Source organism: Vibrio sp. 1288, assembly GCF_033344475.1.
Map to the genome: position 1 here is coordinate 1 of NZ_JAWPOX010000011.1, position 55,414 is coordinate 55,414.

68 protein-coding genes are annotated in these 55,414 nt (G+C 43.8%); 46 read left to right on the forward strand and 22 right to left on the reverse strand.

The features are described from left to right. Positions 1–288 precede the first annotated feature (288 nt). Both nrdD and nrdG read left to right on the forward strand, forming a co-directional pair. Positions 289–2,409 carry an anaerobic ribonucleoside-triphosphate reductase gene (nrdD, locus tag R8O11_RS10100; RefSeq protein ID WP_318194110.1) on the forward strand — a complete coding sequence of 707 codons (2,121 nt, stop codon included), beginning with the start codon at positions 289–291 and terminating at the stop codon, positions 2,407–2,409. 84 nt (positions 2,410–2,493) lie between these two features. Then, positions 2,494–2,964 carry an anaerobic ribonucleoside-triphosphate reductase-activating protein gene (gene nrdG, locus R8O11_RS10105; RefSeq protein ID WP_213871121.1) on the forward strand — a complete coding sequence of 157 codons (471 nt, stop codon included), beginning with the start codon at positions 2,494–2,496 and terminating at the stop codon, positions 2,962–2,964. 84 nt (positions 2,965–3,048) lie between these two features. Here nrdG and R8O11_RS10110 read toward each other — a convergent pair whose 3' ends face one another. Continuing rightward, positions 3,049–4,434, reverse strand: a complete 1,386-nt coding sequence (locus R8O11_RS10110; protein ID WP_318194111.1) for an MATE family efflux transporter — start codon at positions 4,432–4,434, stop codon at positions 3,049–3,051. A gap of 120 nt (positions 4,435–4,554) precedes the next feature. On the opposite strand from R8O11_RS10110, the gene R8O11_RS10115 reads away from it, so the two are divergent. The 3 genes from R8O11_RS10115 (at position 4,555) to R8O11_RS10125 (ending at position 7,450) form a co-directional block, all read left to right on the forward strand. Then, the gene (locus R8O11_RS10115; RefSeq protein WP_017634626.1) at positions 4,555–5,412 is read left to right on the forward strand and encodes an AraC family transcriptional regulator; all 858 of its coding nucleotides are present in this window, start codon (positions 4,555–4,557) and stop codon (positions 5,410–5,412) included. 155 nt (positions 5,413–5,567) lie between these two features. After that, positions 5,568–6,755 (forward strand): aromatic amino acid transaminase, encoded by a 1,188-nt coding sequence (locus R8O11_RS10120; protein WP_213915476.1) that lies wholly within the window; start codon positions 5,568–5,570, stop codon positions 6,753–6,755. Between the two features lie 11 nt (positions 6,756–6,766). Further along, on the forward strand, positions 6,767–7,450 hold the full coding sequence (locus R8O11_RS10125; RefSeq protein ID WP_047101086.1) for an ATP-dependent zinc protease: 684 nt from the start codon (positions 6,767–6,769) through the stop codon (positions 7,448–7,450). Between the two features lie 129 nt (positions 7,451–7,579). On the opposite strand, the gene R8O11_RS10130 is transcribed toward R8O11_RS10125, so the two are convergent. Then, complete coding sequence (locus tag R8O11_RS10130; protein ID WP_017634623.1) at positions 7,580–8,116, reverse strand: hypothetical protein; 537 nt, start codon at positions 8,114–8,116, stop codon at positions 7,580–7,582. A 154-nt stretch (positions 8,117–8,270) separates the two neighbouring features. Next, complete coding sequence (locus tag R8O11_RS10135) at positions 8,271–8,645, reverse strand: YgiW/YdeI family stress tolerance OB fold protein (protein ID WP_005388037.1); 375 nt, start codon at positions 8,643–8,645, stop codon at positions 8,271–8,273. Between the two features lie 155 nt (positions 8,646–8,800). Here R8O11_RS10135 and R8O11_RS10140 point away from each other — a divergent pair, with 155 nt between their 5' ends. From R8O11_RS10140 to modC, 4 genes are all read left to right on the forward strand, one after another. Then, positions 8,801–10,252 carry a cobyric acid synthase gene (locus R8O11_RS10140; RefSeq protein WP_318194112.1) on the forward strand — a complete coding sequence of 484 codons (1,452 nt, stop codon included), beginning with the start codon at positions 8,801–8,803 and terminating at the stop codon, positions 10,250–10,252. A gap of 69 nt (positions 10,253–10,321) precedes the next feature. Then, positions 10,322–11,077 (forward strand): molybdate ABC transporter substrate-binding protein, encoded by a 756-nt coding sequence (gene modA / locus R8O11_RS10145; protein WP_318194113.1) that lies wholly within the window; start codon positions 10,322–10,324, stop codon positions 11,075–11,077. 27 nt (positions 11,078–11,104) lie between these two features. Further along, positions 11,105–11,794, forward strand: a complete 690-nt coding sequence (gene modB, locus R8O11_RS10150) for a molybdate ABC transporter permease subunit (RefSeq protein ID WP_318194114.1) — start codon at positions 11,105–11,107, stop codon at positions 11,792–11,794. After that, the gene (modC, locus tag R8O11_RS10155; RefSeq protein ID WP_318194115.1) at positions 11,791–12,897 is read left to right on the forward strand and encodes a molybdenum ABC transporter ATP-binding protein ModC; all 1,107 of its coding nucleotides are present in this window, start codon (positions 11,791–11,793) and stop codon (positions 12,895–12,897) included. The genes modB and modC overlap by 4 nt, the downstream gene beginning before the upstream one ends. A 76-nt stretch (positions 12,898–12,973) precedes the next feature. Here the strand turns inward: modC and R8O11_RS10160 are convergent, their stop codons facing one another. Further along, positions 12,974–13,411, reverse strand: a complete 438-nt coding sequence (locus R8O11_RS10160; RefSeq protein WP_005376232.1) for a DUF3069 domain-containing protein — start codon at positions 13,409–13,411, stop codon at positions 12,974–12,976. A 273-nt stretch (positions 13,412–13,684) separates the two neighbouring features. Here R8O11_RS10160 and R8O11_RS10165 point away from each other — a divergent pair, with 273 nt between their 5' ends. Next, the gene (locus tag R8O11_RS10165) at positions 13,685–14,644 is read left to right on the forward strand and encodes a diguanylate cyclase (protein WP_017634619.1); all 960 of its coding nucleotides are present in this window, start codon (positions 13,685–13,687) and stop codon (positions 14,642–14,644) included. Between the two features lie 247 nt (positions 14,645–14,891). Here the strand turns inward: R8O11_RS10165 and R8O11_RS10170 are convergent, their stop codons facing one another. Then, positions 14,892–16,130 carry a sensor domain-containing diguanylate cyclase gene (locus tag R8O11_RS10170; protein ID WP_033907059.1) on the reverse strand — a complete coding sequence of 413 codons (1,239 nt, stop codon included), beginning with the start codon at positions 16,128–16,130 and terminating at the stop codon, positions 14,892–14,894. A 253-nt stretch (positions 16,131–16,383) separates the two neighbouring features. Between R8O11_RS10170 and R8O11_RS10175 the strand changes: the two genes are divergently transcribed. From R8O11_RS10175 to R8O11_RS10220, 10 genes are all read left to right on the forward strand, one after another. Next, positions 16,384–16,752: a late competence development ComFB family protein gene (locus tag R8O11_RS10175; protein WP_005376241.1), complete on the forward strand. Its 369-nt coding sequence runs from the start codon at positions 16,384–16,386 to the stop codon at positions 16,750–16,752. A gap of 41 nt (positions 16,753–16,793) precedes the next feature. Beyond that, positions 16,794–17,075: an HlyU family transcriptional regulator gene (locus R8O11_RS10180; protein ID WP_017634616.1), complete on the forward strand. Its 282-nt coding sequence runs from the start codon at positions 16,794–16,796 to the stop codon at positions 17,073–17,075. Positions 17,076–17,509: 434 nt separating this feature from the next. Continuing rightward, positions 17,510–19,066: a Re/Si-specific NAD(P)(+) transhydrogenase subunit alpha gene (locus R8O11_RS10185; RefSeq protein ID WP_033907060.1), complete on the forward strand. Its 1,557-nt coding sequence runs from the start codon at positions 17,510–17,512 to the stop codon at positions 19,064–19,066. Positions 19,067–19,074: 8 nt separating this feature from the next. Then, positions 19,075–20,451 (forward strand): Re/Si-specific NAD(P)(+) transhydrogenase subunit beta, encoded by a 1,377-nt coding sequence (gene pntB / locus R8O11_RS10190; protein WP_005376248.1) that lies wholly within the window; start codon positions 19,075–19,077, stop codon positions 20,449–20,451. A 155-nt stretch (positions 20,452–20,606) separates the two neighbouring features. Continuing rightward, a complete protein-coding gene (gene vxrA, locus R8O11_RS10195; protein ID WP_025767766.1) occupies positions 20,607–22,061 on the forward strand; it encodes a sensor histidine kinase VxrA in 1,455 nt (484 codons plus the stop codon). Next, entirely contained in the window at positions 22,036–22,698 is a 663-nt protein-coding gene (gene vxrB, locus R8O11_RS10200; RefSeq protein WP_005376251.1) for a response regulator transcription factor VxrB, read from the forward strand. Before vxrA ends, vxrB begins: the two co-directional genes overlap by 26 nt. Positions 22,699–22,704: 6 nt before the next feature. Beyond that, complete coding sequence (locus R8O11_RS10205) at positions 22,705–23,586, forward strand: DUF2861 family protein (RefSeq protein WP_033907061.1); 882 nt, start codon at positions 22,705–22,707, stop codon at positions 23,584–23,586. A gap of 60 nt (positions 23,587–23,646) precedes the next feature. Further along, on the forward strand, positions 23,647–24,768 hold the full coding sequence (locus R8O11_RS10210) for a conjugal transfer protein TraF (protein WP_033907062.1): 1,122 nt from the start codon (positions 23,647–23,649) through the stop codon (positions 24,766–24,768). Positions 24,769–24,809: 41 nt separating this feature from the next. Continuing rightward, the gene (locus R8O11_RS10215) at positions 24,810–24,971 is read left to right on the forward strand and encodes a YoaH family protein (RefSeq protein WP_005376257.1); all 162 of its coding nucleotides are present in this window, start codon (positions 24,810–24,812) and stop codon (positions 24,969–24,971) included. Between the two features lie 873 nt (positions 24,972–25,844). Then, positions 25,845–26,234 (forward strand): universal stress protein, encoded by a 390-nt coding sequence (locus R8O11_RS10220; RefSeq protein ID WP_017634770.1) that lies wholly within the window; start codon positions 25,845–25,847, stop codon positions 26,232–26,234. Between the two features lie 90 nt (positions 26,235–26,324). Here the strand turns inward: R8O11_RS10220 and R8O11_RS10225 are convergent, their stop codons facing one another. Continuing rightward, a complete protein-coding gene (locus R8O11_RS10225; RefSeq protein WP_005376260.1) occupies positions 26,325–26,537 on the reverse strand; it encodes a hypothetical protein in 213 nt (70 codons plus the stop codon). Positions 26,538–26,833: 296 nt separating this feature from the next. Then, on the reverse strand, positions 26,834–27,673 hold the full coding sequence (locus R8O11_RS10230) for a LysR family transcriptional regulator (protein WP_005376262.1): 840 nt from the start codon (positions 27,671–27,673) through the stop codon (positions 26,834–26,836). An 81-nt stretch (positions 27,674–27,754) separates the two neighbouring features. Here R8O11_RS10230 and R8O11_RS10235 point away from each other — a divergent pair, with 81 nt between their 5' ends. Together R8O11_RS10235 and R8O11_RS10240 are read left to right on the forward strand one after the other, a co-directional pair. After that, positions 27,755–28,105: a hypothetical protein gene (locus R8O11_RS10235; protein ID WP_005376264.1), complete on the forward strand. Its 351-nt coding sequence runs from the start codon at positions 27,755–27,757 to the stop codon at positions 28,103–28,105. A 505-nt stretch (positions 28,106–28,610) separates the two neighbouring features. Beyond that, a complete protein-coding gene (locus R8O11_RS10240; RefSeq protein ID WP_318194116.1) occupies positions 28,611–28,976 on the forward strand; it encodes a regulator in 366 nt (121 codons plus the stop codon). Positions 28,977–29,002: 26 nt separating this feature from the next. On the opposite strand, the gene R8O11_RS10245 is transcribed toward R8O11_RS10240, so the two are convergent. Together R8O11_RS10245 and R8O11_RS10250 are read right to left on the reverse strand one after the other, a co-directional pair. After that, entirely contained in the window at positions 29,003–29,725 is a 723-nt protein-coding gene (locus tag R8O11_RS10245; RefSeq protein ID WP_318194117.1) for an RloB family protein, read from the reverse strand. After that, the gene (locus tag R8O11_RS10250) at positions 29,712–31,070 is read right to left on the reverse strand and encodes an ATP-binding protein (protein ID WP_318194118.1); all 1,359 of its coding nucleotides are present in this window, start codon (positions 31,068–31,070) and stop codon (positions 29,712–29,714) included. The genes R8O11_RS10245 and R8O11_RS10250 overlap by 14 nt, the downstream gene beginning before the upstream one ends. Positions 31,071–31,317: 247 nt before the next feature. Between R8O11_RS10250 and R8O11_RS10255 the strand changes: the two genes are divergently transcribed. Beyond that, positions 31,318–31,977 carry a DUF2726 domain-containing protein gene (locus tag R8O11_RS10255; RefSeq protein WP_318194119.1) on the forward strand — a complete coding sequence of 220 codons (660 nt, stop codon included), beginning with the start codon at positions 31,318–31,320 and terminating at the stop codon, positions 31,975–31,977. 39 nt (positions 31,978–32,016) lie between these two features. Here the strand turns inward: R8O11_RS10255 and R8O11_RS10260 are convergent, their stop codons facing one another. From R8O11_RS10260 to R8O11_RS10295, 8 genes are all read right to left on the reverse strand, one after another. After that, positions 32,017–33,369, reverse strand: coding sequence for a secretin N-terminal domain-containing protein (locus R8O11_RS10260; RefSeq protein WP_318194120.1), 1,353 nt, complete (start codon positions 33,367–33,369; stop codon positions 32,017–32,019). A 17-nt stretch (positions 33,370–33,386) separates the two neighbouring features. Then, positions 33,387–34,460 (reverse strand): zonular occludens toxin domain-containing protein, encoded by a 1,074-nt coding sequence (locus R8O11_RS10265; RefSeq protein ID WP_029856202.1) that lies wholly within the window; start codon positions 34,458–34,460, stop codon positions 33,387–33,389. After that, on the reverse strand, positions 34,460–34,819 hold the full coding sequence (locus R8O11_RS10270) for a DUF5455 family protein (RefSeq protein ID WP_024701224.1): 360 nt from the start codon (positions 34,817–34,819) through the stop codon (positions 34,460–34,462). The genes R8O11_RS10265 and R8O11_RS10270 overlap by 1 nt, the downstream gene beginning before the upstream one ends. Beyond that, positions 34,819–36,444 carry a methyl-accepting chemotaxis protein gene (locus R8O11_RS10275; protein ID WP_318194121.1) on the reverse strand — a complete coding sequence of 542 codons (1,626 nt, stop codon included), beginning with the start codon at positions 36,442–36,444 and terminating at the stop codon, positions 34,819–34,821. The genes R8O11_RS10270 and R8O11_RS10275 overlap by 1 nt, the downstream gene beginning before the upstream one ends. 77 nt (positions 36,445–36,521) lie before the next feature. Beyond that, positions 36,522–36,785, reverse strand: coding sequence for a major coat protein (locus R8O11_RS10280; protein WP_140104866.1), 264 nt, complete (start codon positions 36,783–36,785; stop codon positions 36,522–36,524). 269 nt (positions 36,786–37,054) lie between these two features. Beyond that, positions 37,055–37,360, reverse strand: coding sequence for a hypothetical protein (locus tag R8O11_RS10285; protein WP_012841822.1), 306 nt, complete (start codon positions 37,358–37,360; stop codon positions 37,055–37,057). An 84-nt stretch (positions 37,361–37,444) separates the two neighbouring features. Then, positions 37,445–39,475 (reverse strand): replication endonuclease, encoded by a 2,031-nt coding sequence (locus R8O11_RS10290; protein ID WP_199803953.1) that lies wholly within the window; start codon positions 39,473–39,475, stop codon positions 37,445–37,447. Next, positions 39,475–39,747 (reverse strand): hypothetical protein, encoded by a 273-nt coding sequence (locus tag R8O11_RS10295; RefSeq protein WP_318194122.1) that lies wholly within the window; start codon positions 39,745–39,747, stop codon positions 39,475–39,477. Before R8O11_RS10295 ends, R8O11_RS10290 begins: the two co-directional genes overlap by 1 nt. A gap of 200 nt (positions 39,748–39,947) precedes the next feature. Between R8O11_RS10295 and R8O11_RS10300 the strand changes: the two genes are divergently transcribed. Further along, on the forward strand, positions 39,948–40,316 hold the full coding sequence (locus R8O11_RS10300) for a DUF3693 domain-containing protein (RefSeq protein ID WP_318194123.1): 369 nt from the start codon (positions 39,948–39,950) through the stop codon (positions 40,314–40,316). Between the two features lie 17 nt (positions 40,317–40,333). Here the strand turns inward: R8O11_RS10300 and R8O11_RS10305 are convergent, their stop codons facing one another. Continuing rightward, entirely contained in the window at positions 40,334–40,597 is a 264-nt protein-coding gene (locus tag R8O11_RS10305; RefSeq protein ID WP_258483519.1) for a helix-turn-helix domain-containing protein, read from the reverse strand. Between the two features lie 144 nt (positions 40,598–40,741). Here R8O11_RS10305 and R8O11_RS10310 point away from each other — a divergent pair, with 144 nt between their 5' ends. From R8O11_RS10310 to R8O11_RS10415, 22 genes are all read left to right on the forward strand, one after another. Next, a complete protein-coding gene (locus tag R8O11_RS10310) occupies positions 40,742–40,933 on the forward strand; it encodes a hypothetical protein (protein ID WP_154204399.1) in 192 nt (63 codons plus the stop codon). After that, positions 40,930–41,226: a hypothetical protein gene (locus R8O11_RS10315; RefSeq protein WP_318194124.1), complete on the forward strand. Its 297-nt coding sequence runs from the start codon at positions 40,930–40,932 to the stop codon at positions 41,224–41,226. The genes R8O11_RS10310 and R8O11_RS10315 overlap by 4 nt, the downstream gene beginning before the upstream one ends. A gap of 13 nt (positions 41,227–41,239) precedes the next feature. Beyond that, positions 41,240–41,590, forward strand: coding sequence for a zinc ribbon domain-containing protein (locus R8O11_RS10320; RefSeq protein WP_021450893.1), 351 nt, complete (start codon positions 41,240–41,242; stop codon positions 41,588–41,590). Then, on the forward strand, positions 41,587–43,443 hold the full coding sequence (locus R8O11_RS10325) for a hypothetical protein (protein ID WP_268844695.1): 1,857 nt from the start codon (positions 41,587–41,589) through the stop codon (positions 43,441–43,443). The genes R8O11_RS10320 and R8O11_RS10325 overlap by 4 nt, the downstream gene beginning before the upstream one ends. Next, complete coding sequence (locus R8O11_RS10330) at positions 43,418–43,654, forward strand: hypothetical protein (protein ID WP_162564178.1); 237 nt, start codon at positions 43,418–43,420, stop codon at positions 43,652–43,654. The genes R8O11_RS10325 and R8O11_RS10330 overlap by 26 nt, the downstream gene beginning before the upstream one ends. A 3-nt stretch (positions 43,655–43,657) precedes the next feature. Continuing rightward, the gene (locus tag R8O11_RS10335; RefSeq protein WP_069514309.1) at positions 43,658–43,969 is read left to right on the forward strand and encodes a hypothetical protein; all 312 of its coding nucleotides are present in this window, start codon (positions 43,658–43,660) and stop codon (positions 43,967–43,969) included. Then, positions 43,962–44,507 (forward strand): hypothetical protein, encoded by a 546-nt coding sequence (locus R8O11_RS10340; RefSeq protein ID WP_318194125.1) that lies wholly within the window; start codon positions 43,962–43,964, stop codon positions 44,505–44,507. The genes R8O11_RS10335 and R8O11_RS10340 overlap by 8 nt, the downstream gene beginning before the upstream one ends. Continuing rightward, positions 44,497–44,952 (forward strand): hypothetical protein, encoded by a 456-nt coding sequence (locus R8O11_RS10345; RefSeq protein WP_029826997.1) that lies wholly within the window; start codon positions 44,497–44,499, stop codon positions 44,950–44,952. Before R8O11_RS10340 ends, R8O11_RS10345 begins: the two co-directional genes overlap by 11 nt. Next, a complete protein-coding gene (locus R8O11_RS10350; protein WP_318194126.1) occupies positions 44,924–45,682 on the forward strand; it encodes a hypothetical protein in 759 nt (252 codons plus the stop codon). The genes R8O11_RS10345 and R8O11_RS10350 overlap by 29 nt, the downstream gene beginning before the upstream one ends. 112 nt (positions 45,683–45,794) lie before the next feature. Further along, positions 45,795–45,923: a hypothetical protein gene (locus R8O11_RS10355; protein ID WP_005457441.1), complete on the forward strand. Its 129-nt coding sequence runs from the start codon at positions 45,795–45,797 to the stop codon at positions 45,921–45,923. Further along, positions 45,923–46,750, forward strand: coding sequence for a major capsid protein P2 (locus R8O11_RS10360; protein ID WP_318194127.1), 828 nt, complete (start codon positions 45,923–45,925; stop codon positions 46,748–46,750). Before R8O11_RS10355 ends, R8O11_RS10360 begins: the two co-directional genes overlap by 1 nt. Positions 46,751–46,759: 9 nt before the next feature. After that, a complete protein-coding gene (locus R8O11_RS10365) occupies positions 46,760–47,068 on the forward strand; it encodes a hypothetical protein (RefSeq protein WP_025627790.1) in 309 nt (102 codons plus the stop codon). Continuing rightward, positions 47,068–47,211, forward strand: coding sequence for a hypothetical protein (locus R8O11_RS10370; protein WP_017636141.1), 144 nt, complete (start codon positions 47,068–47,070; stop codon positions 47,209–47,211). The genes R8O11_RS10365 and R8O11_RS10370 overlap by 1 nt, the downstream gene beginning before the upstream one ends. After that, entirely contained in the window at positions 47,208–47,405 is a 198-nt protein-coding gene (locus R8O11_RS10375) for a hypothetical protein (RefSeq protein ID WP_005457419.1), read from the forward strand. The genes R8O11_RS10370 and R8O11_RS10375 overlap by 4 nt, the downstream gene beginning before the upstream one ends. After that, on the forward strand, positions 47,390–47,776 hold the full coding sequence (locus R8O11_RS10380) for a hypothetical protein (RefSeq protein ID WP_031380915.1): 387 nt from the start codon (positions 47,390–47,392) through the stop codon (positions 47,774–47,776). Before R8O11_RS10375 ends, R8O11_RS10380 begins: the two co-directional genes overlap by 16 nt. Beyond that, entirely contained in the window at positions 47,777–48,292 is a 516-nt protein-coding gene (locus R8O11_RS10385; protein ID WP_029826361.1) for a hypothetical protein, read from the forward strand. Next, positions 48,289–49,029, forward strand: coding sequence for a hypothetical protein (locus R8O11_RS10390; RefSeq protein WP_318194128.1), 741 nt, complete (start codon positions 48,289–48,291; stop codon positions 49,027–49,029). The genes R8O11_RS10385 and R8O11_RS10390 overlap by 4 nt, the downstream gene beginning before the upstream one ends. Before the next feature lie 3 nt (positions 49,030–49,032). Next, positions 49,033–50,145 (forward strand): hypothetical protein, encoded by a 1,113-nt coding sequence (locus R8O11_RS10395; RefSeq protein ID WP_213879665.1) that lies wholly within the window; start codon positions 49,033–49,035, stop codon positions 50,143–50,145. 2 nt (positions 50,146–50,147) lie between these two features. Beyond that, positions 50,148–50,618: a structural protein gene (locus R8O11_RS10400; protein ID WP_169628975.1), complete on the forward strand. Its 471-nt coding sequence runs from the start codon at positions 50,148–50,150 to the stop codon at positions 50,616–50,618. Between the two features lie 61 nt (positions 50,619–50,679). After that, the gene (locus R8O11_RS10405) at positions 50,680–50,907 is read left to right on the forward strand and encodes a hypothetical protein (protein ID WP_025625168.1); all 228 of its coding nucleotides are present in this window, start codon (positions 50,680–50,682) and stop codon (positions 50,905–50,907) included. Then, positions 50,888–51,073, forward strand: a complete 186-nt coding sequence (locus R8O11_RS10410; protein ID WP_025543506.1) for a hypothetical protein — start codon at positions 50,888–50,890, stop codon at positions 51,071–51,073. Before R8O11_RS10405 ends, R8O11_RS10410 begins: the two co-directional genes overlap by 20 nt. Positions 51,074–51,167: 94 nt before the next feature. Then, a complete protein-coding gene (locus R8O11_RS10415; RefSeq protein ID WP_318194129.1) occupies positions 51,168–52,547 on the forward strand; it encodes a hypothetical protein in 1,380 nt (459 codons plus the stop codon). Positions 52,548–52,576: 29 nt separating this feature from the next. Here the strand turns inward: R8O11_RS10415 and R8O11_RS10420 are convergent, their stop codons facing one another. From R8O11_RS10420 to R8O11_RS10435, 4 genes are all read right to left on the reverse strand, one after another. Next, positions 52,577–53,005, reverse strand: a complete 429-nt coding sequence (locus tag R8O11_RS10420) for a phage protein (protein WP_318194130.1) — start codon at positions 53,003–53,005, stop codon at positions 52,577–52,579. A gap of 545 nt (positions 53,006–53,550) precedes the next feature. Beyond that, positions 53,551–53,862: a stress response translation initiation inhibitor YciH gene (gene yciH, locus R8O11_RS10425; RefSeq protein ID WP_005376292.1), complete on the reverse strand. Its 312-nt coding sequence runs from the start codon at positions 53,860–53,862 to the stop codon at positions 53,551–53,553. Position 53,863: 1 nt separating this feature from the next. Beyond that, a complete protein-coding gene (locus tag R8O11_RS10430) occupies positions 53,864–54,250 on the reverse strand; it encodes a DUF3319 domain-containing protein (protein ID WP_005376294.1) in 387 nt (128 codons plus the stop codon). 128 nt (positions 54,251–54,378) lie between these two features. Then, entirely contained in the window at positions 54,379–55,368 is a 990-nt protein-coding gene (locus tag R8O11_RS10435; RefSeq protein WP_033907069.1) for a D-alanine--D-alanine ligase, read from the reverse strand. Positions 55,369–55,414 lie beyond the last annotated feature (46 nt).

A 55,414-nucleotide genomic window follows, 5' to 3' on the forward strand; every position in this document is an offset into this window, starting at 1 on the left:
CTGTGACTGAAGCATAGGAGTTCCCTCCAATCGTTGCCTACTTTAAGTATAACAACAGTTAAAGGGAACATAGCCATTTTCATGGTTTTCTTCGCAACTGAGATCAACGCCAATAAGATCGATTTCTTCTTGTTCGCTAGCCAATCTTTATTGATCAAAATCAATGTTTTCGAGTGGTGCTTCTCGTTAAATACGCCACAATATATTGTGTTGCTAGAATAAAAAAATAACCCCATATAGTGTGTTTATGGGATAACTCTGTGAGTATGCTCGGGTAAGGAGAACAAGGTGAAACCAATCGTAATCAAACGCGACGGATCAAGAGCTCCGTTCAACAGGGATCGTATCCAAGCAGCAGTTGAAGCAGCAGCGGAAAACAAAGATAAAGATGTCGCTATTTATGCTCTTAATGTGGCTCTTGCTGTCGAGTTACAGTTAAGAGCACACGATGAAGTTCACATCCATGAGATTCAAGACTTAGTCGAAAATGAACTCATGCAAGGTCCTTACAAAGCCCTAGCGCGTTCTTACATTGAATATCGCCACGATCGCGACATCGCTCGTGAGAAGCAAAGTGCACTAACTCGCGAAATCGAAGGTTTGATTGAAGAAAGTAATCTGGATCTAATCAACGAGAACGCGAACAAAGACGGCAAAGTAATTCCGACTCAACGTGACTTGTTGGCTGGTATCGTAGCGAAACACTACGCGAAGACGCACATTCTTCCTCGCGATGTGGTTCAAGCGCACGAAGTGGGTGACATTCACTACCACGATTTAGACTACGCACCGTTCTTCCCAATGTTTAACTGTATGCTTATCGATCTTAAAGGCATGCTGACGCATGGTTTTAAAATGGGTAACGCTGAGATTGATACGCCAAAATCAATTTCGACTGCAACAGCCGTAACAGCACAAATCATTGCTCAAGTCGCGAGCCACATTTACGGCGGTACAACCATCAACCGTATTGATGAGGTTCTAGAACCGTACGTAATCACAAGCTACGAGAAACACCTAGAGATTGCAAAAGAGTGGAACATTGCTGAGCCAGAAGAGTTCGCAAAAGCGCGCACTGAGAAAGAGTGTTACGACGCATTTCAATCTCTAGAATACGAAGTAAACACGCTGCATACAGCGAACGGTCAAACCCCATTCGTTACGTTCGGTTTTGGTCTTGGTACAAGCTGGGCATCCCGCCTGATCCAGAAATCGATTCTGAAGAATCGTATTGCAGGTCTAGGCAAGAACCGTAAAACAGCGGTATTCCCTAAACTTGTATTCGGCATCAAAGATGGTTTGAACCACAAATCAGAAGATCCAAACTACGACATCAAGCAACTTGCGCTTGAGTGTGCGTCTAAGCGTATGTACCCAGACATTCTTAACTACGACAAAGTAGTGGAAGTAACCGGTTCATTCAAAACGCCAATGGGTTGCCGTAGCTTCCTTGGTACTTACGAAGAAAACGGTGAGCTGATTCACGAAGGTCGTAACAACCTTGGCGTCGTGAGCTTGAACCTTCCTCGTATCGCTATCCGTGCAAACGGAAGCGAAGAGAAATTCTACGAGCTTCTAAATGACCGCCTACGTCTTGCTCGTAAAGCACTAGAGACACGTATCTCTCGCCTTGAAAACGTGAAAGCACGCGTGGCCCCAATCCTATACATGGAAGGCGCATGTGGTGTTCGCTTGAAAGCAGACGACTCAATCGCAGATATCTTCAAGAACGGTCGTGCGTCTATTTCTCTTGGTTACATCGGTGTACACGAGACAATTAACGCGCTATTCGGTACAGAAGCGCACGTTTATGATGACGCTGTTTTGCGTGAAAAAGCGGTCGCTATCATCAAGCATCTAAAAGATGCCGTGAATCAATGGGCTGACGAAACTGGCTATGGCTTCAGCTTATATGCAACGCCAAGTGAAAACCTATGCAGCCGTTTCTGCCGCATCGATGCAAAAGAGTTCGGTGTGATTGATGGCGTAACAGACAAAGGTTACTACACCAACAGCTTCCACTTGGATGTAGAGAAGAAGGTGAACCCATACGACAAGATCGACTTTGAGATGCCTTATCCAGAAATCTCAAGCGGCGGCTTTATCTGTTACGGCGAGTTCCCGAACATGCAACGCAACGTTGAAGCACTAGAAAACGTATGGGATTACAGTTACACCCGAGTGCCTTACTACGGTACAAACACGCCAATTGATGAGTGTTACGAGTGTGGCTACAACGGCGAGTTTGACTGTACAAGTAAAGGCTTCACTTGCCCAAGCTGTGGCAACCATGACTCAACTAAAGTATCAGTAACACGTCGAGTTTGTGGCTACCTAGGCAGCCCAGATGCACGCCCGTTTAACTTCGGTAAGCAAGAAGAAGTGAAGCGCCGAGTTAAACACCTGTAAGGTTTACTACCACTCGTTTTAACACTTTGAAAATCAGCTTTAAACAGGTTGATTTTCTCTTTCGCGATAACACAGAGACGCATTATGAATTACCACCAATACTATCCAATTGACGTTGTTAACGGACCGGGTACGCGCTGCACGCTGTTTGTATCGGGTTGTGTGCATCAGTGCCGTGGCTGTTATAACCAGTCGACGCAACGTTTGGATTCTGGTGTACTTTTCACGCAAGAAGCGGAAGACAAAATCATCGCTGACTTAAACGACACGCGTATCAAACGCCGTGGCTTGTCGTTGTCGGGTGGAGATCCGCTTCACCCTGCTAATGTGCCTCATATTTTGAAGATAGTGAAAAGGGTGAGAGGGGAGTGCCCAGGTAAAGACATTTGGGTTTGGACTGGCTACACGCTGACGGAACTGAATGACGCGCAAAGGGAAGTGGTGCAATACATCGATGTTTTGATTGATGGTAAGTTTGAACAAGACAAGAAAGACCTCAATCTCGAATGGCGTGGCAGTTCAAACCAAATCATTCATCGATTTACGGACATCTAATCAAGCATTCTCCGCACATAAAAAGGGCTCACGCGTGCATAACGGGTGAGCCCTTTTGGTGTGAGTTCGCTAATGTCTTTTTGGTTACACTGTCACCGATTGGTCATCTTCAACCACATTATTTATCCAACGTTTAGATTGAATACGGTAAGTCGTCAGTACGCCTTTCACTAACTCTTCCGCGAGCAGAGACATCAAGACAAAATGCAAAGGCAGCCCTAACACCATGCCTGTGTAATAAGTAAGGGGGATGCCAATAGCCCACTGACCGAACGTGTCGATGAAAATGCTATAGCGAATATCAGCGCCACTCTTTAGTACGCCGCCAATCCCAACCATGTTAAACACCCTCAAAATCATACCTAGCGCCATGACTAAACATACGTTAAGTGCCATGTCTGCATCGGTTAACGGGCTCAGTATCAATAGGTGATGAATCATGGGCGAGCTCAACCACACTAGGAAAAACAGCAAGGTGGCTAAGATTGCGCTGGTTAACACATACCACCACGCCGTTTTCTCGACTCGGTCATAATGTTTTGCACCAATATCATTCCCAAGAAGAACGGATGCAGCGACCGCAAATCCCATAAAGGTTGAAATCAGTACCCCTTCAATCGGTGATAAGAATGAGATGATCGCCAGTTCTGAAACGCCCAATTGACCATAGATGATGCTGTAAACGATCAATCCACCAGTCCAAAGCGCATCGTGGACCAACATGGGTAAAGAAACCTTAAAGTACTTTTTTCGATACTGTTTTAAGCGGCCTTGTACCCAATCGAACTTAGTCGGAATTAGGTAAGCATATCGTTTGTAGAAAAAATGAATCAAGACGGCGGTTTGGAAAAATCGAGAAACAAAACTACCTACGGCTGCACCAAATACGCCCCATTGAGGGAAACCAAATAAACCAAAAATCAAAACATAATTAAGCGCGACGTTAACGACAATGGCGGAGATACTAACGTTGGTTGCCAGTTTGGTTTGGCCCACGGAGCGCAATACCGCTTCAATCGGTACTACTATCGCCGTAGCAATGAGGCTAAAGCCCGTAACCACAAGATAATCACGTGCATAAGTGACGTATTCAGGATCGTCTGACATAAAAGAGACGATCTCTTCATCAAAAATCGCATAAAGAGCGATAAACGGCAGCGTCACCAAAATGGAAATAAACCACGATTGCGCCAACGTTCTGCGAATTCCGGCTAGGTTTCCTGAGCCGTAGTATTGAGAAGCAAGTACGGTAACTGCACCGCATAGGCCAAAGACAACCGCTAGGTTGAAGAAAAAGATACGATTTCCAACTCCAACTGCTGCCGTTGCAGATTCACCGAGTAGGCTTACCATGAAAATATCCACGACGCCGAGCAAAGCAAAAAGCATGGACTGAAGTGAAACAGGTAGGACAATCGTAATCAGTTTTTGCCAAAATACTTTATCGATGTATTCGCGTGTTAAGAGCATCGCATTTCTCCTTAAAGATTAATGCGAGTAGTTTATCCTCATGATTTGGCGGTGTATTTTTCAAAGGAATCCAAAACCTTTGTAAAATTCTCTACTAACGCACATGTGAGCCAATAAATCATGGAAGATAAACAAGAACGCTACGCGATTTCAGAAAAAACTTATCAAGAGTTTATTGATCACAGTCGAGTATTAGCACTTGAGGAGAGAGGCATTGTGCAGTGTGGCATTGCCACTTGTCGTGACTTCTTCTCTGTTTATCGTAAAAACCAAAAGAAACACATGCTGCTCTATACGGTGCGTGGTAAAGGGTGGCTAGAGAGTGGGACTTATCGATACGATTTGGAACCGGGCTCGTTGATTACAGTACCCGCAGGTGTTGAAAACGGTTTTGGTATAGAAGAAGAACCTTGGCAGATCGCGTGGCTTTTTCTTGCTCCTGATAGAGAGTGGCCGATATTAGAATGCGATGTTCGCTACCAGCTTTCATCTACACCTGAAGTGATGTATGCATGTATCCAAACACTACTACGCAGCATTCACCTTCCAATCGATTATGGTGGTGCGGTAGGTGAGCATAGTGTGGCTCAGTTAGAGCTGATGTTAAACATGCCGCCCTCAGAGTCGATATCACGCAGCCAATTGAGGCTTCGGCGTGTATTTGACCTTGTCCAACGTCAGCTCCATAAGGATTGGAGCGTTGAGCAGGTGGCGGCTCTATATCCATGTTCGGAGCCTCATTTGCATCGACTGACTCAAAAGCAGTTTGGTCGAAGCCCAATGGCACATTTAACGCGTATGCGCATGGAATATGCTGCTAGGTTACTTCGTTCAACAGAATGGCCAATTCAGCATATTGGAGAAATAGTCGGATATCCGACAAGCGCTAACTTTAGTACACGTTTTAAAGCGTGGTCGACCATGACACCAAGAGAGTTTAGAAAAAACGGTAGAGTGGATTGGTACGACAAGGAGTGAATCGTTCTTTTTCTGAACGATAGAGCGCACAAAACTCACCGTAAGCCAGAATTTTGTTCTCTAATTGATGAAATAAGTGAAAAATCATTTCGTCATTTTTTGCGATGGTGTTAACGTGAGGTTCGGTACTTGAATTTCAAAGGGTTATGACTTTCATGTTTTCTAATCTCCCAACTCCCGTATTAGATCCTATTTTATCTCTATCCGTTGCATACCGTAACGATGAACGTCCAAACAAGGTTGACCTTGGCATTGGCGTATACAAAAACAGCGCAGGCGAAACGCCGATTATGAAAGCCATTCAAATGGCGCAGGATGTCGTTGTTGAAACTCAAAAAACCAAGTCTTACGTTGGTCTTGCGGGTTGCGAAGAATTTAATAAAAGCATGATCGATTTGCTGCTGACGGGAACGTCTGCAATGGATCGTGTTGCAGCAATTCAAACGCCAGGTGCAAGTGGTGCGCTGCGTATGCTCGGTGATCTGATGAAGATCGCACAGCCAGATACGACGGTTTGGATTTCCAACCCAAGCTACGTAAACCACAAGCCAGTAATGGAAGCAGCAGGCCTTAAAGTTAAGTTCTACCACTATTTCTCTTCGGAAACGAAACAAGTAGACACCGCAAAAATGATGGATGATCTTGCGAAAGCTGGGCCTTCAGATGTGGTACTTCTTCATGGTTGTTGCCACAATCCAACTGGTGCGGATATTGACTTCTCTGCTTGGCAAGCCATTACAGAATTGTCGCAGAAGAACGGTTTCATCCCATTTGTGGACATTGCCTACCAAGGCTTCGGTGATGGCCTAGAAGAAGACGCAAAAGGTCTTCGTTTTATGGCAGATAACGTTGAAGAGATGTTGATTACTACTTCATGTTCGAAGAACTTTGGTTTGTACCGTGAACGAACTGGTGCAGCGATTGTGGTTGGTAAGAACATGCGTGATGTAACCAATGCAAAAGGTAAACTCCTCACTCTAGCTCGCTCGACTTACACGATGCCACCCGACCATGGTGCAGCTTTAGTCAAGACCATTCTGCAAGATGACAAACTCACTTCCGTTTGGAAGCAAGAATTGAGTGAAATGCAACATCGTTTGGTTAGTCTTCGTCAAAGTTTGTGTAACGAGTTGAGAAACAACCATAATACAGATCAATTTGATTTCATTGAGGGTCACAAAGGCATGTTTACTGTGCTAGGCTTTAGTGGAAACCAAATGGCGCAACTGCGTGAAGATTATGGCATTTATGGTGTTGGCGATGGTCGAATTAACATTGCCGGACTTACCGAAACTCATATTCCATACGTAGCGGACGCAATTAAGAAAGTATCTCAAGCTTAATTGGAGTGTGGATGAAAAACTGGAAACTGATTCTGCCGCTTATGATGAGCGGCAGTTTAATTGCTTGTACGTCAACTCAAACAACGCAGGAACCTGTTGAGCCAGAGTCGCCAAAGGTCGAAGAGCCCGTTAAAGTCGAGCCAGAAGTGAAACCTGAGGTAGATCCAAAGCCAGAGGTAGAGCCCAAACCAGAAGCGAAACCTGAGAAAAAGCCGGAACCAAAGCCTAAGAAGCCAGTCAAGGTCACAAAAACACCCGATGGCATGTTAATTCTTGGTTCTGAAGAATGGGTTTATGTTCCTGAAATTGACCAGACTTTCAAGGCTAGAGTCGATACAGGTGCGACAACATCATCAATTAGTGCGACTGACATTGTTCCGTTTGAGCGTGATGGTAAAGACTGGGTTAAATTTAAGATAGATTTAGGTGACAAAGACACCAAAGAATTTAAAGTACCCGTTGAGCGCTGGGCTAAAGTTAAGCAGTCTTCGTCAGAAGAGGTGGATAAACGAGCGGTGGTAAAAGCCTACATTACCGTTGGGGATCACAAAGAAAAGACAGAGTTTACGTTAGCGGATCGCGGACATATGACGTTTCCAATTTTGCTTGGTCGAAGCTTTTTTAGAGATATCGCCGTTGTAGATGTATCGAAAAAATATGTGCAAGATAAACCTAAAAAAACCGCTAAAAACTGATGTATTACAGCTAGTTTCTGCTACAAGCTAATAATTCGTGATTCAATAAAAATGGCCTCCAAAATTGGAGGCCATTTTTATTGAATCATATGCTTGCTTGTGATGCCCTGGTAGTCATAGTCATGTCCACTAAAATGCAAAACGAGCAGACATTACAATTTGCTGGCCATAGACACCATTATTTTTGAAATCTGCACCAAGCGATAGTTGCTGAGTTGAGTGGAATCGTGCGCCCAGATTGTAAATGGTGTTCGAATCGTCATTATCTATGATTTGGCCGATACGGCCATGTAGCTCAACATTTTGCATAAACCAAATACGAGTGCCAATATTCACTTCCGTGCGCCACTCGTCGCCCACTTTATCACTGCCGTTCTCTTTAATGTTGTGTACCAACATTTGGCCATAAATATCTGCAAATTGGCCTGCTGGCCCATTAAAGCCTATACCACCAGCAATGTCCCAGTCTCCGCTGAATTCACTGTCTGCGCGAGCAATGAAATGGGTATTCTCTGTAAAGTAGGTATTGAACTCGCCACCAAATGTACCAGGGCTAGTGCCCATGCGAAATTCCATCGTGTTGTAGTTGAAATTATTTGCGTGTGCGGAAAGTGGCAAAATAGCACACAAACCAAAGGCTGCAACCTTTAGAGCTTTACCTAGCATGGTGTCTCCGGGCAAGATGATTAAAATGAATAAAAAAATGGTCTGCAAAAAGCAGACCAAGATTGATAAAGCTATCATTTTAAGTGCTTGCCGTCACTATTTAGCTGTAATCGTCACTACATCATGTTGATATGCACAGCAATCGGGGTTTGTTTTACATGACCACGAGTTGTTCGACTTCAATCTCTGGTTTGTTCCCGCCTTCAAATTCGCCAAACAGACGGACTTTAGTCGTGTGATCAATCGGAGTATTTAGCTGAATATCGTCATCGAGTTCGACCATCACTTCACCGGAACCATCGCTAAAGACAAACTTATCCGAGCGAACTTGACGCAATAAGTTACCTTCAACGACCACATCTTTTTCAGTAAACATATTGGAGTCGTTTAGCAAGGCATCCAATTTTTCCACAGTGACAGGACCGTTAAACTGCAAGTTTGATTGGTTTTGAGCGTTATCTTTCGCGAACGCGATAGAAGGAGCAATAGCTAAGGCGGCGATTGTTGCGATAATTGTATTCTTTTTCATGTTACATCCTCATCGGTTTGTTTTGATGGGTTCATTAAAACAGGGCTTGTTTGAACCAATGATGATTTCAACATTCATATTCTATTCATTTGCTTGAGTAAGTGGGGACGATGACGTTATGATTGTTCATCTTCCTCTATTCCTTACAAATGTTCATGAAATCAGCGATCCCATCTTTAATGGTTCAAGGCACCACTTCGGATGCCGGAAAAAGTGTCCTTGTGGCAGGTTTATGCCGTGTATTAGCACGAAAAGGGATAAATGTTGCCCCATTTAAGCCACAAAACATGGCATTAAATAGTGCGGTAACCAAAGATGGCGGTGAAATAGGTCGAGCACAGGCCGTTCAGGCACAGGCGTGTAATATTGAGCCAACCGTACATATGAATCCGGTTTTAATTAAACCTAACAGTGATACAGGTGCTCAGATCATTTTGCAGGGTAAGGCGATTTCCAATATGGATGCGGCTGGCTTTCATGATTACAAGAAAGTGGCGATGGACACGGTGTTAGATTCCTTCTCTCGTCTGACTCAAGAATTTGATTCGATCATTATCGAGGGCGCGGGGAGTCCTGCTGAAATCAATTTACGAGAAGGCGATATTGCAAACATGGGTTTTGCTGAGGCCGCTGATGTACCAGTGATCATTGTTGCTGATATTGATCGTGGTGGAGTGTTTGCACATTTGTACGGAACACTTGCGTTACTTTCTGAATCTGAACAAGCGCGAGTAAAAGGATTTGTTATCAACCGTTTTCGAGGTGATATTCGTTTATTGCAATCGGGCCTCGATTGGCTAGAGGAAAAAACAGGTAAACCTGTACTTGGTGTACTTCCTTTTCTTCATGGTTTGAATTTAGAAGCAGAAGACGCGATCACTGCGCAGCAAGAGTTGCACTCTGAGGTAAAACTGAATGTTGTTGTGCCTGTTTTAACCCGGATTAGTAATCATACTGATTTTGATGTGCTGCGATTGAATCCAGACATCAATCTACGTTATGTAGGTAAAGGCGAAAAAATAGATAAAGCCGACCTGGTTATTTTGCCTGGGACCAAATCGGTGAGAGACGATCTGGATTATCTAAGAAGCCAGGGGTGGGATAAAGATATCTTGCGTCATATTCGTCTTGGTGGAAAAGTGATTGGTATCTGTGGCGGCTACCAGATGCTTGGAAACTTGATTGATGATCCAAACGGCGTCGAAGGCCAACCAGGTCAAAGCGAAGGACTTGGCTTGCTTGATATCACTACGACGCTAACTAACAGCAAACAGCTTACAAACACACAAGCACAGCTTTCTCTTAACGGCAAAACAGCCAATGTAAAGGGTTATGAAATCCACGTAGGGCGAAGTGAAGTACGGGGCCTGCAACCTCTTACATTCAGTTCCGGTGAAGCGGAGGGGGCGATCAGCGAGTGTGGCCAAATCATGGGAACCTACCTTCACGGGTTCTTTGACGAGGCAGATGTCTTAAGCCTGGTATTAGAATGGGTAAACGGAACCCAAATCAAACAAAAAGACTTTGAAGAGTTAAAGGAGCAAGGCATTAATCGCATCGCAGATGCGATAGAACAACATATGCGCCTTGATTTTTTGTTTAAATAACCCATTAACTGATTGAACTTTATATTCAAATAACCTGTTCTTTCGCTTGCCTTGTATTGGAGTATCTCTATGAAAGCATGGAAACAGCATGCTTGCCTTGCGGCAGTATTAAGCATTTCATTTTCAGCAAACGCAGCAACGAACCTAAAAGTGTATGCAGCCTCTTCTATGACGAATGCGATTAACGAGATCGCGCAAAACTTTGAAGAAAAGTATGACGTTTCTATCACTCCCGTTTATGGTGGTTCTTCTTCTATCGCTCGACAAATTATCAATGGCGCACCAGCGGATGTATTCATTTCTGCGAACACGAAATGGATGGATTATTTGGTCGATAAAAATGTCATTTATCGTGACAATGTCACAAATCTAGTGCGCAATAGCTTAGTGTTGATTGCTCCTCAGTCTTCAGAATTAACCTCATTTAACTTTTCTGATGCAAAGGCATGGGAGAAGGCATTGCATGGAAATCGTCTTGCGTTAGGCAATCCGACGTCAGTACCTGCTGGTATGTACGCGAAAGAGTCATTGACTACACTGGGTGTATGGAAAGCGGTTCAAACTCATGTCGCACCAGCAAAGAATGTGCGCTTAGCTTTGGCGTTGGTTGAACGTGGAGAAGCGCCTTTAGGTGTGGTCTACAAAACCGATGCTCAGTTAACTGATAAAGTCAAAATTGTCGGCGAATTTGCGAGTGATACGCATGCGGCTATTGTTTACCCGGCTGCAATTGTGAATGATTCTACTGAGTCGGAGCAGTTCTTCCAGTACCTAAAATCGGACGAAGCCGCACGCGTTTTTGCTCAATATGGCTTTCAGCAATAAATCGACCTTCAATTATAGGAACGAAGCGTGACAGAACTGGAATACCAAGCCTTAATGTTAAGCCTCAAAGTAGGCGCGTACGCAGTACTTTGGCTGATTCCTCTCGGCGTTTTTCTTGCTTGGCTACTTTCTCGAAAAACGTTCTTTGGTAAATCGATTCTCGATAGCTTAATTCATTTACCACTGGTATTGCCGCCAGTGGTAATCGGCTATTTGTTGTTGATTTCTTTAGGACGACAAGGGTTCCTTGGAAAGTGGCTCTATGAAAACTTAGGGGTAGTCTTTAGCTTTAATTGGAAAGGGGCAGTAGTCGCTAGTATTGTCGTGGCTTTGCCTTTGATGGTTCGTTCAGTACGCTTAAGCTTAGATAGCGTCGACCCTAAATTGGAGCACGCAGCCTCTACGTTAGGCGCTTCTCCTTTAAAAGTGTTTCTCACCATCACGTTACCGCTGACCATTCCCGGAATTATTACGGGCACGATGCTGTCATTTGCTCGTAGTCTTGGCGAATTCGGGGCGACGATCAGTTTCGTCTCTAACATTCCGGATGAAACCCAAACGATTCCGCTGGCAATGTACAACTTTATTGAAACGCCAGGTGCAGAAATGCAGGCGGCTCGTCTGTGTATCATTTCTATCGCGTTAGCCTTGTCTACATTAATGATCTCTGAATGGCTAAATCGTAAAGCGGCAAGTAGATTAGGTGCGAAGCAATGACGATTAAAGTCCAATTTAAACAAATGCTTGGTGAGACTGACTTCGACATCAAACTTAAGTTACCCTGTAACGGAATTAGTGCCTTGTTTGGACGATCTGGTGCAGGTAAAACGACGTTGATTAACATCATCAGCGGATTGGTCACTCCAAGGCAAGGGTATGTTGCGGTTGGTGAGCATGTTTTGTTTGACAGTGAACAGGGAATAAACCTACCAACGCACAAGCGTGGCATTGGCTATGTGTTTCAGGATTCACGTTTGTTTCCTCACTATTCGGTTCAAGGCAATTTGTTGTATGGCGTTAAAGAAAAAGATGACGAGTATTTTGATGCAGTCACCGAACTCTTGTCTATCAAACCGTTACTAAAGCGCTTTCCGGTATCACTTTCTGGTGGTGAAAAGCAACGTGTTGCGATTGCGCGCGCATTGCTATCTAAGCCCAATGTGCTTTTGATGGATGAGCCACTTGCCTCACTCGATATGCCAAGAAAGCGTGAGGTAATGCCTTTTCTCGAGGAGTTGTCGGAGAAGGTAAATATCCCTATTATCTATGTCACACACAGTCTCCAGGAAATTTTAAGGCTTGCTCAGCACCTTGCAATTATTGACCAAGGTAAAATTTCGAGTTCAGGTAAGCTTGAAGAGGTGTGGGCTTCTCATGCTATGCGTCCATGGCAATCTTTCTCAGATCAAAGCAGCTTATTTGAAGGCCGGATTGCTGAACATCATGAACGTTATGCACTGACTTGTATCAGCCTTGCACCTAATGTATTCCTGTGGGTGCAAAAGATTGACGGAACACCAGACACGCCAATACGCTTGCAAGTGCGTGCCAACGACGTTTCTATCACGCTCGAGCAGCCCAAGGCGACGTCGATTCGAAATATTCTGCCTGCTATTGTCGATTCCATCGAAGTGTTTAACGCAGCCGATGACAAACAGAGTATTAATGTATCACTCAAGCTAGACGAGAAATGTTATTTGTGGGCAACGATCACACCGTGGGCCCTTGACGATCTCAACCTAAAAATTGGTAGCCGTGTTTTTGCACAAATTAAAGGTGTCAGTGTGACACAAAAAGATATGGCACTAGCGCCTCATTAACCGTTTAGACTGATTTACGCTTCATGATCAAAAAAGGCCGCAAAGTGCGGCCTTTGTTACTAGAAGAATGTGGGAATTACTTCGCGAATACTTCTTTGAATTCACGCTTAAGAAGTGGGTCACGACGTGCTTTCTTAAGTTGCTTAACCATGTCTTTCACACAGTTGTGAAGCACATTATCAAGTAGTTGAGCACGGTATTCTTCTTTATCTTCATCTGTCATGTTTTCTGGCAGATTAAGAGTCGGAAACTCTTCCATCACATTAATACCAGCGAATGCTTGGCCTACAGAAACTAGAGCATGAAACTGTTCAAAGTTGTCTAGAATGTTCTGTGCACTTGCTGGCATTTCGTCCCATGATTCACGTACCGCTTCTTCAGACACTTCATGGATAGAGGTAACCATTTCGAACATTTGCTCTGGAACTTCGTCAAATTCGATAACTTTACGTAGCTCTGGAGAAATGCTGGCTAGATCGATTTTTTTGCTTTCGCTGTTAGTTGCTTCTGACATGGTGTGTCTCTCATTACAAAAAGGCGGGAATATTAATACCAAATGCATCAAATAGCTATACCCATTAATCCACAAGATGACCAAAGTGAATGAGTTTGTTGAACTTCTGCTCACAGGCCATGATTAGATAGGGTAACGTCCAGTCTAACTGCTTTATGCAATGGATTCCGTGATATTCAAACAAAAATATAGCACTTAATTATGAGTCGAATGCAACAACTCTATGAGTATGGTATATGTTTAATAAAGACATAATTAAAAATGGAACGCGTTATGCAACCGACAGGGACATCGATGCGAATCCTTCTGGTTGACGATGTTCAGCTAGACAGGATGCAGTTGGCTATTCGTCTAAAGCAACTTGGACATATTGTAAAAGCCGTAGGTAGTGGACTAGAGGCGTTAAATACCTACGAGAGTTTTGATCCGGAACTGGTGTTACTCGATATATCAATGCCAGATATGAACGGTTTTGAAGTCTCTCTTCATATAAGAGAAACGTTTCCGGATTGGATCCCTATTATTTTCTTGAGTAGTCACGAAGAGCCAGAAATGATTGCTAAAGCCATAGACGCGGGCGGTGATGACTATTTAATTAAGCCGGTAGATAAACTGGTACTGAACTCTAAACTTATCGCAATGCAGCGTATTGCTCATATGAGACGAGAGCTTAAGCAAGCGACAGCTCAATTGGAGCAAGTTAATCAACTTTTGACTCAGCAAGCGAATGAAGATGGCCTAACCAAACTCTATAACCGCCGTTATATCGACCATAAGTTGGAATCGATGGTTGCATGGCATGGCCGTCACAATATGCCAATGGCTTTGATTCTATTGGACGTCGATTTTTTTAAACCGTTTAATGATAATTACGGTCATATTGAAGGCGACCGTTGCTTGCAAGCGATTGCGAATCAACTAAAGGCGACGTTTTGTCGCTCTGGGGAATATGTAGGTCGATATGGTGGAGAAGAGTTTGTTGTGTTGCTAGGGTGTACCGACACTCAAACAGCAGAAAGAGAAGCCGAGCGTATACAAGAGGCTATGTATTTTCTCGATTACCCACATGAGTATTCTAGTGTGTCAAATAGAGTGACAGTGTCACAGGGTGTTTTTGTTTTTCAACCAACAGGGAAAGAAGTGCAATCAGACTTGTATGCAACCGTTGATAAAGCACTATATACATCAAAATCTTTGGGAAGAAACACACATACTGTAGTTAATTCTTTTTAAAACAAAGTCTTATGAATACCACTTTTTTGTTGCGTTGTCACGTTTTGGTAATTCTTTTAAAGTTAACTCAAGTAAGATAAGCAAACAATACGAACGGATGTCGCAATCGGGCGTATACCTTATACCTTTGATTAGATAGATAACATCGGGATAGTGGCAACGATGAGTGCAGTTGTTATGCTGATGGGGAAGTTCGGTTTTGTTTTAAACCCGGACAAGCTTGTTAACTTTCACTATTGGTGAGGGTCTAACGAAGCTTTATGCAGTTACGTCCGGCCTTTTTCGCTTTGTAAAGTGCTTCGTCCGCTAATTTAATGACGTCCAGAGGAGCTTGCCCATTCCGGCTATCAGCAACTCCGAAACTTGCGGTAACAAAAACCGACTTTCTTTTCGAACTGTTGCTACCACGACGTTTTTGTCCTTGTTTATGGTTCTCAGGGCGAGATTCTTCATCGCGTAATATCATCTCGTATTCTGCAATCGATTTGCGAGCTTCTTCCAAAAAGTTCTTACATTCGTCAGCGTATTTGCCTTTAAAAACGATGGTAAATTCTTCTCCGCCAAATCGATAAACTTTTGCGCCGCCTGGGGTTTTAGTGAGGCGCGAAGCGACCATTTTTAGAACGTCATCACCAGTATCGTGACCGTAGGTGTCGTTAAACTTTTTAAAATGGTCAACATCAAGCATTGCGATCGTGAACTTCTTACCCATGTGTTTTAGATCGAGATCAAGTGCACGTCTGCTCGGAATCAGCGTTAGGCTATCGGTGAAAGCCAGTTGATGGCTAGCGGAAGCGGCATAAATAATGATAAGCAGCCCTGTTAGCGTAAACATGGTGCTTGATATGTACTGCACATCAAAGAAAATGAACGTCGCAGACGCCAATACCATGGCAGAGTAGGTCATCGCATGGATAATTTCATTCTTCTTTAAAACAAGGATTCCAAGAAAACAGACAATACCCACGCAATATAAAACAAGAATTAAAGGCAGTTTAGAGACCGTCGGTACAATAAATAAAATACCGCTTGTCCATTGTTCAAACCCTCCTTCAACGTAATATGCTAGCGTTAGATAAGACCAAAGAGCGAACATTGCTAACATCAAGATGTAAGTCAACATGGCTCTGGAGTCAAAACCTTCTTTACTAAACAAAAATACCGTAAGAAACGAGACAGGAAGTAACGTGGCTAAAATGGTTAGCTCAAGTAAAGCGGTACCACTTTGAAGCGGGACTTGTAGGCGGTGCTGTATCACGAAATAGGCTAGCAACATTGCCAAGCACACCATGGACTCTCTGCCTTGCTTAAATGAATAACAAAGGAGTAGCGCACAACCTAATAGTATGTACGGCAAGTTTGCGGCAATGCCCCAGTTTGCCTGAGTCATCTGAATAATGCTGTCCATGCCCGAACTCACTATGCCCAGTAGCAAAAAAGGGAATAAGAATCTGAAGCCTGATGAAGTCATTGACGATGAGGACATCTATTACAAACTGCCTGAAAATAGTTGACTATATAATTGGTTAGGTAAATCGTTTTATCAATATGGATATTTATCCGTTATTGAATTTCGAACTTTGAGAACTAGCAAGAATACGTCTATTTGTTCCTTTTCCCAAGTATTTTGGAAGACATTACGGCAAAAAGAAAGAGATTGATTAAATTAAGAGCAATCAATAAGTTGTTATAAACAAGTCGTTGCTATACTCATTTCATAGGAAAAAGGAGATTTACAGATGCAGATAAGCTCAGATGTGCACAATTACATGGAAACATTAGTAGGCCAGGTTCTCAGTTTGCCCGAATTTTTAGAACAGTATGACAACGAACAGTTAGCCGATATTGCTTGCCTTGCGCTTATCCAGCTCAAGCCTGTCTATATCCGTCATGATATTGATTTTTTGTCTTCACTTCCTGAACAAAAATTAAGCCAGTTTAAGCAAAGCGCGGATATAGCGGTGAAAAACGCCGCAGAAATGGTGAAAGAAGACAGGCGTAAGAACCGAGAGTATGATGTGCCTGTAATTTTTTCCCATACTAGTTATGATGATGACAAAGAGTTGGATTGGTATGAAAAACCGATCCTTAACGTTAATATCAAGTAAGAGTCGCTCAGTTGACTAGTGAGTTGACCCAAGGAGGAATCGTGGGATTTTTTTCGCGTTTGTTTGGTGGTAGTGAGAAAACCGCTGAAGCTAAAACTATCGAGCCAGTTGAGTATAAAGGTTTCTTTATTTACCCAGAGAGCCTTTCAGAGGGCGGACAATATCGCATCGCTGGTCGAATAGAAAAGCATGACAATGATGAAGTGAAAACACATCGGTTTATTCGCTCCGATTTACTTGGCTCAGAGCAAGATGCCAATGACCTTATGTTGAAGAAATCTCAAATGTTTATTGATCAAATGGGCGATAAAATCTTCGACTAGCAATTTACTGCAATTTGATTCCAGTCATCTTAAAAAGAGCCATTAGTGTATATGCTAGTGGTTCTTTCTTTTTAACGCTTAAATCTCTGTTAAGTCAGTATTTAATCGTTACCTGGTTAGACCTCAGTCTAGTACGGTGTTGCGTTGTTATTTTTCGAGCACAGAGCGACAATCATTCATTACTTAGCGTTATATGTAATGAAATTTAGTATTTAAATTACAAAACACTTGAAGTAATGAGACGCGTTCGATACAAACAGAATAATAACAGGGCTGTTAGTCAAGGTGTTATTGTGCAAATGGGTGTCCCCAAACATCATCTTTCGTTTGCAATTGTCTTGCGTGGTAAACAGATAGAAATAAAAAAGAATTAGAGTAGAGCGACGCTCTGTTTTGGGACTAATTTATTGATATGTATACAAGGAGTATGCGTTTTGCAAATCGGTGTACCTAAAGAGATACTCGCGGGTGAATCGCGAGTGGCTGCATCGCCGAAGTCGGTTGAGCAGTTAATAAAATTGGGATTCGATGTCGCGATTGAATCCCAAGCGGGGGTGCTAGCGAGTTTCGATGATGCCGCTTATGAAGCAGCTGGTGCGAAAATCGTTTCTAGTGAAGAAGTTTGGGCATCTGGCCTTATTTTAAAAGTTAATGCGCCAATTGTGGATGATGAGCAAGGCATTGACGAAATTGCGTTACTGCAAGATGGATCAACACTGGTTAGCTTTATTTGGCCGGCTCAAAATGCTGAGTTGATGGAACAACTTTCAAGTAAGAACATTAACGTTCTTGCCATGGATTCCGTTCCTCGTATCTCACGTGCACAAGCCTTAGACGCGCTATCTTCGATGGCTAATATCGCTGGTTATCGTGCAGTGGTTGAGGCAGCTCATGAGTTTGGTCGTTTCTTTACAGGTCAAATTACGGCTGCCGGTAAAGTACCTCCAGCGAAAGTATTGGTTGCGGGTGCTGGCGTCGCTGGCTTGGCGGCTATCGGTGCTGCAGGTAGCTTAGGTGCCATTGTCCGTGCGTTTGACGTCCGCCCAGAAGTAAAAGAGCAAGTTGAATCGATGGGCGCTGAGTTCCTGACCGTTGACTTTCAAGAAGAGTCAGGCTCTGGGGATGGCTACGCAAAAGAAATGTCTGATGACTTCAACAAAAAAGCGGCAGAATTATACGCAGAGCAAGCTAAAGATGTTGATATCATTATTACGACCGCGCTCATCCCTGGTAAACCTGCGCCGAAGTTGATCACCAAAGAAATGGTCGACAGCATGAAAGCGGGCAGTGTAATTGTTGACTTGGCAGCCGCTAATGGCGGTAACTGTGAATATACAGTGAAAGACCAAGTTATCATGACGGATAACGGGGTAAAAATTGTTGGTTACACTGACATGGTTGGTCGTTTGCCTACACAATCTTCTCAGCTTTACGCGACAAACCTTGTTAACCTTCTAAAACTGCTGTGTAAAGAGAAAGATGGCAACATCAATATTGATTTTGAAGATGTTGTTATCCGTGGCATTACCGTGGTGAAAGAAGGTGAAGTTACTTGGCCAGCGCCACCAATTCAGGTTTCAGCTCAGCCGCAAGTGAAACAAGAACAGCCTGCGAAGCCAGAGCCTAAAGTAGAAGAACCTACGTCTCCAACGAAGAAAATTATTGGTGTGGCAGCGGCTGTTGGAGCCTTTGCATGGGTTGCATCGGTTGCTCCGGCAGCGTTTCTTTCTCACTTTACTGTATTTGTTCTAGCGTGTGTTGTCGGATACTACGTAGTATGGAATGTTACCCATGCACTTCATACTCCACTAATGTCAGTAACGAATGCTATCTCTGGCATTATTGTCGTTGGTGCATTACTGCAAATTGGACAAGGTAATGGCGTCGTTTCATTCCTATCTTTTATTGCCGTATTGATCGCGAGTATCAATATCTTCGGTGGTTTCACCGTCACCAAGCGTATGCTTGAAATGTTCCGCAAAGATAAATAGGAGTCACAATGTCTGCAGGATTAGTACAAGCAGCTTACATTGTTGCTGCATTATTTTTCATCATGAGTTTGGCGGGACTTTCAAAGCAAGAGTCTGCTCGTAATGGTAACTACTACGGTATCGCTGGTATGACGATCGCGCTGATAGCGACGATCTTTAGCCCAGATGCGCAAGGTTTTGGTTGGATCATTATCGCGATGGCGATAGGTGGTGCGATCGGTATTTTCTATGCGAAGAAAGTAGAAATGACCGAGATGCCAGAACTGGTTGCGATTCTACACAGCTTTGTAGGTTTAGCTGCGGTTTTAGTTGGCTACAACAGTTACCTAGATGCGCCAGAAGCAGCAACACATGCTGAGCATGTTATCCACCTTGTAGAAGTATTCTTGGGTGTGTTCATCGGTGCCGTAACTTTCACCGGTTCAATTGTCGCATTTGGTAAGCTGCGTGGTGTGATTTCTTCGTCGCCACTTAACCTGCCTCATAAGCACAAAATGAACCTCGCAGCGGTTGTTATTTCTACGCTTCTTATGATCTACTTCGTAAAAGCAGATGGCAGCATGTTCGCTCTTATTGTGATGACTTTGATCGCGTTCGCATTCGGCTACCATTTAGTCGCTTCAATCGGTGGTGCTGATATGCCAGTTGTTGTCTCTATGTTGAACTCATACTCAGGTTGGGCAGCAGCGGCAGCAGGTTTCATGCTCGCAAATGATCTATTGATTGTAACAGGTGCTTTGGTAGGTTCATCAGGTGCGATTCTTTCTTACATCATGTGTAAAGCAATGAACCGTTCGTTTATCAGTGTTATTGCCGGTGGTTTTGGTCAAGAGATAGTGATTTCAGGTGACGAAGAGCAGGGCGAATATCGTGAAACAACGGCTGAAGAAGTTGCAGAGATGTTGAAGAACTCAAAATCAGTAATCATCACTCCAGGATATGGCATGGCAGTAGCTCAGGCACAATACCCTGTTCATGAAATTACTGATGTACTTCGTTCACAAGGTATTGAAGTTCGCTTTGGGATTCACCCAGTAGCGGGTCGTCTACCGGGGCATATGAATGTGTTACTCGCTGAAGCAAAAGTACCGTATGATATCGTTCTTGAAATGGATGAAATCAATGATGACTTTGCAGAAACCGATACCGTATTGGTTATCGGTGCTAACGATACGGTCAACCCAGCCGCACTGGAAGATCCGAACAGCCCAATCGCTGGTATGCCCGTATTGGAGGTATGGAACGCGAAAAACGTAGTGGTATTCAAGCGCTCAATGAACACTGGTTACGCAGGAGTACAGAACCCACTGTTCTTCAAAGAAAATACATCAATGCTATTTGGTGATGCGAAAGAAAGTGTTGAGTCTATTTTTAAAGCACTTTAACCATTCTTGATTTAAAACTATACAGGGTCAGCAATCGCTGGCCCTTTTTTGTTCCGTTTCAATGTTATAGTAATGCAAATCCTTCTGTTAGCAGATGTCAATTGCTTGTAGATTGATGTATAGTTTTGGCTAATGTAACAAGTGACGGTAACAGTTTGATTAAAAAGTTTTTGCTCGGTTTTGCAACTGTATTGCCGCTTTTTTCGGCACCTGCATTTTCCGATTCACTACCAGAAAGAATAGATACGTTTACAGAGCTATTTAACTATGAAGTAGCTCTTAAGTCGTACGATATTCGTATTCTGCAATCAAATTATCCTACCAAGTTACTTGCGCCAGATTCGCTTCTGCCGCAAACGTCTGACTATCCGTTAAAAGATATCCAACAGCTTTACAGCTTGGCGAATACTTGTCGTGGCAAATTACCATTAAGTCCTTTAATTACTGAGCCTTTAGTATTTACAAGAGCGATTTGTAAAGGGACGCAGCTGACACCTCGTTGGTTCTCGCGTAGTGGTCTCATTCACCCTGGTGGTGGGACGTACGCGGCACGTTATGTGGATAAGTATCCAGAACTCAAACCCAAACTATCTCAGTACATGCATATAAAAGAGCGTGATAACGAGGAAGGGGATGAGTTGCTAGAAAGCTTGAAAAACATGGATGACGACGCCATTAATGCTTTGATTGCAGGCGCGAGCATGTTTATTGAAGGTAACGAACTTTGGCTAAGACGTGGTGACCGTTACTTTGTTTTCGAGAAAGATATCTGGCAAGAGAACGTAGCGAATGCGGGTCTGTCATACGCTCTAGCCTCTCAAAGCAAAAGTTGCTTTGTTAAACGAGGCAATATTTGTTGGGATGTAGAAGATCACTCGCAAGTTCTGCGGATCAGTATGATCATACTGGTAATCGCCAATATTCTTTTGGTGATTGGTTGGGCGGTGTACCGTTGGAATAGCAAGCGAGAAGAACTACGTAGTAGAATGCTCGTGTTGCAAATTTTAACGCATGAGCTCAGAACACCGATTGCATCTCTGTCACTAACGGTTGAAGGCTTTCGTCGAGAGTTCGAGCATTTGCCTGAAAGTGTGTATGACGAATTCCGCAGATTGTGTGAAGATACGCGCCGCCTGCGTCAATTGGCAGAAGCAAGTAAAGATTATTTGCAATCTGATAACCAAATGCTTGCAACAGACTGGGTACCATCCGTTGCAGATTGGTTAGAATTTAAGATCGAAGAAGAATTTGATAGTGCCGTGCTTTTTAACATCAATGAAGATGTGGCTGCTAAAGTTAATGTGTACTGGTTAGGAACTTGTATCGATAACTTGCTTCGTAATGCGCTTAAGTACGGTGTCGCACCGGTTGAATTGGATGTCTCAACTAGTGAAGAAAAAATAGTATTCCAAGTCCGAGATGCAGGAGGCCTAACGGCTAAAGATTGGGCAAATTTGAAGAAACCGTTCGTAAGTAAGAGCGGGTTAGGACTTGGATTAACAATCGTTGAATCTATGGTAGGCCGCATGGGCGGAAAAATGTCCTTAATGGGACCACCTACAACTTTTATATTGGAGATACCTTGTGAAACAGACACTGCTTCTCGTTGAGGACGATAAAAACTTGGCTGACGGCCTGTTAGTAAGCCTGGAACAAGCAGGATATGAGTGTTTACATGTGGAGCGTATTGCAGACGTAGAGCCACAATGGAAAAAAGCTGACTTGGTAATTCTCGATCGCCAACTCCCAGATGGTGACTCTGTACAATGTCTCCCAGAATGGAAACAGATTAAAGACGTACCAGTTATCTTGTTAACGGCACTTGTTACCGTAAAAGATAAAGTTGCAGGCCTTGATTCCGGCGCGAACGACTACTTAACAAAGCCTTTTGCTGAGGCGGAGCTTTTTGCGAGAATCCGTGCACAGCTACGAGCACCGGATTCAGCAGAACAAAGCAACGCTGATAAAGTGATTACAAAAGACTTAGAGATTGACCGCTCGACTCGTGAAGTGACTTATAAAGACGAGCTAATTACGCTTACTCGAACAGAGTTTGATTTGCTGCTATTTTTGGCGTCAAACTTAGGTCGCGTGTTTACTCGTGATGAGCTACTTGACCACGTTTGGGGTTACAATCATTTCCCGACAACACGTACGGTTGATACACATGTACTACAGCTTCGTCAAAAACTGCCAGGACTGGAAATTGAAACACTTCGTGGTGTTGGCTACAAGATGAAAGCATAAGTCGTAATGAAAATACTACTCCCTGTAGTTGTCTCATTAGCGTTAGTGAAACCAGTCCATGCGATGGACTGGTTTCAAACTAACACGCCTTTAACACAGGCACATCAACACTTACTTGAAGATGATCTTGCGGGTATGTTCAACTCTCTTGTTGAACTCTGGCAAACGGAACCAAGTAAAGATTTGACTCCTCACCTTAATGATCTTCTTGGTCAGTCACTATCTAAAAACTGTGGCAAGGCTCTCACTGGTGTAACGCTGCCTGATTGGATAAGTGGTGTGAACGTTATTCGTCAGACTATTCAAAGCCCTGGGCGAGATACATTTAGATTGGTAATCAAGCTAAGAGCTACAACTGACATCGAAAATATTTCATTTAATCGATGGGTGGATGATTCTATATCCGCGGACAGTTCATTCAGCTATGAACAACAGCCGAGCGGGACAGAACTTGCCAACGAGCGTAGCTACTCGAAACGCTATAACTTAACAGGTAAACTTGAAGCTGGTTTATATCACTTAACCGTTGTTTCTACTGATAAACAAGAGTATCGAACTTGGGTAATACTTGGAGATTCAAACTCTTCTCAATATGTTCGTTGGACATCTAAAGAGAATTGGAAAGTAGAAAAGAGCGCACTTCGTAATCCCCATTGTCCATTACCGCAACTTGAAGTCGGTTTGTATGACTACATTGATGGCCAGTACGAGCAAATGTGGAAAAAGACTTACGAGTCTAACTATCCAAATTCATTGGAGCTAGCGGGTGTCCCAAACGATAGATACGTATTGGCGGTAAGTATCAATAGTCGCCGTTGGCAGGGCGATATAATTGTTGAGCAGGCTCAAACTATTAGCCGAACCTATGATCTTTCCCAGGAAGAATAGTTAAAGAAATACTACTTGTGCCGATAAAGGTTCAGGACGAACTAAAATCACAAGTGTAGTATGAAAAACAAATATAAAATTCTTGCCACTTCTGTTGCTACTATTCTTTTCACTAATGCTGCCTCTGCTGCTACTTATGCGATAGAGGCTCGTAGTGATGCAATGGGTGGCGTTGGTACCGTATCAGCAACTTATCTAACTGCGCCTTTTTTCAACCCCGCTCTTACTGCGATTTATCGCCGAAATGACGATGCAGGCATGATCGTGCCAAGTTTTGGTGGCAGCTACGATGATCAATATGATCTAGTTGATGAGATCGAACGCATCAGCAAATTGGCAGACGTCGATGAAATCAAAAAATCGATGGATGCTATCGATGGGAAAAAGACAGACTTTGATCTTGGTGGTGTCGTTGCCATTGGTATTCCCAACAAATTCTTATCTGCAACTGCATACGGTAAGTTATACACTGAATCATTCGTACAACCAAATGTTGATACCTCAGGTACTAATCCATTAGATGATAGCTATGTACAAGGTGTTTCTATTGGCGTGGCTGAAGCTGGTATTTCACTTGCTAAATACACTAATTTCATGAACCAACACCTTTCTTTTGGTGTTACTCCTAAACTTCAGCGTATATACACGTACTCATACGCCACGAGTTTTCAGAATTTTGATACTAAAGACTTACGTGAAAATGAGACCGCGGAAACGATGTTTAACTTAGACGCAGGCGCACTTTGGTTCTTTGGCCCATATCGTCTCGGTATTTCAGCGAAAAATTTGATCGGAAGAGACGTTAAAACAAAATCATTCCAATATGGCAGCGATACGATAAAATCATACGAATATAGCATGCGTCCTGTATACACCGTTGGGGCAGGGATTGTTGCCGATTACTTTACGATGAGTGTTGACTACGATCTTAACGAAGAAAAACGTTTTTCATCCTTTGATGATAATACGCAGATGATTCGAGCTGGTATTGAGTTTGATATTTTGCGTCAAATGGCATTACGAGCAGGGTATATGAAGAACTTAGCTCGAAGTAATGACGAAGGAACCATTACTGCTGGTATCGGGTTGTCCCCACTTAAGTTGTTCGAATTGGATATCGCAGCTCAGTACACAAACGAGAACGCTATGGGTGCATCCATTAATTTCCTTGCGACCTATTAATTGAATCGTTATAGTCAGCTCCTCAAAATGAGGAGCTTTTTATGTTTGACGATTTACCCCCTCTATCTCACCAAGAGCAACAACAAGCTGTAGAGAGAATTCAAGAATTGATGGCGAAGGGCACAAGTACTGCAGAAGCTATCAAAATTGTTGCAGAACGGATTCGATCTGAGTACGCAGAAAAACAACAGCAACAAAACTAATCAATTCATGGACAGGGCATACGCCCTGTTTTTTTGCCTTTCTATTTTCTATTCCTTTACACTCCCAAACACCACCCTGGTTACGCTGTAACTAAAATTTACTATACCTCTATGATTGTAATCTTGTGCAATTACCTTTAAAACTAAATAGCGGGTTAGTAAAATTTTACCTCATCATATTAACCTTGGCTTACACAGTGCAGGTAGTTAGGCATTTTTTAAAGAACTTATAAGTTAAACTCTATTATATCAATTGTTTACCTCGGTCTTTTAATCTGCCAACCATATTGGTCGCGATTGATCTTGTAATTTAATTACAAAGCCCAAGAGGGCTTCGTTCTCAGACAGAAGATTATGCTAAAAAAAGAAAAAAGAGACACCGTAACTTATAACGATAATTAAACCAGAGTTATTAAATAAGCGATATAAGAACAGTAAGCACTCGCAGACATATGTAATAGATGAATCGAAATTCATCTTATTGAGCTGCTTTTTTAGCCGAAATACGTCTCCTGGATTTGAGCGGAGCGTTACATATTGAATATGCTTAATCTAAAGTAGTTTTACTAAACTAGGCGACGTTGAAGTGGGTAATATGAATCCTCAAGAGTAGTAGAAATCAAGAGCAGTAACGCGCATTACAACGTAACGTTTCCTGGCATCCTTCCTGTTAAATAGTCCGATAATTAGAGAAGAAATTGGAAAAACATCGTTGATCTTTGGATGAGAGGAAGCAACAAGGTTGTAATGAAAACTATTTGCCTGTTTTACACTAAACTCCTTTAACTATCATGTAGCAGTAGTTTTGATGTTGTGTTCGCTCTATGTGGACTAGACTTAATATGAGAACAAAAACTAACCTAGGGAGGAATGATGGGTTATAAGCACGTTTTGGTTGCTGTCGACTTATCTCAATCTAGCCAAGCCGTTATCGAAAAAGCAATAATGCAAGCAGATAACTCAAGCAGCAAACTCTCATTTGTTTACGTAGATGTTGATCGCATAGTCATGGAAGCGAAGGAAGAGCAAGAATTGGAAAGAAGGCTGCAAGAGCTCGCTGATAAATGCTTATATCCAGTAAACGAGACCATGGTAGTAATCGGCGATCTTCATATAAAACTATCGGGAATCGTCAAAAAAGAGGGGATAGACTTAGTTGTATGTGGTCATCATCACAACTTATTGAGTCGCTTTTTTTCATCGATACCAAAGGTTGTGAACGAGGTTGAAGCTGATTTATTAATCGTCTATTTAGACGAGTGATCGACAACTCTTGTTCGCACTCATCATTTTTTGTCACTAACAAGCCGAACGTTTATGTTCGGCTTGGTGTATCGGTGATAATAAAAGTTTTTAGCCAGGAATGATTGATGCCTCATGAGATAAAACAGATGCAGACTCCGCGTTTGACTGCAGATCAAAATGTACGTTAACTTGCACGCCTTCTCGCTCAAAAGTGACATCATCAAAATCGGTCATAGCGATTTTGAATCCATTTCTAGCAAAAAAGCCAGTCACCATAGTTCGCTGCTTAATTTCTAATGCAGACGCGAGTAGCTTATCCATGGCATTCTCCTTGGTTATTGTGGGGATATGGGAAGAAGATACACATAGATTGGTATGAAATCAATTTTATATAAAGTTGCTTTTGATGAAAATTTTAATGTAAGTCAATCTATCATTTACCCCACGTGATTTATTCCACGCAAAACCTTGATAACAAAGCGGAAGAGCATCCCACATTGTGATAGCAAGCATAAAGATGGGGGTGTTAATAAATACCGCCGAAACAATATGTTACAAAGATTAGCGTTAGGCCTAGTTGAGTAGACAACGCAAAATTCTAAATCTGAACAACCGCCCTAAAATGACTCACTCTTCAATACTTGTGATAACTCAGACCTAATAAAAGTAGATATCTCGGCTAGCTTTCTTGGCAAAGGGTTTTGATAAGGGTAGGCCATATACATGGAACGTTCTATATCAAAAGTTTGCGATATTCGGATGTTTTTGTCTATATAGTTACTTTTAACAAGATAGTTTGGAATGACACCAACCCCAACTCCCTCAGAAACAAAGTTTATTAAAATAGAGGTGTTATCAACTTCGATAACATCAGTATATTGACTTTTAATTGATTCCTTATTCGAATGATGTTTGTAGATTAATAGTGTTTTGTGGTTGGCATTACTTACCCTAGATATCAAAACATCACTATAATCACCAAGTTTATGTGCAATAAGAGTGTCATCAATAACATTATTAAGCCTAATCGCTAAATCTACATTGCTTTCTAATAAATTTTCTACATTGTTACTTGACGATATTTCAAAATCAACTTTTGGATATCGTTCTTTTAAGTCTTTAAGAACAGAACCAAAAATAGAAGAGGCTATAGAGTTGGGCATTGTGATTTTAAACTTTCCATCAATGCATTCACTCAACGAGCTAGCTCTGTAATTTAACTCGTGCAAACTCTCTAACGTCTTGATAGCAAGCTCTCTAATGCTTTCGCCATGATCAGTTAAAACGAGTTTCCTTGTTGTTCTGTGGACGAGTGTTACGCCAAGTTGTTTTTCTAATGCTGCTAGCTGCCTGCTGACTTGAGCTTTAGACTTTCCAAGTTCTTTTGATGCATCTGTAAGAGAGAGGCGTTTACAAATGGCTGCAAAGCAGATCAGCTCATTGTTCATCAATTCCATGATTGTTACCTTTTTGCAACTCTGAGTCACGTTGTCTTTTAACTGGTGGGAAAGTATAACTTGCATCATCGGAGGGGGACAATGATATTTAAAAGCCGCCATGAAATAATGGCAGACTACTATCTTAATAAAACCATATTGGATATTAAGTTAAACCGATATCCTGAAGGAATTAACTCAACCGGATTAAATATAGAAAATAAAGATTTAAAAATAAAAAATTTGTCTCGTGAACTTACTAAGTTGGATTCGGGTGATTTAATTATTTATTGTGCATCATTGATAATGACTCATTCCATATCGGAAAAAGTAATAATAAAAGTTGAAATTGATTCTTTAAATTATAAAGTTAAAAGTGTGAGGATATTTAAATATGAAGACTGCAATACAAAATTCGAAAAGATCTGTTTATCAGAAAGATACATTGTATAGAATAATAAATAATATTAGTACTTTGTATACCAAATCACTAGTAAAATTATTTGGTGAAGAGTTGAGAATCCATCATTGCAAACATAAGATTAATGTAAGAACCACTAACGAGTTGAGTGAACATATGAAGAAAGATCTAGGTATAGATTGAAAAGTAGAGAGTTTATATCTAATAGATTCCTTGTTCCTATAAAGATAATATAGTACTTACACGTTTGGGTTAAGCAAATGCGTGTCCATGTTGTCTCATATTGAATGAGCAAGATGCAAAACCAACGTGCATGGTGTCAGATACAGAAGTGGTCGCTGTGGTGGAATCGAAGTTCATGGCCCATACAAGACAGCTGATGAAGCTTGCAAAGCAGCAACAGCCAAATACGGTGTAACTAAACTGACTTCACCAATGCTAATCTTCTAACTCTTAAGTTCGCATTATATCTGCTTATGTTGAATGCGATTGCATATGCCAGTCCTATAAAATGTCTCTCTTTTGAGGGACAATTCAATGAAGTATCACGAAATGACTAAAAACTATATTTTTCGTGAATTTGAATGTGGTTTATCCGTCGAACAAGCTGCTGAACTTTGTTTAAAAACTGTGAGGACGGTCAAAGAATGGGATAGGGGGAAAACCATTCCGCCTGAATGTAAACGGCTGATGAGAATGACAAAAGGAAGGGAGTTAAGCCCATCAGAACAATGGGAACAGTTTAAGATGCATTACGACAGACTGGAGTTGCCTACAGGTCAATTGGTTACAGCTCAACAGGTTTTAACGGGGATAGCTTTGTTAGAGATTGGAGCATTGACTGATTTAGAAGCGGCTGGGCGGATATTAAAATACGCACGAGAGCTAAAAAAGATGATGTAGAAAAGGCTCCGAGAGGAGCCTCTGTTTTAGTCTGTCATTGGTAAGTGTTCTATTACTCTTGGTAATTGAGTAAAAGGACCACCTTCCCAGCCTTCTTCTGGAGTAGTTAGCTTTCGGGCATTTGAAAGAGCTATATTTGTTCTTGTAAGAAAATCGCTAGGTTTAATATTAGTGTAAGAAAACCCAGTTACATAGGACTTTAGAAGCACTTTAAGATATGCTTCTTGTGCTCTTGGGTTTTCTTTTTCATTATTCTTTATTTTTTCTTGTTCTGAAATTGATAGTGAAGATACATCAACATAATGAAGAAGCAGCCAAAGTTCGAAGGCAGGATTAGAAATTATTAAGTCAAACTTTTTTTGTTTGCACAATGATAATGCAGAAGCTAACTTTCTATCTTCCCACTTGTCTTTATCGATTACTACGAAAACTTTATCTATTTCATTATCGTACTCTGGATGGTTGGCTGATATATATGATGATGCGTATTCTACAACTGCATCTGGTGAACTGTTTCCAATGGCAAATTGCGTGTCAGCTTCGTTAGTCTCTATTTGACCACGACGAATAACACACAATTCAATCAGCTGTTCAAAGCGTTTACTAATGTTATCTTTATATTCATTAAAGTAAGCTACAATACCATTAAAGTAATCAACTTCGGTCGAAACTCCTTCTGGGGCAATTATCACTTTTTCAGCAGTAAATTGCTCTGACTTTCTTTCACGTGAAGTTTTACTCCTTGCCATCATAAAGCTCCTTTATAATAGATTTAGCCACTTTATAATTGACGACAGCACCATATCGACCATTTAAATAATCTTTAATTAAGCATTTGTCATTACGAATATCTAATGCATATTCATCGAGAGCATAAAGGAGAGTGCTTCCATCGTGTTCCTTTTGGACAAACCAAATTTCGTCTTTTCGAAGAAATTCTTGCTCCATAACTCCAGTATCGTGTGTAGTAACAATTAACTGTCCATTAGGATTAACTTTTTCATTATAGAAGAATTCTAAAAGTATCTTTATTATTATTGGATGAATACTTCGGTCGATTTCGTCAATAACAAAGACTTTATTATGATAAATTGCTTTGTATATGGCAGGTATTAGATCGATTAATCTTCTAGTGCCATCCGAGAGCTCATTATAAGAGAAGAAGGATTTTTTTGCATTTTTAGCGCTGTTTTTGAATACAACCTCATCAATCCTCTCTACTTTATTATCTTTCCCTACAATTATATTTAATCTACGAGTCGGTAGGTTTAATACAAATCCCCATTTCTCATCAGAGTCGTCAATATCATCGTCTATTATTTGTTGAATTTTATTTTTTAATCCGTCATCTAATTCATCTAGTTGATGTTGAGAAACATCAATTCCATTTATACCCGTATCAAATGCTTTTAAAAAAGTTTCATAAAACTTTTTTGAATTCTCATCACCAATCAAATCATCTTCAAATTGAATATAAGAAGAGTTTGGGCTAATGATTCCAAGTGAACCCAAAAACCATCGTACAGATTCTTTGATATAGTTTAGAAGTTCTTCTATTTGTTCATCTTCTTTTTTTATCAACTCTGACATGAATAACTTTTGTTCATCTCTTGAGCGAAATAAGAATTTTAGATATAAATTACTTTCTGAATCTAATTTGTCTGCTATTTTACTATTAACTTCTAGCTTGTAGTCGGTATCAGAACCATATCTATAAATAAAATCTTCTTTTTCATCAATAGTATATAGCCATTCTTCTATGATTTTTCCCGATTTATAAGAAAAGCCAAAAGCGTAAGCGGCACCATTAATTATATATTCATACTCGAAGGTAGAAGGTTTTGAGGAATCAAAAGGAACAATAGGAACCCGTCTATCGTCTTGTAAAAGTTCTGATACTAATTCCATTGCCTCGCATAAGTTTGATTTACCGGAGGCGTTTGCACCATAGATAAGAGCGCCGCGAAGTGTTGAAAACCCAGCATTTTTAGAAACATGATGTGTGTGTCTGCGAACGCTTCCTGATGGAGTTAAGTTTAACGAAACTTCGTCATTTATTGACTTAAAGTTACTGGTATTGAAACGTATTAACATACGATGCTCCTGACGATTTTTTCGTCGTACTGACAGTTATTAATGCTTAATATAACAAAAAAATACTGGAATAGATCAGCTAGTGACGAAAAATTCGTAGAGAGTCATGGATATAACTGAAAAGTAAAGTGAGAGCTGAGACCTATATAGGTAGATAATCAAAAGATATGCATGCATCTCTGTTAACCACGTTGAAGCTTATAAAAGCTAATTTCAATAACGCACTGAACAGAAATGATATGCTACCATGCACTCATTTTTTATGAGTAAGGAACAGAAAGTGCCTGAATTACTGATACTTATATCCTTAGCGTGTATTGTGTATCTATTCACAAAGAAGGGTAAGAAACCTAAACGTAGGCTTAACGAATGGGAACAAGGTGCAGCGGTTAGAAGACCGAACAGCATACATTCTTTTGAGCCAAAAGCTGTAGAAAAGAACCCAAAGATAGTCGAAGTACCTCTGCCGAAGACTGGAAATAAGACTAATTCTGTACCTCACAAGAAAAGTACATACTTGGCTACCAAGACAGAGCGCAGATTCTATAGCGTGTTGCAGGAGCTTATACCTGATGAATACGTGATTCATAGTCAAGTTTCATTGATGGCGTTAGTTCAACCGACCAACTTTAAAGACAACTCTCGAACTTGGGCGAAAAGAATGGACTACGTAATAACGGATAGAGACACAAAAGTATTGGCGGTCATAGAGCTAGATGATTCATCTCATAGGCAGAAGAAGAGACAAGAGCGAGACATATACGTAAACAATGCACTTAACGGACACCATCCGTTACTTAGGTTTGAAGCTAGAAGTTCTTATGACAAAACACATATCGCAACCGTGTTAGAACGTGACACGATAATAAAGTGTAGAGAATTGGAAAGCGTATTACAGTACAGCTAAAGCAGAGCCGAACAGCAATTGTTCGGCTTTTCTTTTAACTCAAAGTATCGTGGTTCTTATCGTTACTTTAAGTTCTTTATCTACCGTATTGGTCTTTTCTGACCGGAATAGAGCACCAAGCAAAGGCACATCCATTAAGACCGGCACACCGCTTACCGAATCACGCTGCTCTTGAGAAATCAAACCTCCTAAAGAGATCGTTTGACGGTCTTTGACCTTGACCACGGTTTGCAGTGTTCTCGTATTGGTGATGATGTCGGATGCGATAGAGGAATCCGTTACCGAGTCGGACTTTTGCATAATCTGCAACACAACATGATCACCAATCACATGCGGTACTACCTCAAGTGACACACCCACGTCCTTACGTTCGATTTGTTGAACTCGATTACCGCCGTCAGTTACCTCAGACGAGGTGAGGAACGGGACGTTCTGACCAACCGTGATGTAACCACGCTCCCTGTCCATAATAAACATGTTTGGTCGTGATAAGAGCTTGGTATTTTGATTCTTAGACACGGCTTTAATAAGCGCATTGAAATCACCGCCTTCATAGAACAGCAGGTTATCAACGGCTTTCTTAATTGCGGTAGGCTGCGAAACAAAGCCAGCCTCACTCAGTGCCAAGTCCATATTCACGCCGATTTCTTGAGAATCACCGAGCTCAGTTTCGGTAATCACCGCCTCGATAAAGACTTGCTTTTGTGGTCTATCAATCCCTTTGATGAGCACATCAATGTGCTTCAATTGATTCTCAGAGCCAGTCACGATAATGCTGTTTGTGGTCGGTAGCACTTCAACCTTGTAGTTCTTAATTGCTTTGTTGTTCAGTGTTTGATTCTGCGTTGCAGCAAGCATCGAGGAAATCAAATCAACGACCTTGGTATTTCGAACATTCTCAAAGAAGTACAGCTTCACTTGAGAGGGTTCGAACGTCTCCACCTTGTTAGCATCGGCAATGATGGTAAAAACGCCGTGGTCATGCGTAAGCTCGTAACCGTGCGCACGAAGTACCGAAAGGAAAAAGGCTGGATAGTCCTCATCTTTCAAATCCGGTGCGGTAAAGCTGACCTCACCAGTGACACCATGACCGAGCACAACTGTGTTTCCAGTGTGAACCGAGAACCACGATGCAAAGTCTCCAATCGGTGTGTTTTTTGCCTCAAAGGGCGCAGAGGTGGCGGCAAAAGCAGGAGAGCCAAATAGGGTGCACGCGAGCAGAAAGGCAGCAATGCTGGATGTGGAAAAGTTGGAACAAGCCGTAGTTTGTTTCTCAACTTTACCACAGCGCATGGTAAGTAATGAGCGCGCAAACAGTGAGCCTCCGGCGCAACAATATTCTTTTTGTTTTTTTGAAAGAAAAGCTGTGAGTTTTGCGATTATCCATGACATAAAGCGCACCTTTTTCCCTAGCACATGACTTTGAATGATTGACCGTTGCCACTCACCGTAATGGAGCAAGAGCCGTTAGATTGAGCCGTAAAGCCTTTTGCGTATAGTTGCGACGACGACAGACGCACATCGTCCTTAACCAACACAAAAGACGGGGCAACGTTTGGGGGATTCATTGAAGATTCGATTCGATAGCCGTCGAGCAAGTCACTCAATGACTCGCGAGGCACCGCGGCTTGAGCCGTTTCGGGTTCCGTCGACATGTTCGGCGTACCAACCAAGGTGAACACCGCAAACGAGACGGCGACACCTGCCGCAAACACACTGAATCGAGAGTATTTGCGGAGATAGATTTTCGTAATGCGCATGATATTTCTCAACGTATACGGGACAGTGTAACGTCCGTGGGTATAGTAGGGCGGCAATACTGAATAAACGCCGTCCTCATAGTTGTTTCTAAACATCTGCTTAGTGTCATAAGAGCTGTATAAGTCCGTGCCCCAAAGCATCCATTTGTCGACGGTGAGTGAGTTTGCGTTGTCACCATATTTCACAATGCCAACGTGCAGCTTAGGCATTTTCAACTTGAGTTGACCGAGTGTCATAACGGATACCGCAGTCGAGATGATAGGGACTTGAAGACGATCTAAACGACGACAAAACACGGTGTGTTCAGCCAGTGCAAGACGCGCTTGTTTATCAACAATCGAAATGTCTTGAACGATGAAAATGACATCCCATCCAAGCTTTCGAATATGCAAAAGGTGATCAATTAACTTTTGTCGATTCTTGTCGTTCCATGTGCGCGAGTTAAACCACGTTCCGCACTCATCGAGCACAATCAAGCCGTCTTTTTTGGTATCATAGCTTTTGTTTGCCGAACCAATCACCATCAAATCTTCCACTTGAGGCTTGTCCGGTAAGCGATAAAGGCGAGTGTTGCGCTTATCGCGTCCAAGCATTTCTTTCAAGTTGATATCGAGGTTTGTCGCCACAGGCACACCGCGCATAAACGCCTCACGAATCTTACCGACCGCCGTTAGTGTTTTGCCTGAGCCGAGCTTACCCGTGACAAAGTAGACCGATGCCATTACGCCGCCCTCACAATCGCGTAGAACTTCCATTCCCACACCCAACGCAGCAGACGCGCCGAGTAAATCGCACTCACACAAGGCACGGCGTTATTAGGGATGAACATACCCGCTGCTTGTGACCACATTGGAGGCGCAACATAAGACAGACCCGTTGCAAGGGTGTAAATTGCCAAGGTGAGGGTGACGGTCAAACCGATTAGCAGCGTTAAAATGACCAAGTTAATCGTGACGTTTCGTGCTTTCGCAATGAAGAACCAACCAAATAACGTGGTTGCTATCTGAGAGATAAAGGCAACCAGAGCAGGGAGGCGCAACGCCGTCCCAATGGTACTGACAATTGGTAATAGCTGAATCATTAGTAATATCTCCCCGAACCTGGCTTGTTACTTGGTACAGGCGTGACCTCAGTCAGCAAGATTTCAACAAGCGTCTTAATCGTGTAGATGTAAATCAGAATTGAGATGATCATTTTGAGTTTCTGCGAAAACTCACAAGAGATAGAAGCGCGACCACCGCCAAGCGTGGGCAAGGATAGATTCATGCAGGGCGTTGGCTTAGGTAACACACTCAAAAACGAATCCGATATAGCATTAATATGCCCCTCAGATTCAGCCGTTAGATTCTTCTCAATCAAATCATTTGCCGCATCGGTCACGGTCTTTTCATAGGAATTCATCGCACCGGACACGGCTTTATCCGCTTGAGTCAGCACATCACCGACATAATCAGAACCTAAACCATGAGGGTTTTCACAATAGTTGTTTTCCTCGGTAGGCTCACAAGGCTTGAGGTCGTCGAGCTTGTCCGATAACTCCGCAAATCCATCAGCGTTAGTGGTTTGCAAATCATCGAGTCCCTTAACCACCTCACCAACAGAGTTGGTGTTTCGATTGACCGCCGTTGTGATGTCACCGTTAGCTTGCTGAATCAGCGCCTTAGTGTTTTCGTAAATCTTATTGTCGTTGATTTGCTGCTTTTGAATCGCTTGGGTGTTAGTCACCATCGACGCATTAAGCGCAATGATTTGGTTTTGAATATCAGCGCTCGATTGATTGAGGTCGACATTTAGCGCGTTGAGTGCTTTGTTCACATCCGAATTAAGCCCTTTGATTGCACCAACTACTGCCGTGTCAGTGTTTTCATCTGTGTCAGGGTCTTCAACTTCTGGCTCATCTTCGGTATCCGGTGGATTCACTGTATTGGTTGAATCGTCAGGAAGCACGCTAGGGTCTTCGATATCACCCGTTGGGTCGTCAGGGTCGTGAATCGGGTCATCAGGAATAATAGGGGTGTCAGGACCATCTTTACCCCAAAACAGCGTACCACCATCACACTGATTACCAGTGAATTGAAACTTACCGTGACAGCGAGTGTTTTGGGTAAATTCGCCCGAATCTACATCGGTACAAAGCGTAGTGTCATTTGGAATACGCTCAAGCTCACAACGGGTTGCGCCAAAATCGCCATAACATGCCCCCGTGACTTGCTCACCATAAACATAAGCCGACCAATGAAGTGATTGAGTGTCATTGATGGATTGCTTGAACTGGCAAGCATCCATACAAGTGCCGTCAGGGTTTTCACCAAACTCACACGCAGGAAAGATAGGTTCACAGGTGACACCGTCACCATCTTCTATCATTTCATAGTCAGCTGGACACTTAGCAGTATCATGACGGAACCATACAGTTTGAATTTTCGGGAAAGAAGAGCTGTCGGTATTACACATTATACGTAAGCCGAACTCATCGCTATCCATGTAACATGACTTAGTGGAGAAGTCTTTGTATCGAACAAACTTATTTTCATAACAAGAGACATAAGAATAAGGATTTACTCTCATCCCCCTAGACAGTTTGCAGTCTGGATAAGCGATAACATCCCTCACAGCGTAAGTAGGTTGAGCTGCACTTACACTAAAAGCACTAAACAAAACACCCAATAAAATAATCAGTGACGCTATGCTTTGTTTAATGTTCATTTGTAAATCTTCCTCGTGAAAAATAACGCCCCCATTCGGAGGCGTTGACCAATGGGTGTATAAAGCAGTCGTTAGAATTACGTTGCTTTGTTTGCACCTTTCTTGAATAGCTTGATGCCGATGAAACCAACCGTTAGTGGAACAGCGATTGTCCAAGTAGAGGCAAGCATGTCAGTAACAAACGTGCTTAAATCAGCGAATGCTTGCGCTGCCTGATCTGGCAATGCTGCATGTGCACCAGATGCCGCCATAAGAAGTGCACCACCAAATGTCGCACGTTTTGTTGTTACTACTGCGCCAGACTTAGCCATTGCTGCGCGTACTTTGCTTTGCTTTTCCATAGTCTTATTTCCTATGTTTTGTTTATGAAGAAGTTGAAACCTCAGCCGCTTTCTTGAATCCAAGAATGTGGAAACCAATCGAGAAGCCAAGGATAAATGCTGCCCCAAAACAGCCGAGCATGAACTCTATTGACAGCATTTATCTTTGCCCTCCGACCATCCAACCGAGCGCAACTAACAAGAAGCAAATGCCTAAGAACACCATTAACTGAAAGTTATCGAGTCGAGCCATCAGCTCTGCAAATTGCGTCTCGGTCATGATTTAGCCCTTACTTTTCATTAAGTTGAGGTAGGGCGTAGAGGTGGAAACCGTCGATAGAGACGTGTTTACCCTCATCGTTACCAAAGCTGAATTTCTTGTGTTCCACATCAAACATCATGCGATTGCCCACACAGCGCTTGAGCAGTTCGCCAGCTTTGCCGTTTTCCCAAAGCTCAGGAGAGACACGTACTTCAATAGTGTCTGTCGGGTTGGTCGTGATAAGACGCAGCTTGCCGTTTTGCTTTTGTTCGCCGTTACGGTCTGTTTTGGTTTCTTGAACGATGTCCGAAGCATCTAGAATTAAACCTTCCATTCTCATAGTGTTTTGCCCTTATTTTTTAAGTTGTTGGTTAGTTGAAAATTGAAATGACAGTTATTGACACAAGTCCAAGGGAAATTAATGCATCATGTCGGGCGGGGCTGCGCCCACCCAACACGACGCATTAATTTCCTGAGGGTCGGTGAGCAACAGCGCTTCCATTTCGTCATAGAGCGCTAGGTGTTTTTCGTATTGCTCGTAAAGGTCGTCATACATACGCTCGTATTCTTTTTCACGTTCTAGCGCGTCAAAGTAATCGACCACGTTAGACATGATGCCTTGTTGAGCACGGATGAATTGCTCTTTGTTCTCGGTCTTCCAAGTACGGAAGCGAGTCGCGATAAAAATCTTATGGAACATCAAGCCATTCAAACGCGCTTGAGCCATATCGCCATAACGAGTCGATGAGTATTCACCGCCCGAAGCAATCAGTTTTTCGATAGAGGTTGAAACGGAATATTCCGCTTTTACTGGTTGGTCTTTGCGCTTAACGAACACACCGCCCATTGCGTAACAAAACGCTTTCCAGTCGCCCTCATCAGCAGAGCGGCGAACCTTTTCTAATAGAAAGTGTTCGTCTTGAGATAAATCTGTAAACAAAGCATCGTCCTCTTTGAATTCATCACGAAGACGACGAAGCTCACGCCATACCGTGACAGATGGACCACCAATAAATTGAAATTGACGAATTTGATTCACACGCGCCCAAGTTACGACACGTTCCGCCGCATCTGAGCCTGACAAAGACGAACCTTTGTCAGAATCAATGTGTTGACCGTCGATGTTTTTGCTCAGGTATTTAGCGACATAGCCAACGGCTGAACCTTGCGACCAGTCGATAACCTCCGCTTTGAAACGGGCTTTCTTTGCGCCTTTTTCGTCTGGCGAGTCAGCCATAGCAAGACGACGAAACTCAGACGTCACAAATTTGCGTGCGGATTTTTCCATGAACAGCAACAAGTGGTGATGCGGCGTGCCGTCTTGGTGAGGCTCGACAATACGCATCCCGTAAACCTTGATTTTGCTCTTATCAATCGACTTGCGAAGGTTCGCCCAAACGCCCATTAGGTAAGCGTGAGCCGCTTTCGCATCGGGCTTGCCAGCCTCAAGCCATTTCGGGTTGATGTCACCCTTAGAAACAGAGTGAAAACGAGACGGAGCCGTAACCGTGAAGAACACCGCATCGTGATTTGATTCTTGAGCAATCTCCTCAAAGCCACGCAGACGAACGAACATTTCAGCTCGGCGAATCTCAGCGTTAGAAACCGATTTAGCGGATAGCTCGCTGAGTGTGAAGTAGTTAGACGGGTCAGCCTCATCGTAAGCAATCGTGTTTTCTAGCGCGATACGGTTAGACGTATTGCGGTCACGTTGACGGTTTAGAGAAAAATCCGAGCAGTAAACTTGCTTACGGCGTTGAACAAGCGCTAAATCACGCGCAACACATTCAACCTCGTAAGCACATTTACGGCGCAGTTGACGAACAAGCCAATGCTCATCAAGAGCACGGTTCACCAATGCGAAAAGTTCACAGTTGTTTTCTGCGTATTGAATTTGCTCAGGTGAGAATGCCAAGCCTAATGAATCAAGAAGCTGAACCGCTTTATCAAAACGCGCTTGTGATTCTTCAAGAGGAATCGCACTTAACACGCGAGAAAAGTCGCGTGATTTGCGCTTGGCTAGATTGGTAATTTGCTCATCTGACATCGCGTAGCTGTAGCCGTGCTCAGTCAAACGGTCGTGAGCGTCGTTAACTGCGCGTACAGCTTCCAAAGCGTTGCGTGTTTTCAGGATGTCGGTGTAAGCGCGTGTCATATGTCGAGCGAAGTCGCCGTTACGGTGTAATGATTTCGGCAAGTCCAAACAAGGGTTAGAAGTAGGGCGCTCAATAAAATCTGACAGGTCGTGTGAGTAGATAGGCGCACTCATTGCCGATTTCACTGCCGACGGAATGAAATCCTCAGGCGTTGTGAACCTGTGGTCGACGTACTCAAAACGATGGTCGAATAAGTTGTCAGGAATGTGCTCACATGAAGCCCAAGAATGGACAGGAACAAAATCAATCCATTCTTGTTTGCCTGATGCCAAATCAATAACAAGTTCACGCATTATTGAGCCTCAACTGTTTTTGAAATAAGGGCGCGTTTTGGTGCGTCTTCAACGTAAACACGAAGCTCATCAACTTCGTTTTGTGTAAGCTTGCCGTCAGACATGAACCCGTTAAGCATTGGAATAGCGGATGGCTCTTTTTCAATCCAGATACGAACTTGAGCGTAAGTGCTCGCAGGAGCATCGAAATTCGCGCGACCATAGAAAACAAACGCGATAGCTAGTAGCCCAGCTAACATACATAACAGTCCAAATGTTTTGTCGCGTTCCATAATCAACCACCTTGACTAGTTGAGAGAGCGACCGCCAAAGCCAAGCGCGAAAGCGTCAAGGGCAAACGCCCATAGCTAAGGCGGTCTGATACTGATTGAATAACCAAATTTGGTTAGTAGCGTAATCACCAAAATTGGTTAGCGCAAGACACCAAAAATGGTGATTGATAAGCTAAACTGACGGAAACGGAGGAAGCGGTATGTATCAGAACAAACTATTAGATGCCTACAAAAAGGCTCAAAGTTACGTACAAGACAAACAAATTGCAGCGGATATGAATGTGCCGCCGCAGAGAATCAGTGATTTCCGCAAAGGAAAGCGTTATATGACTGATACACAAGCAATTTTTCTTGCAGAGCAATCAGGTTTAGACCCTGAGATTGCATTGTTGGGTTGTCACGCTGATCGCAATGATAATCCGCAGATAAAAGCAGTATGGGAAGGAATTGCAAAAAAGTTTAATGGGCTTGGATTGTCAGGAATCTCAATGGCTTGCACTGGATTAGCCTTAGTGATTGCAAGTCCACAGGAATCACTATTACAGTGCGCATTATATGTGGTGTGGTAAAACCGCCAGTTAAAAGACTAGGCGGCAGAGATTTGATGTAAGGCGTTGATTAGGCGAGGGTTTTTATACTTATCGTCAATCAGACCGCTGACGACACATTGATCTTCTAAATTTAACAAATCGGCGATTTTAAAGGCTACTTCCCAATCCATTGAGTTTTGCTCTTTCCGCCAACGATACAAACGACTGTGGTTAACGTCTAGTTTTTGAGCCAATTGGTACTCTGATGTCAGTTTGTACTTAGCTTTAACCGCATCCAACAGTTCATTTGTGTAGTTCATTTTCTTCGCTCTCCCATGCTCTCAAGCACCATAATAGAGGATCATATTGTCGTTTTCACCATGCACGCAGGGTGTGCATACACGGTCATGTTGTGTATCGTTTTAATCAGTTCATAAATGATACAAGCTTGCGGAGGCTACAACATGGAACGTACTGTTACCGACCCAATTCATTTACCTTGCCCAGATATGGCAGGGTGCGCCAATCCAGACCCTGCCAAAACGGCAAACTCTCTCAATAAGATAGCTCAACTACGCGAGAAGTTCGCTGAGCAATTCCCAAAGAAGAAACAAACCTACATTCCTACACGTTTTCGTCAGGGGGTTGTAGCATGAATTTGAGTATCTGGAAAACGCGCCGCAATCAGCGCCAACTTGTTGCATCACAAAACAATGGAACTCATATTTACTTCGACAGTTTTGAGCTTGAAGCCGTTGAAGCCTCTCTTTGGCTTTATCAGGGTATGACGCTTGTTGCTTGTATTAAAGCGAAAGACGCCACGCTCGCTGATATTACTAGCGCCGCTCATCGCATGGCGACACTTGGTGCGCAAAACAACGGCGAACCACTACACGAAATCCGCAAGCAAGATGAAGCGCCCCAAGTGGGCGCGGATTCTTCCTTATAGGGAGACTTTGAGCATGAGTCTACCCCCTAAAGGATACCGCTACCTATGTTCTAGCTGCGGTCATGAATTCCTCAAGCACATTAAGATTTTTGATATTGCACCATGCACAACGACTTGTACTCAGTGCGACAGAAAAGCGGCTGAACTTGTTTTCGACACCATCAAAGAAAAGCACGAAGCGCAACGCGTTAGTGTAAGGCGTGCAGGTAACTGCATTTCTGAAGCATCGAAAGAAATAAGCGCTTGTATCTCAGTGGAGCAAGGCGCATTTGGGCAGAAAGTTCGTATTGATAAAACCAGTTTAGACATGGCACTAAACAAGCTTGCTCGCGCTGGTCAATCTTTGGAGAACTTACCAAAATGAGCCATCTTTATGACGTGCAATCGCCACGCGAATTTACCCAACTTTTAAGCCCGCATGATGTGGGCTTTATTACGGCGTTAGCGCAAGACGTTACCGTTACCGAGAAAAACATTGCCGCTGTCGAAAGCGGTTTTTTTAGTGCTCCAAACCGTGATTGGATGGAAAGTGAACTGCAAAAGTTCAAATCGTTTGACCAAATCCACCATTTACGCACCTTAAAAAGTGCTGAACTTGGGCGCGAAGCGCTGGACGAAGTCCAGAAAAGACTAGGCTCGTCAAAGGGCGCAAAAGTCGGACACGGAAAACGCAAGCAGATAGACCGCTTAATGACCCGTTCTCGACGTCTGCCGCCGCGCCATAAAACGGAATCGTTTTGTGGCGACAACGTGACCGATGAATATCGGGCACGCTCACAAGCGCAAACAGGTTGGATTCGTAACGAAAACAACCGCCTTGAATGGCAACCGATTGGCACTAGCCGAGCATATTTGATGTCCCGTGGTTGGGCGCAACAGATGAAAATGCAGGTGAAATACCACCCAAGCCCGTCCGAAGCACCCGCGCCGCAAAGTGGTGAGCGTTTCACTGACAAACTAAACCCTCGCGCCGTGAAGAAAATCTTTGAATCGGGCGCGTATGTCGCGGCGTGTCATGGTGGGTTTAGCACCTTTCTCACTCTGACTTTTACGCAAAAGCAACGCGACCGCATTTTTGGTGGCGAAGCGGTCACGGATGAGGGGCTGCCATATTGCCCAATCCAAACCACGATTGGTGCCGAAGTATCCCGCTTTCTAAATGGCCTCAAGAAAATGTACCAACGCGGGTTTGAATATTCCGCAAGCGAGGCGGGGTCACTTGGGTTAGACGGTGACAAAGTCAAAGTGAATGGTCGAATTGGCCGCCCGCTTAAAGCCGCTTGGAAAGATGACGACGGTATCAAGCACGTTAAAGAAATTCATGGACCAACCGCCAACCCGTTTGATTTTCATTACATTTGGGTCGCGGAATCTCCGGCGAATGAAGATGGTGAACCTAATCCCCATGTGCATGTGCTGCTGAATTGGCGAGTGGAACAGCACCACTTTGCAGGATGGGCGAACCGCATCGAGCAGCTTTGGGGCAATGGCATGGCACATCTGGAGAAAATCAAATTCAGCGAAGCGGCGGCGGGGTACCTCATCAAAGCCGTAGGTTACGCGGCCAAGGGCGATAACGCCGACCAAGGACTGATAAAAGGCAATCGCTACAACATCGCACGCTGTAGCCGTGCCCCTGATTGGGATGTATTGGCATCGTTCGAAGTGGACAACATGACGGGCATCATCAAAGAGTGCGGTTACATGTTGGAGCAATGGCGCAAGCCGATGCAGCGAGAAATCCGACGCAAAGAAACCAAAAAGCAAGATGCGATTCGCGCTATCGACATCAACCGCAAACAAGGCAATCACGATGCCGTTCAAAAGCTTAACCATTTGATTAAGAAGCTAGACCACGAAGCACGCCAGATTCGCAACCAAATCAAGAGTCGCGGCACGTTCGCCAGTAGCTTGAACCAATTTTCTATCGTGTTTGAGGGCGAAAAATCCAAACACAAGGCGGGGGCGTTTTTGTATTGGGCGCGCGGTGCGCGTGGTTGGTCGATGAAGTGTACCGCCGAGCGTGATGGTAATGATTTGACGTTAACTCGTGACGACGCCACCGACCTTTACAAAGAACAGTTTGAACGATTTCAACTACGACAAGCCGACTGGAAAAATCAGTTAGCACAAGAGCGGCCGCCAGAGCCGGACATCAACATAATCAAGAGCAATGACATGGCGATTTACCATGATTATTGCCACTACGTTCATTAGCCCGTTTGGGCATTGCTTGCGACAACGATTTCAGCAACTAGGTAAGGACAACCCAATGAGCAACATCGACAAAATCACCCAAGAAATGGAAGCCGAAGTGAAGCGCAGCAAAGGCGGCGTGTTTTGGCGCCTCATGTTGGTCTGGATGAAGGAAGTCAATAAACAGATTCAGAACAAACCGAACACCGATGAAGAACTAGCCGAGGCTTAAACAATGGAAATGCTATCTCTCAAAGAATGTCAGCAAGCAATGGCCGCGCTCGATGCGGCCGACAAACTCAACGCCAGTGTGGAAAACGAACTGAGCCAGTTTAAAAATATGGACACCAACGCGATTATCAAACGTGCAAGCAAGATGCTCATGACGGGTAATTTTTCGCTTGAAGCGTTTGGTTTGAATCCGACGCTGTTCGACCAAATCGAACAGCTTACCAAGCTTAACAACAAGGTGCGTGAAAAGTATCGCGGTTGTGTCAAAGGCAACATGCAGCAATTGGAAACAGTCGAGGCGGTCGCCGATGAGTAAACATCCCAACCCAATTCGCGGGCACGTATCGTGCCCCGTTTGTAGCTCGGCTTCTACCGTGCATCGTGTCGGTGAGGGCAAGCTCATTGCCGAGGGCGAACCCACCAAAAACGGGCGCAATTTAGGGCTGCTGTATTACAAATGTCCGAGCTGTGGCAATAGCCCAATGAGCAAGAGCATTAACGCTTTTGTAGAAACCAACATGGTTGAATCGGTTGAACAGTTAGAGGTGAGTGACGCCGTCACAATTGAGACTGAATCGCCAACGGTTGAACCAGTACCCGAAACCGTTGCAAGCACTGATACGCCTAGCGTTGAAGTAATTGAACAAGTGGAAGCGCCAAGCGTTGAAACCGAGTCACCAACCGACCCCGAACCCGCACCAACGCCCGTTAAAAAGCCGCCGTTTCCGGTTAAAAAAGTCTTGGCAGGGATTGCGTTTGTCGCTTTGCTGATTTGGGCGATTCGTCAACTGATGCCAACCAAGAAACCAACCGAACCAGATACCGAACAAGGAGAGCCAGTCAATGCAGGATGAAATGGAAAACCAACCAGAGCTAGATGATTGGGGCGACTTTTCCGCGGTTATCAGTGGACTGGAACAAACCGAAGTCAGCGAGTTAACCGACTTACCAACCGAAGCGGCCAACGAGGACAACTACCAACCCGCGGGTGAAATGTTCGAGGGCGCATTGTCGGTGCTGTTCACCATTGCCGAACAAGCGACGTCGATTATTTCCGGTGTGGATTTTGAGTTTGATGAAAAAGGCAAAGCGGCGGTGATTGATGCCGCGTTGCCTGTCTTGGAAAAGCACAGTGATAGCGTGTCGTCGTTGTTTGGTGACTACATGCAAGAAGCCGTTTTAGGCTTGGCGGTGTTGTCGCTGGTCTACAGTGCCAAGAAAACCATGGCATACCAAAAAGAGCTGTTAGCGATAGAGGAGGAAAAACAGCGTGAGCAAAAAGAAAAAGACGCCGCTTAAATTCCCCAATCCGGTCAACTCCAATCCGTCACACGATGCCGAGCATGTCATCTACGTGGCGGGCACGGGCGGGGGTAAAACCTCGGCCGTTAAGCACTTGGGGTTAGTACCAAAAGCCGCGCAAGCGGTTTTTTTTGACCCTTACCGCAACTACGCGGGGGCGAAATTTCGCGGCCAACAATGCCTTGAAACCAGTTCTCGCGTGGCGTTCATCAAAGCCTTGGTGATGGCACGTAAACGCGGTAAGTCGTTCAAGTTGGCTTATATCCCCAAAGATGGGGCTTGCTCGGAGGAATTGGAGTTCTTCAGTGCCGCGGTGTGGGCGGTGGGTAATGGCGACGCTAAACAACTGCATGTGATCATCGAAGAGCTTGCAAGCTGCGTGGAAACGTCCGGTAAACTCAAAGGCAAAGCGGGCGAATTGTGGCGCGGTGGGCGTCAATATGGGCTTGTACTGCATTCGATTTTCCAACGCGGGCAGGAAGTACCCAAGACCGTGACCGAGCAATCACCTGTATGGTGGATTGGTGCGGTCAACTCGATGGCGGATGCTCGATGGCTCGCCGATAAAAAGGGCTTGTGCGTCGATACTTTGGCGGGCTTGAAGTCAGCCAAAAACAACAAAGCCGCAATTGGTAAGCCGATTGCCGAATATCTATTGGTTCGTGACGGTATCGGCAACGTCGAAAAAGGCGCATTCAACTGTCTAACCGGAACACTTCAACGCTAAATCCAACCTATAGGTTAACCACTTAACCTATAGGTTGCTCTCACTTCCAAGCCTGTCCGTTTCCCTGTTTCATGAAATCACTTTTTAACCGTGTACAACCGAAAGGGACAACATGAAACAGCAACACAAAAACCTACTGATGGCACTGATTATCACGTTAATCGTGATTGCCGCTATCAACAACATCAGCGTGCTCAATCCAGTGCGTGAAACTCTTAACGGCGAAAATGGGTGGTTCTAATGGAAGCACTAAAACAACCTTTTAACCCGCGTCCACGTGAGCTTGACCCTGTTGAGGGTGTGAACTGGGGCAACCAAGCCACCTTGCGCTTGGTATCGGGTCCAACTTACCAAAACATTGAACTGGTGACGGACATTCTCGACGCGGCAGACATCGAGCGCATCACGGTGAAAGTGAACGGCCGTGAAATCGTCAACGTGACAGCTCAAGACCTTATCGACCTGCAAGAGCACAAGAAAGAATACGTGCAAGCGGGTCGCTACGTGCTGAATTTCTCGGATTTGTCGATGCGTACCAAACTGGGTATCCGTACAGGTGAGCTAGTCACGCTGCAAGGCGAAATCTGGTTTATGTACATCCAGCTAAAAGCCAAAACGGGTGCCGCGGCACCAATGATTCGCGCTCGTGCTCATACCACGGCGGCGCAAAGCCAACGCATTTACATGCCGCGCATCTATTCCCAAACGTGGTACGCCGCATCGAGTGGTCGCACACCGTTTGACTTTGCCGAGCGTAGCGCGGCGCTGTCAATCAAGCGTTTGCACCTCAAAGACAACACCATTGAACGCGTTCGCGTCCTGCGTGATGAACGTGAAGAACTCAACGTGAACAAGACCGATAACGCCTACGACTTAGCCGCGGCGGGTCGTGAGCAAAATGCGGGCTTCTTCTCGATGGACTTCACGCGTTGCGGTTTTGGTAGCGAAGCACGTTTACCAACGGCGGCCATGAAACAACTGGCGTTTGAAGTGGAAAAAACGGCGGCGGGTAGTATTCCGGTGCTGATTGAAGCCATCGAACAAGTGGCGGTGCCTACCGCGCAGTAAGGGGGCGTTATGGCGCAAGAGCAAAGCATGTGGGGTTCCATTTGGGATGGCGTCTTAGAAACGGGCGGCGAACTGATGACCGACGTCACCGACTTGGGCAAAGACTGGCTCGGCGTAAAGATTGAGAACGAAGCTCAACGCGTCGAATCCAGCAATCCAGATGAACAGCGAAAGCACAATAACGACTACCAACAACCCACGGGTGAGCCTGTGTACACCTCCGCGTTTGCGGGGGTGACCACCACGCACCTAATGATGGGAATGCTGTTCGTACTGTTGTTATTGGCGATGTTCTACGTCGCTAAGGGGAAGAAGTAATGCCGTTTATTCCATACCTGATTGCAGGTGCGGTGGGCGTATGGGCGGGCATCAAAGTTTCGGGCGGTTTTGACCGCATCGGATGGGTGCTCGGTCTGCTTCTGGTGTGTTATGTCCTGTACAAGAAAGGATTCAAATTATGATTGGTGGGCTTTTAGGCAATTCCGGCTCGATGCCAATTAGCGCCAACGGTGGTCCCGCGGTCAGCGGTGCCGATGGCGAATCAAGTGGCAGCCTCTCGGTAGGCAATATCAACATGGGCGGGGGCAATTCCACCACGTTGATGATTCTTGTAGTGATTGTGATTGCGGCGGTGTTGCTATGGAAAAAGAAGTAATTGAAGTCGTGACGCAATCGAAACGTGCGCTTGGTGAACTCAAGCCCGCGTTTCGCGCTTGCCCTGATGCGTATGTTGAATTGTGCAAAGCGGTCAAGGATGGCCGCGTGAGTTTGTATCGCCTAATCAGCAATGAAAATGATCTCATCATTGCGGGTGAGCGTGATGGGGATAACTACTTTTTGTGGGGCGTCGCGGGTCGTGGTCTGCGTTCGGGCATCAAACAACTGGTTAATGTCGTTAAAGCGGCGGGGATGCAATCGCTATCTGCGGATACGGCGTTTCAAGGTGTGGCGCGTTTAGTGCGTTCAATTGGCGTGACCGCCAAGCAAGACGGCGACTTTATTCGTTTGGATTTGGGAGTGCAGTAAATGGGTAGTTCTAAATCAAAATCGAGTAATACCAGTAACACCACTAACGTCAGCGGTCAGAATGCCATTAGTGGCGATAACCTCGGTGTAGCGATTTCGGGTGTTAATAACTCGACCATCAACACCACTATGACCGACCACGGCGCAGTCAATGCCGCCATGGAGCTTGGCGAACAGGCCTTTGAGTTTGGTGGCGAGATGCTCAACAGCAATGAGCGCATTTCGCTTGAAGCGATGGACACCACGCACGACATTGCCGAAACCGCCATTGATGAAGTGGCCGACTTTGCGGGCGATTCCTTGGCGACCTATGCCTCAACCAACAGCGAAAACCTCGATATGTTGGCGGGACTGGCGGGCAACCAAGCGGCACAAAACTCGAAGAATCTACAAGCCATGATGGACTTGGCGAAATTCAAACAAGACGGCGGGCAAGTCGAAACAAGCAAGATGATGGTCGTTCTGGCAATCGTGCTTGTGTTGGTGCTTGGCTACGTAATGGTGAAGAAACGATGAACACGCAACTAATCGCGGGTCAAGCCATCCCGCTAACACCAGATGGTAATTGGCTGTATCTGAAAGCGGCGCAAGCTGAGATTGAAATCTATCGTGAATCGTCCGGTGAGCGCGTCACGCTTGGCAAGTCGTCGGTGTTTAACGTGGGCGAGGGTAAGCACCTTGGGCGTTTGCTTATCTCAAGTCGCACCGATAACCAGATTGAAATTCAATTTGGCTTTGGGATGTTCACGCCGCCTGTTGAGGGTCAAAGCGTGGTGGTTCAAGCCTTGCCGAACGTGGTAATTGAACAGCAACCCGCGGTAGAAATCGCGCCCAATCAGCAAGTGGCGGTGAGCCAATTGCCTGCCGTACACATTGCAGCAAATCAACAACTGGCAGTGTCTGCGCTGCCTGCTGTTGAACTGGCAGCCAATCAGAAATTGGCGGTGACGTCATTACCATCGGTGGAAGTATCCGCACTGCCCGCGGTCACGCTCGAAGCCGCTCAAGTGGTGAAAGTCGATGAACAAGTCAGTGGAAACCTCATCACCGAAGCGGTGAGCGTGTTCCCACACAACATTGCACACAACGCCACGCGCAAAGCCATCACGATTAAGGCGGCGAAAGCCAATAGCGCCTCGGTGTTTATTGATGCGTTTGAACTGGAAGCGGGCGAGCGCATCACCATTGAAAGCACGGCCGACATGACCTTAACAGGTACGACGGGTGACACCGTCACTACTATGGAGATTTAACGCATGGGACAAGTACGAGAAAATCTACCCAACGGCGACCCACGCAACAAAATTGAATACTTGGCCGATTGCATCGACGACGCCAAGGCGCAAGCAAGCGGGGAACCGCCTAAAAACTTATTGGTTAACCCTGATTTTTCGGCGGCTGAGTTGGACATCAACTGGCAAACGGATTTTTACGCCCGTTGGACAACTGGCTCCTTTACTTACGCGAACCAAAGTGAAAGCGAAATGCACTTAGGCCGCAGCTTTGGCCGTCCGGCTCCGTTTGGATGGGGCGTCGAAGTCAAAGCCGCGTCGTCTTACGCTCACAGTGCGTTTTATAACACCATTGGCAGCGAAGTAGAAAAGCGCGACCCGACAGCAAAGGCGGCGTTTTTCTTGATGGGATTTGGTGATGCCAAGGTGATTCATTTCAGCGTGTTTAGTGCACCAATGGAAAGTGAAATTCTATACAACGACGAGAACGGCGAGACGCAGCGCAAAGACCTGTCTTATTCGGCTTACCTCAAGATGCACGACGATACGGTTTATCACCGTTTTGGTGTGGTTGAGCTCGACCACAACGGCAACTTTGTTGATTACGTTGGCAAAGCCTTTTCGGAGCGTCCTGAGCCTGCCAAGTTTGTGCACTCCTGGTTACATGGTTTGAAGTTTAAGCCAGGGGGCATTTATGCGTTTTTTGTTGAGTCGGACATGAACAACGGCGGTAAAAGTTGTGCATTCACTGGCGCGGGCGTGTTCTTGAATCCAGACCAACAAAACATCGTGCCAGATTTAACGCCAAGCCTAACCGCAAAAGAAGCGTCGCGTTGTGTGGAGTCGTTCGGACGTTTCACCAAAGCCGACTTAATCGCGGGCGTTAGCGTGGATGTGGGGCGTTATCCAATGCCGTATGGCATGGAAAAACACCTAATTTTCTGTAACTGCCAAATCACGGAAACCGCCACGAAAGCGCCGATTAGTCCATCGACCATCACCAAGACCGACTACAAAACGGTGAGTGTGGTCGGGGATACCGTAGGCACTCAAACGCACGGCCATTTAATGGCGTACTACTCAAAAACGCCCGTGCACTTGAATTACTTCAACTCAGTCAACTATCAAGCGGTGTAGTTATGCCGCTATTTATCTTTGTCATCATACTCTTAGGAATGGGAGCCTTTACTATGACAACCTCAACCACATCAAGCGTTCGCGGGATTCGCATCCATAACCCGCTTAACATTCGCATTGCCTCTAATGCGTGGAAAGGCAAGGTGACGCCGTCACGCGACAAAGCCTTTGAAACCTTTAAAGCGCCCGAATGGGGCTTTCGTGCGGGAGCGATTTTGCTGCGTAACTATCAGCTACGCCACGAACTGCACACGCTGACCGAAATCATTCACCGCTTTGCGCCACCAAACGAAAACCACACGGCCAACTATGCACGCTTTGTCGCGGGTCGCGTGGGCGTTGGTATGGATGAGCGCATTGATTTAGTGAACAACAAGCCGTTGCTGGTCGAAGTGCTTCACGCCATGAGCATCATGGAAGTGGGTCGCCATTACAGCAAACACACGGTACTGAAAGGTGTCGAGTTAGCTTAAAACGTCGTTGAAAACGTCATTGATAGCGTCATATGACGTTTGATTATATTAAGGAAAAAGTATGTTTGAACGTTCAACATTAAAAGGCTTTGCGTTATTAGGTTCGGTCATTGCTGCGGCGACGGGCTACGGCCATTTATTCAGCGTGGAATTGACCGACACGGGCGTCAATTTTGGCGGTGCGGTTGGCTTGGCGATTCCCGCCGTGATTGGCGCTTATGAAGCGTTGCCGGACAAGTGGAAACCAAGCAAAAAAGTAGGGGGCTTGGATGGAGAGCGCCCTAGTTAACGCCTTATCTGGTCTGGGCTTTTCGTCTGAATCGCTTGTGCTATTTGCTTTGATGGGTATGAACTTGAAATACCAGATTGCCATCAATAAGCAGTTAACCCAAGGGCTGCAAGAAGTGCGAGAAAGTGTTTTGGTTCTAACGGCCACGCGCAACAATGAAAGTTAGACAAAACGAAATGAAAGCGGAGCCTAGCAGCAAGGTTCCGCTTTCTTTATTATATGCTTTAGATACAACGAATAAGCGCGACTGTAGGTAAATAATGAACTTTTCACAAAACTTGAGGGTAAACTTCTGTGAGTTCGTCCTCAAACACCCCTATATTTTCCCTAAAAAGATACGAGAGTTAGGTCTATTTTACGATTTAGGCAGGAACGATGATGACGAATTAAATTCAATTAGTTTATTTGATCCCCAGTTAAAGTGGACAGCAAAAGGCATTCATTGCTTAGTGCAGCTCGATAGCCAAGCAACTAAGAAGCTATCCAATTGGCTCACGAAAAATGAAAAGTTTTCGGAAAGGGGCGTTTCGTTAACAAAGCAAAGGTCATTAGGAGCTTCTTGGGTACACTTTGGAGTTTTTACCCCGAAAACAAACGGGGAAATGTTTCTAATGAAACAAATAAAACTTAATATTGAGTCCGACTATTTTGAAGGGTGTGCGGTTAACTTTTTATCTTTTTGCAAGGGAAAGATATACCTTTCTATGTATCTGGTTTGCAATGAATTTACTACCACTTTGCTTAAAGATGTAGATGTTCGAGGTATGAAAAGTCGTGACATCCCATTGACAATAAACCCGTTAAATAAGAAGTTCGGTTCATTCGCTTGTAATAGCAATAGAGGGAAAGCATACGAAAAATTAGAACGTAACCTAGCCAGTTTACGAAAATTTGCCAACAACTATATTGACAACGTTCTGCATGAACTTGACTTAAAAAACCTATCCCAATACAACACGACAATCTCATTTGACTTTTTTCTTGACGAGTCTCGTGACTATTACTCAAGTGTCAGTAAGTCGAATAACGAGTTTATATTTTTAGTTGATAGTTTCTCTCAAAGGAACTCGTTTCCACTATCTAATAACAAAGGTGAAGTAATGTTTTGTCACCTTCCTGCGTTAAATCTTAATTTTGATAATATATACATAAGAAAGGACGAAGGTGATAACAATGAAGATACGAGTCGAGGGTACAGAGATAGCCCTCAGCACGCCACGGAATCACATAATATTTATTCGTTTATTTTCCTGTTTACAAAAAAATATATAGAAACCCACAAGCATTATGAGAGTATCTTACCCAAGAAGAAATCTCTTAGTAATTTGTACAAAAACCTTTATGAAGTCAGCTTGAGATTGCACGAACTAAAACGCTCCATCGAATCTTTTAAGCAAAGTGCTCGTATTGAAGAGTACCCGTCTTATAGAGCAAGTTTAGCGGAACACTTGTCGAAAATAATATATGACATCGAAGATTTTGAGAAAGAAATAGAGCAAGAAAAAAGAATAACAAACGAGCTAATACAGGCAGAAAACCTAACTTATCATAAGCGTTACTCAAAGATAGTTTTTTTCTTAATTATCGTTCAGGTAGTAATCGGCGGCCTTACTGTAAACTGGGGCGATTGGATTAGCTAACGGCTTTCAGTTATCGAAAGCCGAACTTATTACTTGTTACCTCTGAATTTTGTAGGTATCCACGGGGCTGTATTTCTGCGACCGCCACGAAATGGGTGTGGTGTAGATTGTAGCTCTGTAATCTTAGGCGCTTCGATGTGACCATATCGAGCCACCAATTCTTTATATTCATCACGCCAAAGGGCTTGCTCCTTTAACTCTGTCGGACTGAGTTGCCGACCGTCAGGACAAATCAACACAGCGCGTTTCTCATCAATCTTAAATCCTGACCAACGATTGTCGTTTGGAAGAAAGCCGAGACTTTTAATCAAAAGTAGCTTTTCGGCCATTGGATTTATCAAAATGCGGCCATCTAACCAACGACGAACGGTGACAGGTTTTACGTGAAAAAACTCAGCGCCGTGCTTAATGCTCGTGAAGTTTTGCCAAAACAACGTGGTGAAAGATTCTTTTGTCATGTGATGTGCCTCGAAATTCTTTATATTCTTAAAATTTTTTTTCGTGTGGCAAAGCCGAAAAATTTAACAAATCACGACTTAGGCCAAAACGCGTAGGTGGCGATGTTAATGAGGCATTAGAGAGAGAAAAAACAAACTTAAGTAAAATGCGACTGACAAAACAAGGACTTATATTTTGTTGAGTCGAAATTAAATCAGGAAGTATCAGAGCGTAAATCGGTGTAACTAAAACTAAAGTCAGTGCGTATTATATGTGTTATGTTAAATTCACAATGATTAGTATTCTGTACACGTACTTACCCTAAGGCTAGATAAATTAGAACGTTAACTTTATAACCCCTCTTACTTTCTTGGCAAAATCTATGAGCGTATATTTGTACATATAATGCCCTGAAAGCTGTTTTTCTAATTTAACCATAATCTATTTACCATAAAATAGCTAATATCAATCTATCAATCTACGATTGCTTGCTCTTCAATTAGCAACTTATAAAAAATGGCGTCTATTTCTTTAGACGCCATTTTTGTTTACTGGAAATATTAAATTAGCCACCGGCTAATTTGACTGTCATGCCTTTCTTTTCAAGATGTGCCTTGATCTTGTCTCTAGCATCACCTTGAATCTCGATATTGCCATCTTTTACAGAGCCACCACAGCCACAGACTTTTTTGAGTTCTGCCGCTAATAACTTTAAAGGTGCATCATCCAAGTCTAAACCTGTAACAATGCATACGCCTTTACCTTTACGGCCTTTCGTTTGGCGCTGAATCCGAACAACACCATCGCCTTTAGGGCGAGATACTTTTTCTTCTTCCGGTTTAATTCGACCGGTTTCTGTTGAATATACCAGAGTCATTCTATTGTTTCTTTTGTTGTTGAGCTTGCATCGCTTTTTGCTTTGCAACCAAATAAGCTTCGATATGGCGTTGAATAGCGGCTTTACTGCCCTTAATCAGTTTACCATTAAACATACAGTACCAAGAGTTAGGTTGGCCTGTATCGTTTTGAATAGTATAGCCGTTAAAGACCTCTGATTTTGCAACACCAGTTTGCTGCACTCTTTGTCCGAGTGAAGCAAACTCTTTGGGATCAATAATCGATGCGGTGTCACACCACCAATCAATGCTTTTCTTTACCGCCGTCAAACTGCCCTGTAAAACGTGGTTCTTGATTTTAACCTTCCAAACACTGCCATCTGATCCGACTGACTGCAGGTTAAAACCTCTATAATTTGAAATCGCCATACCACTGAGTCATCTGTTTAATGCGTTGATATAATCATAATTGCTACTGAGCAATATTCAAATACGGCTTGAATAATCCTTGCTCTAGAAAACAACTTGTATCATAAAACGCGTCTCGATAACGTTAATCACTTTGCACTGTTTATACAATCTTCCAAGAACTCATGAAATTTGTGCCCGTTGTTTTGAAGCATTTTAGGGAACATTGAGATCGGAGTCATTCCTGGAAATGTGTTTACTTCGTTTAAGTAAATCTCATCATCTTCCGTTAGGAAAAAGTCGATACGAGATAAATGACGAAGATTCATTTGTTTAAATACCGTCTCTGACGCGTGTTGGATGGAATCTAATTGTATTTGAGTTAGATTCTTCGCCTCAACTTCTGTGAGCGAGTGACTTGAACTGCTGTACTTTTCATCGTACGAGTAAAAAGCACCATCAGGCGCGATGACCTCGCCTGGCTTAGTGATATGTAGTTGGCCATTCATCTCATATGCAGCAACTTCAAGTTCTCGAGGTTTTACTGCTTTCTCAACCAACACTTGGTCAGAAAACCCAAAAGCATCATTTACTGCATTAGAAAGCTTGTCTTTTTCTGTGACACTGTAACAGCCAACGGAAGAACCTTGGCGAGCGGCTTTAACAAAAACTTTTCCCCACTTTTCAAAGGCTTTATGAGCTTGAACGTGAGCTTCTTCATCGTTTCGCGTTAAGAATAAGTATGGCGTATTGGGTATGCCGATAGCGTCGTACCAAAGCTTAGATGTGATTTTATTGAAACTATTGCTACTCGCTTCTGGCCCGCAGCCAAGATAAGGAATACCTGCGATTTCAAACAGAGATTGAATGTCGCCTGTTTCGCCAGGAAAACCATGTATACAAGGCACGATGAAATCAATGGTTTGATTAGATTCACTTGAGCACAACTGCTTGGTATTGAGATCCAAGTAAACCAACTCACCTTGGTTGGTCATCCAACCTTCGTTTTTTATTTCTACGCGTGTAACGTGAACGTCTTCAATAAGATTTAGTTGTTGTTCGACAAAGTTTGCAGACAATAATGAAATCTCGTGCTCAGAAGAGCCACCGCCGCATAGTAAAAGAATATTTTTAATCATGAATCCATCTTTCCGTGACCTACAAAAGATACTATTTATTATGATA

Bases quoted from the DNA above. Each gene is read 5' to 3' on its own strand.
- nrdG (WP_213871121.1), top strand. From the start codon at position 2,494: ATGAATTACCACCAATACTATCCAATTGACGTTGTTAACGGACCGGGT.
- R8O11_RS10110 (WP_318194111.1), bottom strand. From the start codon at position 4,434: ATGCTCTTAACACGCGAATACATCGATAAAGTATTTTGGCAAAAACTG.
- R8O11_RS10115 (WP_017634626.1), top strand. From the start codon at position 4,555: ATGGAAGATAAACAAGAACGCTACGCGATTTCAGAAAAAACTTATCAA.
- R8O11_RS10120 (WP_213915476.1), top strand. From the start codon at position 5,568: ATGTTTTCTAATCTCCCAACTCCCGTATTAGATCCTATTTTATCTCTA.
- R8O11_RS10125 (WP_047101086.1), top strand. From the start codon at position 6,767: ATGAAAAACTGGAAACTGATTCTGCCGCTTATGATGAGCGGCAGTTTA.
- R8O11_RS10130 (WP_017634623.1), bottom strand. From the start codon at position 8,116: ATGCTAGGTAAAGCTCTAAAGGTTGCAGCCTTTGGTTTGTGTGCTATT.
- R8O11_RS10135 (WP_005388037.1), bottom strand. From the start codon at position 8,645: ATGAAAAAGAATACAATTATCGCAACAATCGCCGCCTTAGCTATTGCT.
- R8O11_RS10140 (WP_318194112.1), top strand. From the start codon at position 8,801: ATGAAATCAGCGATCCCATCTTTAATGGTTCAAGGCACCACTTCGGAT.
- modA (WP_318194113.1), top strand. From the start codon at position 10,322: ATGAAAGCATGGAAACAGCATGCTTGCCTTGCGGCAGTATTAAGCATT.
- modC (WP_318194115.1), top strand. From the start codon at position 11,791: ATGACGATTAAAGTCCAATTTAAACAAATGCTTGGTGAGACTGACTTC.
- R8O11_RS10160 (WP_005376232.1), bottom strand. From the start codon at position 13,411: ATGTCAGAAGCAACTAACAGCGAAAGCAAAAAAATCGATCTAGCCAGC.
- R8O11_RS10165 (WP_017634619.1), top strand. From the start codon at position 13,685: ATGCAACCGACAGGGACATCGATGCGAATCCTTCTGGTTGACGATGTT.
- R8O11_RS10170 (WP_033907059.1), bottom strand. From the start codon at position 16,130: ATGTCCTCATCGTCAATGACTTCATCAGGCTTCAGATTCTTATTCCCT.
- R8O11_RS10175 (WP_005376241.1), top strand. From the start codon at position 16,384: ATGCAGATAAGCTCAGATGTGCACAATTACATGGAAACATTAGTAGGC.
- pntB (WP_005376248.1), top strand. From the start codon at position 19,075: ATGTCTGCAGGATTAGTACAAGCAGCTTACATTGTTGCTGCATTATTT.
- R8O11_RS10205 (WP_033907061.1), top strand. From the start codon at position 22,705: ATGAAAATACTACTCCCTGTAGTTGTCTCATTAGCGTTAGTGAAACCA.
- R8O11_RS10210 (WP_033907062.1), top strand. From the start codon at position 23,647: ATGAAAAACAAATATAAAATTCTTGCCACTTCTGTTGCTACTATTCTT.
- R8O11_RS10215 (WP_005376257.1), top strand. From the start codon at position 24,810: ATGTTTGACGATTTACCCCCTCTATCTCACCAAGAGCAACAACAAGCT.
- R8O11_RS10220 (WP_017634770.1), top strand. From the start codon at position 25,845: ATGGGTTATAAGCACGTTTTGGTTGCTGTCGACTTATCTCAATCTAGC.
- R8O11_RS10225 (WP_005376260.1), bottom strand. From the start codon at position 26,537: ATGGATAAGCTACTCGCGTCTGCATTAGAAATTAAGCAGCGAACTATG.
- R8O11_RS10230 (WP_005376262.1), bottom strand. From the start codon at position 27,673: ATGGAATTGATGAACAATGAGCTGATCTGCTTTGCAGCCATTTGTAAA.
- R8O11_RS10235 (WP_005376264.1), top strand. From the start codon at position 27,755: ATGATATTTAAAAGCCGCCATGAAATAATGGCAGACTACTATCTTAAT.
- R8O11_RS10240 (WP_318194116.1), top strand. From the start codon at position 28,611: ATGAAGTATCACGAAATGACTAAAAACTATATTTTTCGTGAATTTGAA.
- R8O11_RS10245 (WP_318194117.1), bottom strand. From the start codon at position 29,725: ATGGCAAGGAGTAAAACTTCACGTGAAAGAAAGTCAGAGCAATTTACT.
- R8O11_RS10250 (WP_318194118.1), bottom strand. From the start codon at position 31,070: ATGTTAATACGTTTCAATACCAGTAACTTTAAGTCAATAAATGACGAA.
- R8O11_RS10255 (WP_318194119.1), top strand. From the start codon at position 31,318: ATGCACTCATTTTTTATGAGTAAGGAACAGAAAGTGCCTGAATTACTG.
- R8O11_RS10260 (WP_318194120.1), bottom strand. From the start codon at position 33,369: ATGTCATGGATAATCGCAAAACTCACAGCTTTTCTTTCAAAAAAACAA.
- R8O11_RS10265 (WP_029856202.1), bottom strand. From the start codon at position 34,460: ATGGCATCGGTCTACTTTGTCACGGGTAAGCTCGGCTCAGGCAAAACA.
- R8O11_RS10270 (WP_024701224.1), bottom strand. From the start codon at position 34,819: ATGATTCAGCTATTACCAATTGTCAGTACCATTGGGACGGCGTTGCGC.
- R8O11_RS10275 (WP_318194121.1), bottom strand. From the start codon at position 36,444: ATGAACATTAAACAAAGCATAGCGTCACTGATTATTTTATTGGGTGTT.
- R8O11_RS10280 (WP_140104866.1), bottom strand. From the start codon at position 36,785: ATGGAAAAGCAAAGCAAAGTACGCGCAGCAATGGCTAAGTCTGGCGCA.
- R8O11_RS10285 (WP_012841822.1), bottom strand. From the start codon at position 37,360: ATGGAAGGTTTAATTCTAGATGCTTCGGACATCGTTCAAGAAACCAAA.
- R8O11_RS10290 (WP_199803953.1), bottom strand. From the start codon at position 39,475: ATGCGTGAACTTGTTATTGATTTGGCATCAGGCAAACAAGAATGGATT.
- R8O11_RS10295 (WP_318194122.1), bottom strand. From the start codon at position 39,747: ATGGAACGCGACAAAACATTTGGACTGTTATGTATGTTAGCTGGGCTA.
- R8O11_RS10300 (WP_318194123.1), top strand. From the start codon at position 39,948: ATGTATCAGAACAAACTATTAGATGCCTACAAAAAGGCTCAAAGTTAC.
- R8O11_RS10305 (WP_258483519.1), bottom strand. From the start codon at position 40,597: ATGAACTACACAAATGAACTGTTGGATGCGGTTAAAGCTAAGTACAAA.
- R8O11_RS10310 (WP_154204399.1), top strand. From the start codon at position 40,742: ATGGAACGTACTGTTACCGACCCAATTCATTTACCTTGCCCAGATATG.
- R8O11_RS10315 (WP_318194124.1), top strand. From the start codon at position 40,930: ATGAATTTGAGTATCTGGAAAACGCGCCGCAATCAGCGCCAACTTGTT.
- R8O11_RS10320 (WP_021450893.1), top strand. From the start codon at position 41,240: ATGAGTCTACCCCCTAAAGGATACCGCTACCTATGTTCTAGCTGCGGT.
- R8O11_RS10325 (WP_268844695.1), top strand. From the start codon at position 41,587: ATGAGCCATCTTTATGACGTGCAATCGCCACGCGAATTTACCCAACTT.
- R8O11_RS10330 (WP_162564178.1), top strand. From the start codon at position 43,418: ATGATTATTGCCACTACGTTCATTAGCCCGTTTGGGCATTGCTTGCGA.
- R8O11_RS10335 (WP_069514309.1), top strand. From the start codon at position 43,658: ATGGAAATGCTATCTCTCAAAGAATGTCAGCAAGCAATGGCCGCGCTC.
- R8O11_RS10340 (WP_318194125.1), top strand. From the start codon at position 43,962: ATGAGTAAACATCCCAACCCAATTCGCGGGCACGTATCGTGCCCCGTT.
- R8O11_RS10345 (WP_029826997.1), top strand. From the start codon at position 44,497: ATGCAGGATGAAATGGAAAACCAACCAGAGCTAGATGATTGGGGCGAC.
- R8O11_RS10355 (WP_005457441.1), top strand. From the start codon at position 45,795: ATGAAACAGCAACACAAAAACCTACTGATGGCACTGATTATCACGTTA.
- R8O11_RS10360 (WP_318194127.1), top strand. From the start codon at position 45,923: ATGGAAGCACTAAAACAACCTTTTAACCCGCGTCCACGTGAGCTTGAC.
- R8O11_RS10365 (WP_025627790.1), top strand. From the start codon at position 46,760: ATGGCGCAAGAGCAAAGCATGTGGGGTTCCATTTGGGATGGCGTCTTA.
- R8O11_RS10370 (WP_017636141.1), top strand. From the start codon at position 47,068: ATGCCGTTTATTCCATACCTGATTGCAGGTGCGGTGGGCGTATGGGCG.
- R8O11_RS10375 (WP_005457419.1), top strand. From the start codon at position 47,208: ATGATTGGTGGGCTTTTAGGCAATTCCGGCTCGATGCCAATTAGCGCC.
- R8O11_RS10380 (WP_031380915.1), top strand. From the start codon at position 47,390: ATGGAAAAAGAAGTAATTGAAGTCGTGACGCAATCGAAACGTGCGCTT.
- R8O11_RS10385 (WP_029826361.1), top strand. From the start codon at position 47,777: ATGGGTAGTTCTAAATCAAAATCGAGTAATACCAGTAACACCACTAAC.
- R8O11_RS10390 (WP_318194128.1), top strand. From the start codon at position 48,289: ATGAACACGCAACTAATCGCGGGTCAAGCCATCCCGCTAACACCAGAT.
- R8O11_RS10395 (WP_213879665.1), top strand. From the start codon at position 49,033: ATGGGACAAGTACGAGAAAATCTACCCAACGGCGACCCACGCAACAAA.
- R8O11_RS10400 (WP_169628975.1), top strand. From the start codon at position 50,148: ATGCCGCTATTTATCTTTGTCATCATACTCTTAGGAATGGGAGCCTTT.
- R8O11_RS10405 (WP_025625168.1), top strand. From the start codon at position 50,680: ATGTTTGAACGTTCAACATTAAAAGGCTTTGCGTTATTAGGTTCGGTC.
- R8O11_RS10410 (WP_025543506.1), top strand. From the start codon at position 50,888: ATGGAGAGCGCCCTAGTTAACGCCTTATCTGGTCTGGGCTTTTCGTCT.
- R8O11_RS10415 (WP_318194129.1), top strand. From the start codon at position 51,168: ATGAACTTTTCACAAAACTTGAGGGTAAACTTCTGTGAGTTCGTCCTC.
- R8O11_RS10420 (WP_318194130.1), bottom strand. From the start codon at position 53,005: ATGACAAAAGAATCTTTCACCACGTTGTTTTGGCAAAACTTCACGAGC.
- yciH (WP_005376292.1), bottom strand. From the start codon at position 53,862: ATGACTCTGGTATATTCAACAGAAACCGGTCGAATTAAACCGGAAGAA.
- R8O11_RS10430 (WP_005376294.1), bottom strand. From the start codon at position 54,250: ATGGCGATTTCAAATTATAGAGGTTTTAACCTGCAGTCAGTCGGATCA.
- R8O11_RS10435 (WP_033907069.1), bottom strand. From the start codon at position 55,368: ATGATTAAAAATATTCTTTTACTATGCGGCGGTGGCTCTTCTGAGCAC.